Genomic DNA, 57,671 nt, shown 5'->3' with positions numbered 1-57,671 from the left:
GATTATGTGGCAAAGGACGCCAGAAGCCGTCCTCCGTGGCCGGAGCCCTAATCCCCCCAAAAGTATAGATCCCTTCTCTTTGCTGATAAAGGCGCCCCCTCTTTGGCGGCTCTCCCAACTAATGGGCTGTCACGCTGCTATCAGACGGTGATCTAGGGGTATGGGGGCTTTTCTTTCTCGCGTCCCCTCAAGATCAAAACCATGAGACGCTGTCCCCCTGCCACACCCAGCATTTGTTCCGCCTATTCGTTCCGCTTTTCCAGGCGCTGGAACAGCCTTATCAAAATCACCACCGCTACCGCCGAGAGGATTACCTCAGCTACCAGCTGCGAGTACGCCAGGCCATACAGGGGCCACAGCCAGTCCAGCACAAACAGCGCCGGTATCTCCAACACGATCTTCCTTAGCACCGCGAACACCAGCGACTTCTTTCCCATGCCGCAGGCCTGGAACACCCCCACCGCGATAAAATCCATGCATAAGAAGGGCTGCGAAAGGCTAAGCGCCCGTAAAAACGCCTCGCCATAGTCCACCACGGCCTCATTCTGGATAAACAGCAGGGTAAACTGCCGGGAGGCAAAGAACAGCGCGGCGGTGGTTACCACCATAAAGGCGCCCCCCACCCAAATGGTAAAGTCCACGGTAGATTTCATCCGTTTGGCGTTCCCGCTGGCATAGTTATAGCTCACCAGGGGCATTACCCCCTGGCTAAGGCCAAAAAAGATCTGCACCGGCACCATGGCTATGGTGGTGGCTATGCCCATGGCCGCCACTGCATCCGACCCATATCCAGAGGCGAAGTTGTTCAGCACGGTCTTGCCAGTAACGTTTAGCAGGTTCTGGATAGAGGCCGGTACTCCCACCCCCAAAATGCCCAGCACAATCCCCCGCCGAAAGCCAAACATAGAGGGCTTGACACACACAAAAGTCTTTCCCCTGCGCACAAAGAGCAGCACAAAAAAGTATAGGCAAGCCACACAGTTGGAAAGGAATGTGGCCAGCCCCGCCCCGGCCGCGCCCAGGTTTAGGCCCCATGGCAGGATGAAGATGGGGTCCAGGAGAATGTTGAGAAAGCAGCCGCTCATGGTGCCAATACTGGCATGGAGAGAGGAGCCCTCGGAACGCACCAAATAGGCCAGCACCACGTTGAGGATGGCCGGGGCCGCGCCAAAAGCCACCGTCCACAGCAGATAATCACTGGTAGCGGCTACCGTAGTGGCGTCCGTACCGATCATGGTCAGCAGAGGAGAACGAAAGGCGGCATATAATCCTGAAAAGAGCACGCCGCTAAGCAGCGAACCGTAAAAGCCAAACGCCGAGCTTCTGTATACAGTGTCATGGTCCTTTGCGCCCAGCGCCCGGCTCATCATGCTGGAGGACCCCACGCCAAACAGATTGTTCACCGCGTTAAAAGCCAGAAGCACCGGCCCCGAAAGGGTTAGCGCGGCGTTCTGGATGGGATCGTCCAGCATTCCTACAAAGTAAGTATCTGCCAGATGGTACAGCACCATGACCAAAGAGCTAAGAATGGTGGGAATTGCCAGGGTCATCACAGCCCGGGGAACAGGGGTTTTCTCAAAGAGCAGAGTTTTGCTGTTTTCTGCCATAGGGGCTCCTTTCTCAATCGAGATCATTCAATGAAGCAGTCAATTAACTGGTATCGTGAAGTAGAGCGATGGGGGCAGAGGGAGGCTCCGCCCATTTTTACCCGCTTCCGGAGGTCACAGGCGGGCCCGGAGGGCCTTAATTTTCAGGCCTTGCCCGCTGAAGAGGATCTCGTGCTCGGTCAGCACATTTTCTGGGTCCTCCTGGGCATGCAGGTCCTCTGTGTCGAAAAACACAGTAAAGCCCGCTTCCCCCAAATAACGCCGGGTGGCCAGGTACAGGTCCTGGTTATCGGTTTTAAACCAGATCTCTCCCCCTGGGGCCAGCAGGGGTTTATAAGCCTCCAGCTGGCGGGTGTGGGTCAGCCGGCGCTTGTGGCAGCCCGCTGCGGGCCAGGGGTTGCAAAAGTTGATGTACAGCCTGTCCGCCTCGCCGGGGGCAAACAGCTCCCCCAGCCGCTCTATGTTATAGTAGCAAAGCAGAATATTTCCCGGCTGGCGGGGGTCAAACCGGGCCTGGATATTCCGCCGCCCCACTCCCAAAATATCATAGCTGATGTCAATGCCCACAAAGTTCGCCTCTGGCCAGCGGACTGCCGCCCCGGCCAAAAACACGCATTTTCCGCAGCCCAGGTCCAGGTGCAGGGGCCTGCCCTTTTGGGCAAAATGCTCAGCCCAGTGGCCCCGCAGGGCCGCTGGGTCCGGCACATAATAATCGCACTGGGCCAGTTCGGGCCTGGCCCAGGCTTTTTTTCTCATTCGCATGAATTGCATATCCCCCCAAAACTTGATAATATGATTATAACGGCTTTGAGATAGAAAATCAAGCCCACACAAAAAAGGACCCGCCCCTTACCAGAGGCGGACCCGACCGTACACCTATTGTGCTGTCCTTTGCACTACAAAGTCTCCATAGCCATCTTTCACATAGTTGCTGGTGCGTATGCCCACTTTACCATATGTTCGAATATCAACCTGTAATCTCATGACCATGGTTAACCTCTAAATTTCTACGGGAAATGATTGACTTTCCTGTGTTTTCATCTGTAAAGCCCAAATTATACTTCGTAATTCCTGACGGCAAAGATGTAGCTACCGCTCTAAAATCATTATAGTAGTTATTATTCTTTACAGAATCTATTACTTTAAATGAGCCTGCAATCACGCCATCCACGGCTTTTGGTATCAGCACATCATAGTAATTCCATTGTGTCGTGACAGGTTCTCCATAGAATACAATTACTTCTTCCCGATAACGTTCGTTCCGGGGGACTTCTCCTTGCTGCGCAGAAGTATTTACCACTGGCAAATCCCAGTCGGGGAACAAATCGCCAAATTTGGGTGTAAAACAAAAAGTACGGTTTTCATCATTAAAATCACAGCCAACTACGTCATCCGCAGCATAGTCATAATGACTAATCACCTTATTTCGCGCATCTAAAATCTTCGCTTTCATTTCTTCGTCCGCTTTATCCATGTCGCTATAGGCTAGTTCCAGAACTTCTGCCGGGATATTTTCCTGAAGCGCAGCCGTTTCTTCAGGAAATACTTCTGTATATCCCCGTGCCAGATAACGCTGACGGACAGATTCTTTCATATCGTCAGACTCTGCCGCTGAAGCCGTCATAGTAAATGTGCCTATCAGCATCAGTACAAGTAGCGCATAGATTACTTTTTTCATCCTGTCAGCCTCCTAATATACTTAAGCACCACTCTGATACCAGCAACTCCACCTTCTTCGTGTATCGAAATTATGGTATATATACTTATAATATTGTCCTGCCATTGTCAAGCCTTGAAGAGCAAATTTACCATATTTCCACTCATTGTTTTTTCGGCCATAGACTTGTCTCTTCGCCCAAAATAGACTTGAATATCCACTTCAAATGGTGTAAAATAGCGCTAAAGAGCTCTGTTATCCGTCTCTTTAGCGCTGAAAAGTTCGTCTAAAGAACCTGCAACGCTGGTTTTTTAGACGAACTCTTAGAAAGGATTGTGATTCTTTTTGATAAAAACTGCCTTGGCCCTGGAGGGCGGCTCTCTGCGCTGCCTGTTTTCCGCCGGGGTCACTGACGTAATGCTGCAAGAGGGCATTAGCTTCCAACATGTGTTTGGCGTCTCTGCCGGGGCCTTTACCGGCGTCAACTTTGTCTCCGGCCAGGCCGGCCGCACCGCCGAGATCAACCTGCGCTTTGTCAACGACCCCCGCTATATGGGGATGCGCAGCCTTATTAAAAACCGCAGTATCTTTAACTTTGATTTTCTTTTTGGCGAGATCAGCGACACCCTCATTCCCCTGGACCGAGAAGCCTTTACCGCCTCGCCCTGCGAATACACTGCCGTAGCTGCCAGCTGCCGCACCGGCCAGGCCCTTTATTATGATAAAAGCACCTGCAAAGATATCTACGCAGCCATCCGTGCCAGCGCCAGCCTGCCCCTGCTGGCCCCCATTGTGGATGTACAGGGCGAGCCCTGCCTGGACGGGGGCCTGGCGGTTTCTGTGCCCTTTCAGCGGCCCCTGGACCTGGGCTACCAAAAAATTGTGGTGGTTACCACCCGGGAGCACGGCTACCGCAAAGCCCCGGTTTCCCGTCCCGCTGCCCGGATGTACGCCCGGTTTTACCGGAAATATCCCCAGTTGGTACGGGCCATTCTGAACGTGCCCAGGCACTATAACGCCGAGATGGATGCCATCGACCGCCTGGAGGCCCAAGGGAAGCTCTTTGTCCTGCGTCCAGCAGAGCCGGTCACGGTCCGCCGCACGGAAAAGGATGTAGAAAAACTGCAAAACCTGTACCAGCAGGGCCAGGCGGTCTGCCGCCGCCAGCTGCCCGCCCTACGGGAGTATCTGGGGCTTAGGACGTAAGCCTCTCCCACAGTTTAGCGAAAAAGCCCGGGCGGCGCTGGGGTGCGGCGCAGCGGACCAGCACAATGTCCCCACCGATCATTTCAATGTCCTTCCAGGGGATCACCGTGTCCTGCTCCCGGCCTAAAAGACCCAGCAGCCGCCCCCGGCCATATACCACCAGTGCGGTAACGGCAGCGGTGTCTGTATCCAGCTCCAGGTCGCACACGTACCCCAGCCGCCCGCCGTCCTTTACACTGATTACTTCCTTGCTGCGAAGCTCTCCCATCCGGCAGCTCATGGCCATTCCTCCTTTCAGGGCCGCGGGGATTTTACCCCGCACCCCACCACCCTTTGAAAAAGGTGGACGAAAACCTGTATTCCGACTTTTTTCTGATGTTGACCAGCCGGCCTCTGCTAGGAAGCCGAGCGCCGGGTGGGACCGGGACGCTTTTGGTCTGCCACGAAAAAAATCCCCCTATTTGATGTCTATGCCCTTTGGGCTAAGCATATGCCCCAGAATAAAAAAGAAAGAGGGTATCACCATGAACATTTGGCACGACATTTCCCCCAAGCGCATTAAGTGCGACGATTTTTACGCGGTCATTGAGATCACAAAGGGCAGCAAGTCCAAGTATGAGATGGACAAAGAGACCGGCCTGCTGCGCCTGGACCGGGTGCTGTACACCTCTACCCACTACCCAGCCAACTACGGCTTTATCCCCCGCACCTACGCTAATGACGGCGACCCACTGGACGTGCTGGTGCTTTGCTCTGAGAACATCATTCCCATGTCCCTGGTGCGCTGCTACCCCATCGGGGTCATTATAATGGATGACTCTGGCAAAGAGGATGAGAAAATTATCGCCATTCCCTTTGATGACCCTACCTATAACAGTTACAAGAGCATCTCCCAGCTGCCCACCCACATCTTTGAGGAAATGCGCCACTTCTTCAAAGTATACAAGCAGCTGGAAAATGACAAGGATACAGAGATTAGCGAGGCCCGGGGGCCGGAAGAGGCCAAAAAGGTTATCACCTCCTGTTTGGAGCGCTACCTAACCGACTTCTGTATGGCCTAAGCCTTTTCAAAGTATATCCCTGTCCTCTTCACTCATTCGCAATCAAAAAAAGCCAGCCCTCTCTATGAAGGGCCGGCTTTTTTTCTTATGTGCAGGTATTCCCGCTTATCTTACGGTTCGGCCTCAATGACAAGAGTCGTAATAGAGGACTCCGCCAGCTCTACCTTGCCCGCGTAGTCATTAAGACGCAGCTCTATGGTGTCCGCCGCACCCTGGTTTTCCAGCACAACCACAATGCTGCCGTCTGGGTTTTCCAGAGCCGTAACCAAAAGGTCCTGGCGGTATTTGCTGCTGCCCAGACGCACCGCTCCCCGCTGGATGAACTTGGAGAAGTGCCCCATAGCATAGTATACCTGGCTTAGATGCAGCTGGTCCGTATCCTTGTTATAATGGGCCATAGCGCCGCAGCCGCCGTCCGCATCGTGGCGGGGCTCACCGTTCTGGTCCAGCAAGATGTTCCACTCGGTAAGGCCGTGGGCATAGTTGTTTAGGTTGCCGATGATCTCATAGGCATACCGCATAGCCACCTTCCACTCCTGCTCCAAGGTTTTGCACAGCATGGAGCAGAACTCCGTCTCCAGCAGCATTAGGTCCGGGTCCAGCTCGTGGGCCATGCGCAGAGCGTCAAAATGTTCTCCCGAGTACCAGTGGAAAGCCACGCCCGCCACTGTCTCCCGAGCCCCCACTACGCTGTGCAGGCCTTCTACCCAGTCCACCACATGCTCCTTGTTGTGGTCCCAAATCAGCACCTTGGTGTCCAGCCCGGCCTTTTTCAGCTGGGGATACAGATAGTCCCGGACAAACAGCGCAGTCTCCTCAGCGGTGTACACACAGCTCTCCCAGGTTTGGGTTGCCATGGCCTCGTTCTGCACAGTCAGAGCAAAGAACTCCACCCCGTGGGCCTGATAGGCCTGGATGTACTTCACGTAGTACCGGGCCCATGCCTCGTAGTATTCCGGCAGCAGCTTGCCGCCGTGGAGCATATCATTGTTGGACTTCATAAACGCCGGAGGCGACCAAGGAGAGCAGAACAGCATCAGCCCATCTGTGCAGGCGGCAATGGAGTCCTTGATAAAGGGGATTATGCACTTCTCGTCGTGGGCAATGGAAAAGGTGTTCAGCTGCTTGTCCCCCTCTTCTATATAGGTGTAACAGCCCTCGGAAAAGTCACAGGAGTGAATATGGGTGCGGCACAGGTTCAGGCCCAGGCCCTCCTGGCGGTCAAAGAACAGCTTCATAAACTTAGCACGAGTGGCCGCGGGCATGGCGTCGTAGTTCACCGCAGAGGATTCAGTAAGAGCGCTGCCAAAGCCCTGGACCCGCTGGTACTTTATCTTGGGGTACAGGTTCACCACCTTGTTTTCGGCCTGGGGCTTGTATGTAAAGCTTACCTGGCTCTTCTCCATGGGCTTGCCCATTGTGGACTGATACAGTGTATTTTTGTACATGAGGATACTCCTTTTAAAAACGAATAGTATTTCTGTCGCGCTTCTTTTAAAAAGCTTTCGTGCATTCTATCATAGTAAGCAGAGAAAGTCAAGTGGCTTTTTTGCTATTTTCTTCCACAACCCCCACTGTTCTTTTCCTCATAAAGCTCTATTTTTCGGCCAATCCATCCAGACGCAGAAAATTCCATCTATTATTTCTTTCTATAACGATTTCTATACTCTGTCGGCGTCATACCCACATGGCTTTTAAAGGTTTTGGTCAAATAATTCGCGTCATTATACCCCGCCATCTCCGCTATACGGGAAATCTTAATCTGCTTATCCATAAGCAGATTCATCGAGTACTCGATGCGAATTTCGGTCAGGTATTGGCTAATGGTCTTGCCCGTGTGCTTCTTAAACAGTCCTGACAAGTAGGAGGGCGTTAGGTACACCTCTTCTGCCAGGCGGCGCACCGTCAGGTTCTTATCGGAAAAATTTTCCCGCATCAGCCGTACCACGGTGGCCACAGCCGGGCATACTTCCTGCCCAGCGGGTGGGGCCAGCAGCGTCTGGGTCTGCCGCTTTAGCAGCTCTTGCAGGCTTTCCAGCGTTTCTGCGGCCCGCAGCTCCACTTGACTGGGAAAATAGGCCTCTTCTCGCCAGCGGGCAAATTCCGCGTTAATTAAGGACCACATCGCATAATAGATTCCCCGGGCTATTTCTGGATTTCCCTCCGGTTTTTTTGCCACCTCCCGGTAAATGGCGTCCAGCGCGGCAAAAGCCGCCGTCTCTTCTCTTCGGCTCACAGCCAGGGAAAACCGGGCCAAGAGCCCAAAGTCTATAAAGAGCGGTATGTAGGGATCGTCCCACTGCCGGGCAGACCAGCCCCCCCATCCCTTAAAGAACAGGTCCTGGGCGCTGCGCCTGCACTGCCAAAAGGACCGCTCCAGCTTTTGGGGCTTCTCCACCATTCCACCGCAGGCCAAAAACCATTGCCTGCTATAAAAGGTCATATCCCCGGTTAGCGGACGCAGCTTCCTCATAACAAGACTCTCGTCATTGATGGCCCCCTGGCTTCCGGCCAACGCCACGCACAAGCAGCGGCTGCCCCAGGGACTTCCCCACAAAAAGCACCCGGTGCTTTCGCCCAAGCTTTTCCAAACAAGCTCCAGCTGCTCTTGCAGCCTCGCGTGCTTTTCCAGCGGCTGCCGGAACAGCAGTAGACAAAGCCGATAGCACGGAAAACCATGTTCTACTGGGCCCAGCGCCTTTCTGCACTGGCTCCACGTGGGCAGCTCCACCACGGCCCGGCACCTCCTCTACACTCAACTGGGTTTACTGGCCAATCACTTCCGGCATCCATCCCTTTTCCACGCACTTGCGGAAATCCCATCCGTCCGGCTCAGAGATCAGCTTGTAACTCCAGAAGAAGAAGCCCGCGCTCTGGTCCCAGGCTGTCAGCTGGGCGTCGGCCATCATGCGGAAGGAGAGCTTCTTCTCCCAGGCACTCATTTCCTCCATGCCCTCTGGGCTGTGAGAGAGGCACCACTCGCCCACCACCACTGGGAAGTACTGGGACATCTCTTGAATATCGCCGCGCAGCCGCCCCAGCACAGAGCCCACCATATCCTTGCTCTCGTTACTGCCAGGGGCCCCCATCATATAGATATGGGTATCCAGCCAAACATTCTTAAACTCTGGGCTCCGCATAAACTCCTTCCACATCTTCAGCCGAAAACCGTCATGGAACATCACCACTTTTTCTTCCCCTAAGTACTGGCGGATGGCATGGTATGCCCGGGTGTAGAAGTCATAGAGGAAGGTAATGGGCACCGGGCCGCTGCCTTCGGCCCGCTGGGGGTCCGCAGGGGGGTAGCGCTTTTTTATGAACTCCCACAGCTCGGGCGAGACCGGCTCGTTAAGAATCTGTATGCCAAAGAGCCCCTCTCGCTGGGCATAGCGCTCAGAGAGCATACTTAGCACTTTAATAACCCGGTCCACAATCTCCGGCTTTTGCCAGAACTTGCATACGCCGCAAATCCCGCCGTTATCAAAGCCATTCTGACTTTCAGGGGCGGTGTGCAGGTCGATGAGAACTTTCAGCCCCACCTCCTCGGCCCAGTCAAAGGCCTTGTCCAGGTATTCAATGCAGGGCACGTAGGGGTCGCAAAAAGCCGGGTCATCTCCAAAGATAAAATGGGGCACTGGAATTCGCACGGTATTTAGGCCGTGGGCCTTAATCCACTGAAAGTCCTCCAGGGTAATGTAGGTGTCCCGGTGCTGCTTCAGCCGGGCTTCCAGCTGGGGCCGGGGCAGCAGGCGGCACAGTGCGTCCTCATCCTCCGCGTCCACTCCGGCAAACAGGTCTGGATGCATCCATTTTTCCAGCACCAGCCAGTTGCCCAAATTTACGCCATGTATTTTTTCCATAGGTCACGTCCTCCTTATTTTTGTTATGTTCCATTGGGCTTGCTCCATTGGTCGGGGTGCGGTCTGGCAAATTTCTGGCTTAAAAGAACGAAACGCTTTGCCCTCACCCATATCCGCCGGGCCGCTGTTTTTCTTTTGTCAATCATTCGGCGCGGCGCGTTGTTTTCCTGCAATGTCTAGCGGGAAGGGGCACTGCCCCTTTCCTCCTTTTACGCTCTTTATTCCTCTTCCACCATTGCAAAACCCCAAGGCCCCAGCTTCAGCTGCTCCCCGGGCCGCACAGTTTTGCCGCTAAGCAGTTCGGTCCCCGCACCGTGCAGGTAGGCTTGGGTGACATCCTCTCCGGAATAATTGAAGTAGAACCGCAGCTGCCGGCCCGCCTGGTTCTCCGCGCAGACAATGCGCATGGGGAACGCCGCGCCCTGCTCGACTCCCCACAATCCAGCCCGCTCCAGCACCCGGCGCAGAACTTGCTTCAGCAGGGCTGGGTCCGTCATGGTAGCCAGGTAGGTGGCCATGCCCTTGCCCCAGCTGTTTTCGGTGATAGCCGCGTACTCCCCCCAGAATTTGTGGTCATACTGGGCCAGCACTTCCGCCCCCTGGGGCCGCGCCAGCTCCATCCACACCTTTGCCTGGCGGTCACTTCCTTCCAGGCTCAGCACATCGCTTTTCAGCGGCACGTCCTGGGGCAGCGTAAACTGGTCGTAGGCAATGCCAAAGCACTCGGCCAGAAGAGCGGGCTGCACCTCGGCATACACTTTCAGGTGTTCGTCGGAAAATCCGGTCTTAAAAGTGGCGATAAGTTCGCCGCCCTGCTCCACAAAAATCTTCAGGCGCTCCAGCAGGCCCTGGGGCGCGCTGTATAGGGCGGGAACTACCAGCACATCATAGCTGTTAAAGTCCTCATCCTCTGGAAACAGCATGTCGCACTCCACATTCATCTCATAAAGAGCGTCATACAGCCAGCGCACCACGTCGTTATATTTTGTCTTTCCGTCCGGCAGGCGGAACAGGTTCAGGGCAGTTAGGGCCTGGTTGCTCACCAGCATGGCCACCCGGCTGTGTTTTTTCAGTCCTGTCAGCTTTTCGCTAAGCCGGGCGAAGTCCGCGCCAATGGTGCAGGCCTCCCGGTAGGCGGCGTTGGGCTGTAGGTCATGGCTCAAAAGCCCCTTCCAGTAGGTCTCAAAGGAATTATGGATGGAATGCCAGTGCCAGTACATCACCCCGTTGGCCCCGCTGGCCACATGGCTAAAGGCCTGTAGCCGCAGCTGGCCCGGGTAGGGGGTCCAGGTCACATGTCCCTGGGCGTTGGTCTCTATTACTAAGTAGTTGTCCCGCTTCAGGCTGCGGCACATCGCCCCGCCAAAGGCGATCTCCTTGCCGGTCAGGCGGTCTTGGGTCTCATGGTAGATGTCGCAGCCAGCCAAGGTTAGGCACCGGGCGGCAGACTTGTGGTCCACATCTGGCTGGACGCCAAAGGAGTGGCCCCGCCATTCATAGTCAAAGTTATGGGTAATAAACTGCTGGGGCCGCAGGTACTCCCGGACAATGTCCGCCTGCCAGCTGAGGAACTCATCCACCAGCCCCCGCTGGAACTTGGCAAACTCAGCGGCATAGCTAAAGTTGATGGTACCAGTTACGTCCGGCAGGTTTTCCCAGCAGTCCACCCGGTTGCTCCAGTAGTTGAAACCGAACGCGGCGTTCATAGCCTGCACTGTGCCGAACTTTTCCCGCAGATAAGCGGCAAAACGCTTTTGCACATTGGGCCCCGCGGTACCATAGTGCTTTGTTTCGTTGTCAATCTGAAAACCAATGACATTGGGGTACTTCTGCACGCACTCTACCAGCCTGCGAATCACTTTTTCAGCGTGAAAACGGTAGGCCGGGGCTGTGATATCCATGTTCTGGCGGGCTCCGTACTTGCCCTGTCCCCGGGCGGTAATGGCGATTACCTCTGGGTGGCGGGCGGCCAGCCAGGGGGGCACCGCATAGGTGGGCGTACCCACAATCACCGAGATGCCCGCCTTTTGGGCCGCGGCTAGGGCCCGTTCCACATGAGTAAAGTCAAATACACCCTCCTCGGGCTCCTCGCTGGCCCAGGTGGACTCGGCAATGCGGATGACGTTAATCCCCGCCTCCCGCATCATCTCCATGTCCTTGTCCAGGCGTTCGTAGGGCATGTACTCATCATAATAAGCCACGCCGTATAGCAGATGGTCCAAAGTAATTCCTCCTTGTGATATAAGTGGCAAAATCAGCAAAAGGCAGTACGTGAAGCGCGAACACAGTTAAGGGGCGGGGAAAATCACCAATCGCGATTGCTCCGACCTGATGGAGTCGGTAGACAAGACCAGCTCCCTGCGCTCTTTCCCCCGCCCCCTGTCGTTCCGTCTATTATATCCCATATCCTCGCAAAAAGATATAGGCACTATTAACAAAAAACACCAAAAACCACAAAAAGGGGCGGCGAAGCATTTCCCCCGCCGTCCCTTTTCTAGCCTGCCTATGGGGCAAGCCATTATTCAGCTTTTATCGCGCTATCAGCCCTGCGGGAACTGCTCACAGTAAGCGTCCAGCTGGCCTTGCAGGGTGTCGATAACCTTCTGCACACCGGCGGCTTCCATCTTGGCCTGGAAGTCATTCAAGCCGGCTTCCAGATCCTCGGTGTAGCCCAGCTCCAGGGGCCACCAGTACTGCTGCACCACGTTCTGGCAGGCAGCGTACTCGGTCTCAATGCTGGAGGTATCAATGGTAAAACCAGCGTAGTACTGGCTGTGGGTGTTGCCATTCTTCTCAATGTAAGCGTCCCACTCAGCCTTCATGTCATTCAGATCCGCAGCGGAACCCACGGTATCCAGGTTGAACAGACTGTTGCGGGCAGCCCACATGCCGGTGCTGCCGTAGTCCTGATCGGCATTCAGAGTCTTGGACTGGCCGTCCACGATCTCATAGGTAGTGCCCTCGATGCCGTTCATAAAGACACGGTAGGCTTCCTCATTGGTGGTGATCAGGTCGTACAGAGCCAGGGCGCGCTCGGGGTTCTTGCTGGTGGTGGGCACCACGCAGGCATCCTGGGTAAAGGGCAGGTTGGAGACATCGGTAACAAAGTTCTTAAAGCCCCAGGTCCAGTCGCGGCCATTGTTGTAGTCGTCTACTACGCGGCCATTGTAAGTATCCACATTGTGGATGCCGCAGGCAGCCTTGCCGTTGTTGGGCTTGGTAGAATCGGTGTCGGCCAGGGCGGACTTAGAGTAGAAGCCCTTGTCACACCAGCGCTTCATCATGGTCAAAAAGTCCATAGCGCCGTCATACTGATACCAGGTTTTCAGCTCGGCCTTGTCAGCGAAGGGGTCCAGGTGCAGCCAAGAGGTGCCGCGGATGGCGTACAGGCTGTTGGCGCCCAGCCACATGTCGTCCACCTCAGAGCCGGAAGAGTACACGTTGTAAGGCTCCATCTCGGGCACATTGGCCTTTACGGCGTCCAGGTACTTCTCCAGGTCCTCAAAGTTCTCCATCTTGCCGTCCCACTGGTCCTCGGTGAGGATGTCCGTGCGGTAATAGGGGCCATAGGCGCTGTAAGTAGCCAGCAGGGTGGGGATGCAGTAGTAGTGGCCGTTTACAGTGGCCTGCACCTTGGCGGCGTCAGACTGCTGGGCCCAGTTGTTGGGCGCGTACTGGGGCCACAGTTCATCCAGCTCTTTAAAAGCGCCCTTCTGCGCCAGCGAGGCATAGCTTAGCCAAGTGGCGGTGTAAGCCAGGTCAAACTCTTCGCCAGAAGAGAACAGCAGAGGATACTTGTTGGCATAGTCAGACCAGGGGATCCACTGGGTGGTCAGGGTGCAGTTCAGCTTCTCTTTAAAAAGCTTGTTGTAGTTTGCCTCCACCTCGTCGTATTTACCGGGCTTGTCGCTAATGAAGTACATGATCAGGTTCACTTCTTTGGAAGTGTCCAGGGTGGCCGCCTCGGGCTCGCTGGCGTCCCCGCCGGTGGAGCTGGTGCTTCCACCTGTGCTGGCGGTACTGCCTGTGGACGAGTTTCCGTCTCCTCCGCAAGCCGCCAGAGCCAGTACCATGGCCAAAGCCAGAAGCAAGGCCAAGATCTGTTTGGTTTTCTTCATGGAAATTTTACCTCCTAAAATGTTTGAAATATATATTACAAATCAGCCCTTTACAGAACCAATTGTAACACCTTTAACAAAGTACTTCTGAAGGAAGGGATACAGCAGAACGATAGGACCGGTGGCAATTACGGCCATGGCCAGCTTCAAGGTGGTAGAGGGCAGGTTTTCCACCTGAATGCCCAAAAGGCTGGCAATGCGGGCCAAAGCGGCGGTCTGCTGGGTCATGTTGTACAGCATGTATTGCAGCGGATATTTCCACTCTGTGTTGATGTACAGCATGGCGTTGTACCAGTCGTTCCAATACCCCAAGGCCATAAACAGGCCAATCGTAGCAAGGCCAGAGCCCAAAAGGGGCAGAACGATCTGGAAGAAGATGCGGAACTCGCCCGCGCCGTCGATCTTGGCGGACTCAATGAGCGCTGAAGGAATGCCTGTTACGAAGTTGCGCATGATGAGCATATAAAATACCGGGGTCAGACCAGGCAAGATCAGGGCCAAAAGACTGTCCTTTAAGTGGAAGTACTGGATGTAGAAAATGTAAGTACAGACCATACCGCCATTAAATAAAGTGGTAAAGTAAAAGAAGAAGGAAATCTTGTTGCGGTATTTAAAGTCCTTGCGGCTGATCACGAAAGCCGTCATGGTTAGCAAAATCAGGCCTATGCCGGTACCAATGGCAGTGATCAAAATGGTGATGCCGTAGGCATTGATAATCGTCCAGGGCTCGCGGAACACATACTCATAGGCTTCGGTGGTAAACTCCTGGGGCAGCAGGCCCAGACCATTGAAGCGGACCGCCTGCTCCGAGGAGAACGAGCCGGATATTAGAATGATAAACGGCATAAGACAAATCAGCGCCAAAATGGTAATCAGAATATAGCCAATGATATTAAACACCACTGTCGCGCCGGCAACCTTAATCTTATTGGACTGAACAGAAGTAGTGGCTGGCATAGCTCAAACCTCCTTTTCTCAGGGTTTTTAAAAGAGCGCGTACTCTTCTTCTATCTTGCGGACCACCTGGTTTACCACCATAATAATGATAAAGCATAGGGCTGACTGGTAGAAAGAAGCGGCGGCCGTCATACCCAGGTTCGCACTGGTGGTCAGCGAGCGGAACACGTAGGTGTCGATCACGTCGGTCATGTCAAACAGCTGGCCGTTGCTGCCAATCAGCTGGTAGAACATCTCAAAGTCGCCCCGCAGAATGCGCCCCACCTGAAGGAGAATCATGGTAATAATGGTGGGCTTGATGGCTGGGAAAGTGATGTACCAGATCTTCTGGAAGATGTTGGCTCCGTCAATATCCGCGGCCTCGTAGCACTCGGCGTCGATGCTGGTAATGGCCGCTATGTAGATGATGGAGTTATAGCCAGTCCACTTCCACATATTAAAGCAACATATAATAATGACCCACCACCAGGCGTTTTCCGCGGTATAGAAGTTCATGGGCTCCATGCCCAGCATATGCAGCAGGTTGTTCACAGCGCCTGTCTCATAGTTGAACAGGTTAAAGGCGAACACCCCCACAATAACCCAGGAAATGAAATAGGGCAGGAAAATAACAGACTGCACCACGCGCTTGTACAGCTTGCCGATCATCTCAGAGATTACAATGGCCACGATAACGGCCAGCAGCTGAGAGGTAATCAGGTTCAGCAGGTTGTACAAAATGGTGTTGCGAGTAATGGTCCACCCCGCGCCGGACTGGAAGAGATAGGCGAAGTTGTCAAAGCCGTTCCAGTCGCTGCCAAAAATGCCTTTGTCGTAGCGATAGTTCTTAAACGCCAGCACTAGGCCGGACATGGGCAGATACGACAAAAAGAATGTGAGGAGAATGGATGGCGCGGCCATCAAGAACAATGCTTTGTTCTTCTTCAGCTCGTGAAAGAACCCATACTTCTTCATTGACGTTCCTCCTTACAAAATTTTATATCACGTGCTTACATTATATAGCTAGAATCACCACAATGAAAGAGTAAAATTCTACGATTAGCAGGACATATTTACGGTAGTTCTTGCTCTCTTCACCATTTTGTAACTATTTATTCATTATTTTCGCTTTATTATATCAGTTTCTACCCGTGCCGTTCCGATATGCTTGAACGATTTATACAAAAAAATCTGCCCAGGAGCGCCTCCCCGCAGATTTTCTTGTTTTGTAGGTTTAGCTCTAAGTCTTTATACTATTGGATCATCCAGCTCCTCCAGCTCGTTCTCTCCTTTCTGTCCAAATAGCCGCAAAAGCCGCATCATAGTCACCAAAATGCTGACCGCACCCAGATTTATGTCTGTTTGATCACAGATTCCCCCAGCTTGAGCCGCTTGCGCTGCCAAGTTCTGGGTCTGCCGTTGAAATCCAAACAACGCGCAAAGGGTCACCAGCGAGGCCGCCGCCTGCACGTTCACCGGGTCTGGCCCTGCCTCCTGGCAGCCCATCAGCGTCTCCCGTTCCATAGATAGGGATTTATATTGCAGCGCCAGTCCCAGCATAATGGTGCGCAGGTAGCTTTGGGACTGGTCGATCAATTGAATCCCACTGGCCAACGCATCCTTAGAGATTTCCACCTGGCTCTTAGGGGTTTTTTGGGGATAAAGGCCAAACGAATGGTCCATTGCATGTCCCTCCCGGGATATTTTTTAGTAACAGTATATGCCACAGGCGCCGGGAACGTTTTTAAGCGCCCCCCTCCCCCACGAGGGCGTGTCCAAAATGAAGGGTTTAAAGGCGAGCGGTAAAAGTTTCGTCAACCTTTTCAAAGGTTGCGGGGTTTTTAGGGGTAGAACCCCTAAACCGCCGGAGGCCACTCTTTCGTCACAAACTCTTCTTTTGGACTCTCACCCCACGATTCCCTGTTGAAATATCCCGCATACTGTGTTATAATAACTCTATATATATTGCTTGGGAGAAGTACTGGGACCCAATTTATAGCATCGTTAGGGTCTTGAGGAAGGACAAGGATTCCATGGGAAACGACATCGCCATAGACCTGGGCACCGCCCGGTTCAAGGTCTATCAAGACGGCAAGGGCATTGTTTTAAACGAGCCCGCCATTATTGCCGTGGACAATATGACCGATGAGATCATTGCCATCGGCACCGAGGCCTACGCCATGCTGGGCCGCACCTCGGACCGGGTCACGGTTGCCCACCCCATGTGCAACGGCGTGATCTCTGATCTATCCCTGGCCGAGCATCTAATCGCCTACTACCTGCGGCAGGTAGGCCGCAGCCGGGTGTTTATGCCCCGGGTGGTGGTCAGCGTACCCTGCGGGGTCACCGAGGTGGAAAAGCGCGCCGTGGTGGATGCCATTGGCGCGGCCGGGGTGCGGAAGGTCTGTCTGATTGAAGAGCCTGTGGCCGCCGCTATTGGAGCCGGGGTGGACATTGCCGCTCCCCATGGCTGCATGATTGTAGACGTGGGCGAGGGCACCACGGATATGGCTGTGATCTCCTTAAACGGCATTGCCATAGCCAACTCTACCCATATTGCCGGGGACGATTTCAATGAGGCAATCATCAAATATGTGCGCCGTAAGTTTAATCTAATTATTGGAGACCGTATGGCTGAGGCCGCTAAAATTGCTATTGGCTGTGCCTACCCCCGCCGCCAGCTGACCACCTATACCCTAAAGGGGCTGGACATGGTCACCGGCCTGCCCCAGACCACGGTCATGACCTCAGACGACATGATCGAGGCCCTTATTGAGCCCGCCATTGCCATTGTGCGTACTGTGCAGGCCACCCTGGAGGCCACCCCGCCAGAGCTGCTGGCAGACATTTTTACCGACGGCATTTATCTTACCGGCGGTTCCGCCAACCTGTACGGCCTCTCCATTCTGCTCTCAAAAAAGACCAAAATTCCGGTAGTCAGCTTTGACAGCCCAGAAAACTGCGTGGTCATTGGGGCGGGGCGGGCCATTAAATACATAGATAAAATGGACCGGGGCGAGCACGGGCGCATTAACCCGCTAATGTCCCTGTAAAGGCCGGCTTAGGCGTCTATTTAAAATGGCGCGACACCATTTTGATAAAGCTTTCGGCAGGAGCTTTTATCCTGCCGAAAGCGGACCCGGTCCTTATAATAAACCAGCACGGAAGGAAGGATGCAGAACTTGAACCCCACAGAAATCTCCTCAAAAAAGAAAAAAATCCCCTGGAGCCTTCTCTACATCGGGGCCACCATTGTGGCCGTGGTGCTTTTCGGTATCTTTAACCGGGAATTTTCCAACGTGTTCTATACCCTTACCCACCTGACCCCCGGTTTCCTTTTTACCGGCGTGGTGGTCACTGTGGTGTTTTTCTTTTTCGAGGGCGGCATTATCCGGCTTTTGATGCGCAGCCAAAGCCTGCCCATGAGCTGGGGCACCAGCTTGAAAATTAGCCTGATCGGCATCTATTATTCCTATATTACCCCCAGCTCCACCGGCGGCCAGCCCATGCAGGCCGCCTATCTGCGCCGGGACAAGATTCCCGTGGGCCTTTCCACCGCGGTACTCATTATGAAATTCTTTTGCTACCAGTGCGCGTTTGTGCTGTGTTCAGCGGTGGCCTTTTTCTTGATGCATGACAAAATTGCCCGGGAAAACCCCCGGATCCTCCCCTTCATCGTGGTGGGCCTGCTGATCAACGGCGGCTCCATTCTGTTTTTTGGCTCCATGTTCTGCCGGCCGGTGCTGGGGGTCATCTGCCGTTTTGCCAAGTGGCTGGCCGGGCGTTTTAAAAAGCTCTCCGCCCGGTTCCACTTTGCCGAAACCATCGACAAGTTCGAGGCGGACTTCGACAGCTACACCGATGACTTTAAAACGAAGAAATGGAGTGTACTGTGGGGGATTCTACTGTCCATCCCCCAGTTCATTTTACAGATGAGCGTGCTGTACTTTGTATACCGGGCCTTTGGCTATGGGCAGGTTGGCTACGGGGAAATTGTGGCCATGCAGAGCCTTTTGCAGGTTTCAGTGTCTTTTATGCCCATGCCTGGGGCTTCGGGGGCCCAAGAGATCGGCTTCTCCAACTTTCTGCGGCCGTATTTTGTAAATAACGACCTGTACGCCGCTGTAATGGTATGGCGGTTCTTTACCTATTACTTGGTGGTTATTGCCGGGGCGCTGCTGGTGGTAGTGGACCAGCTGATCTACAAAGGGAAAGAGGACGGCCAATAAGGCCGCCCCCAAAAATTTAAAGAGCGCTGCACAGCGAGTTTCTACTGTGCAGCGCTCTTTTTTACCGTTCTTGTTTACACCATTTTCTCCAGCAGGTGGCTTCTCTTCAGGGCCAGCCGCACCACTGTATACAGCGGTACCGAAACCGCCACCGCAATGGCCGCATTCACGCTGGACGTCACCAGTTTGGTGGCCAGGGCTGTCAGCACCGCGCCCATTTCGCTGCCCAGCAGCAGCCCTTGTACAAAGCTTTTTCCCAGGTACAGCGCCATATAGGTCACGCTGCCACCCACCGCCGCGGCAATGTTCAGCCCGTGGTGCTCGCCTTTATGCTGCCCGGCATAGGCAATTAGCCCACATACCGCCGCCAGCGCGAACTTGAATACAAAGGTAAAGGGAGCCGAGGTAATGTACGCTGGATTCATCATATCGTACAGCGCCGAGCCAATGCCCGCCGCCAGGCCTCCATACACCGGCCCCAGCACAAAGCCGGAAAGCAGGCAGAAGATATTGCCCAAGTGAATACGGCTAACGTCGCCAATGGCCACGGGAATGGGCACCTCAATTTTACTGCCCGCGAACACCAGGGCCGCAAACAGCCCCAGCAGCGCCAGCTGGTAGACAGAAACTTTTTTATGCTTGGTTTGATTTTCCATGGGAATCATCCCCTCCTCTATCAATATGCCTTTTGGGAAATCGGCGGGTCCAGGGCAAAATCCCCAGACCGCGGTTAAGACCAGGACCGCTGGTCCCTTGACGTAGTCAGCACTGGAATCTCCACGCCCCAAGGTCAAAGGTCTTGCCGTAAGACGTAAACAGGCCCTCCCGTGGCGAAAAGTTCCTGCAAAAGCATTCCTCTCGTTCTGACCCCGCCAAACCAGTAAGTGATCTCCTGGCAGTTTCTTATTCCTCAATAAAGATAATTTTCACAAAAGCCTAGAGCTTGTTTGAAACATCTAAAACGCCGTCTTTTGCCCATAAGCGACCATCTTCCGCGTCAAAAATCCTCGTCAACCGGCCGGTTGTCTTGCGGTTTTTTCCTGGGATCTGACCACTTCTGACCCAAAATCCCTGATTTCCTCTATGTTCCAACACACCCTCATCATGATTTGACCCGGGCCACGCCGGTCTCCACTGCCGCCTGGGCCACTGCCGCCGCAATGGCCGGGGCCACCCGCTCATCAAAGGCGCTGGGAATAATGGAGTCCTCCCGAGGCTGGCTGATCAGCCCGGCCAGAGCCCGTGCGGCGGCCACCTTCATCCGGCTGTTGATCTCCCGGGCCCGCACGCTTAGCGCGCCCTTGAAAATGCCTGGGAACGCCAACACATTGTTAATCTGGTTGGGCCGGTCCGACCGGCCGGAACCCACCACCCGGGCTCCGGCCTCCAGGGCCTCCTCCGGGAAGATCTCAGGCACCGGGTTGGCGCAGGGAAACACAATCGCGTCCCGGGCCATGCTTTGCACCATCTCTTTGGTAACGCAGCCCGGGGCGGAAAAGCCCATAAACACATCCGCACCCTTCATAGCGTCGGCCAGGCTCCCCCGCAGCCTCTGGGGGTTGGTTTCTTCGGCCAGCTGGGCCTGGGCGGGGGTCATCCCCTCCAGCCCTGGGCAAAGGACCCCCTGGCGGTCGCAGACCACCACGTTTTTCAGTCCAAGGGACATCAGCAGCCGGGTGCAGGCCGTACCCGCCGCCCCAGCGCCGTTGACCACTGCCGAGACCTCTCCAATCTCTTTGCCCACCAGCCTTAAAGCGTTTAGCATGGCTGCGGCCACTACCACGGCGGTGCCGTGCTGGTCGTCGTGGAATACCGGGATGTCCAGGCGTTCTTGCAGCTTACGCTCCACCTCAAAGCAGCGGGGCGCTGCAATATCTTCTAGATTTATAGCCCCAAAGGACCCGGCAATCAGCTCCACCGTACGGACGATCTCGTCCACATCCTTGGAACGGACGCACAGCGGGAAAGCGTCCACCCCGGCAAAGCGCTTGAACAGGGCGCACTTGCCCTCCATCACCGGCATTCCGGCTTCTGGGCCAATATCGCCCAGGCCCAGCACGGCAGTGCCGTCGGTGACCACTGCCACCAAGCTGCCCCGGGCTGTATATTGATAGGAAAGGTCCGGATCTTTGGCAATCTCCAGACAGGGGGCCGCCACGCCCGGGGTATAGGCCACCGAAAGCTCCTCTTGGCTGCCCACAGGGCAAATGGCTTCCACGCGGATTTTCCCCCGCCAGGCCTTGTGCATTTCCAGTGCTTTTTGACTGTAGTCCATGGAACGACTCCTTTTTATCATATGATTTGCTTGTGATTCGGGAAGCTTTAAAGAAAGCTCCATGGCCGGGGGGCTGCCCCCAGACGGCCGCTATGTAAACTTTCGCTCCCAATGGGGCCCAGGACGCAGTTTTTATGATTCCAGCACCCATTTGTCAAGGCTGCTCCTCCACCACGCTCCCACAGGCCGCATACACTGGACGGCCCGCAGCCAGATTTGTCTCTAGGGTTTCGTCAAAAGCCCCCGCGTCAAAGGCGGATTCGCTGTTCCGCCCCCTGTGGGAACTCCATCCAGCTCTATAAGGCCCAGCCAACGTTTTCTCTCCTTTCCCATTGCAAATTTCTTACAATTCATGGATATATTATAAATCCGCTGGGAGAAAGCCAGCGCTTTTACAAAGCAAGAAGAGAAAGCGTTCAGCAAGCGTAACTCTCGTTTCACGTTTCAGGGCTTTTCCCTGGGTGTGAACGCTTGCTTTCGAATCCATTATATCACCCCTTCCTGTTAAAAGCAATGGTTATGGGTGACAAACCTGGTTTCCGCCCTGTTGGTTTTTTATTACAAGCACCCCACCCCAATCGCATTCTGACCAAAGGGATGGTCTGCGGTGTTCCGGCGGAAGAGACGGCAGACGACCCTTTGACGCGGGAAATACGCTCTCTGGGTAAGCCCGTGGACCGGCTTGCCAGAGGGAAGTCCCTGGTAAAGCTTTCACGAAAACACTAAGCCCGGCATCCTACCCACCGCGTCGATTTTTGATAGAGAGCGGCGGTACGCCTCCTAATTCACAGCTGTTATCTTGAAAACAGCCGGCCATTCCATATTATTTTAGGAACACGCCCTACGACTGCTTTTTCAAACGTTTTTCCTCCTCTTCATCTTGTCTTCGGCACTCTTCAATCATTGCTTCCAGCTTTTGGATCAGTTCTTCCAGCTCTTCCTGTTCTTTCTCCTTGCTCTTTTGTGCCCTTGCCGCGGCTCCCAGCCAAACGATCTTTTTCCTATCAGCCCCATCTTTCCGCGCAATTCCAAGATCATACGCTTCCCTGGTCAAGGTACAACGAAAGCGCCGGGCGTCCTGATTGGCACGTTGTTCAAAGCCGCAGCGCTCAATCAGCCCCTTTTTTTCCAGCGAATGCAATATTACCCGAGTATAATACCCTCCCCAGAAGGAGTTGCTTAAGAGGTTCCGCACCTCAAAAGCGCTAACCGCCTTATCTTGCTCCCAAAAGAAATTCATTACCTTCTTCTCACTTTTTGATAGACATAATTTTGGCATCCTCCCTCTTGCTCCTTTCCGCTTCCATATTTAAAGTTCAAGCAAATTCGGACTATTTTAGGCCCGCAAAACCATATTTTATATTATAATTCATATTATTTATCTTGTCAATTAAATTTTATACGTCACTTCTTTCTTTTTGTCCTCTATGTGTAAACCAGTTGGGAATTAAAGAATCTTTCATTTTTTAGAAAGTCTTTTTCGAGCAGAAAACCAGTTCTATATGTGGACTCACTATTTTTTAGCATCCCAAATCCCTTATGCGCCACTGTGCCAGCCCCTTGGCTAAACGGCTGGCGTACGCCAGCATAACCCCCAGCCCTTTCCATTCCTATCTCTCCCGAACTCATAACAATCAAAAGAGGCTGTCCATCCATATGGGCAGCCTCTTTTTCTATTTCATTTCTTGTTTGCCGGAACCCGCCCAGCTTTCTCTTCAGCCTATTAGGGCTTGTTGGAAACACCGAAACCGCCGTCTTTTTGCCCATACACGGCCCCTTTCCGCGTCAAACATCCTCGCAAATCCGGAAAGCTGCCTTGCGGTTTTTCCTTGCAATAGACCCCTTCTGGGCAGTCTCTTCTATTTTCAAACAAGCCCTAGAGTCTGTTTTGAAATCGGAGAAACGCTGGCGCCTTTCCAGGATTTTTGATGCCGAAGCCACCATTTTTGAGCAAAGCAGATCCTGTTTCGGAGTTTTTAAACAGACTCTAGATTTGAAACACAAAAATAATGATTCCATACACCACGCTGGCCGTAATGCCAAACACCAGCACCGGCCCCGCCACGGTAAAGAGCTTGGCCCCCAGGCCGGTGACAAAGCCCTCGCTCTTAAACTCCATTGCTGGAGAGACCATAGAATTGGCAAAGCCTGTAATAGGTACCAGCACCCCAGCCCCCGCGTGCTTGGCAATATTGTCGTACCATCCCAGGGCCGTCAGCGTGGCGGAAATGAGAATGAGGCTTATGGAAACCGCCATGCGGGCCTGGGGCAGCTCCAGACCTAGATTTTGGTATAGATGGCATAAAAGCTGGCCCAAAGTACACACCGCCCCGCCAAAAACAAAGGCCAGGGCGCAGTCCTTGACCACTGGGGAAGAAGGGGAGGCATTTTTCACTCTTTGGGCGTATTCCTGCTGGGAAATGGTTTTCATGGGGAATTCCTTTCCTTTCCACTGAATGATCGTAACCTTATCATACGCCGCTTTGCCAGGTTTATGCTTTTCCTCTTATTTTTCTCTGATATTTTTAGGGCGGTCTTTTGCCCACAATTTTTCCGGAGCCGGTTCAACAAAAGACCAGGCTCCGGAGCGTCTCCAGAGCCTGGCTTTTTATCTCTCTATATGTTTATTCCCCAAAAGAACATATTGCCGCGGGCTTAGTTCAGCTGCTCCGCCATCCACGCGTTCAGCTTAGAAAGGCCCATGGTCTCGGCCTGCTGGTACAAAGTGTCCAGGGCTGCCTGGCATTCCTCCTCGGTCTCGGCGAAAATGGCTTTGTTGACTTCAGAATAGCACATATCGTTCAAAGAGTTCCACAGGTTTTGCATGTCTCCCTCTGTGGGGATGCACTTCTTCAGCTCGGACATCACCTTGGTGTGCTTCGACCCGTTGCGCAGGCGCTGGTAGTAGTCGATCTGGTCCGGGTCGGTAGCGGCCGCGTCCATAAAGGAGTTCTCATCGCCCTGGTCGCCGAAGATCCACACGCCTACGCCGAAATCATTCTGCCGGATCTTGCCGTTGGCCAGGCCGTCCCGGTAAGACTGGGTGGTCATTACGCCGCCGTCCTCGGTGTATTCCCAGTGTACGCCCTCAATGCCCCAAGAGCCCAGCTTGCGGCCCTCTTCGCCACGGGCCCAGGACATAAACCGAATGGCACTCTCGGGATCCTTGCAGTTTTTGGTGATAAAGGTGCCCGCCCAGCCAATGCCGGTATTTACACTGACCAGGGCGTTGTCGCTCAGGTCGTGGGTCAGCAGCTTCCAGCGGTAGTCGGTGCCGGCTTCCTTGGCCGCCACGTTAGAGGTCATCGCCTCGTCGGCGCTGCGAATCTGAATAAAGGTCTTGCCGCTGTTACGCACTTCACAGTACTTATCATAGCCATAGGTCATGGACTCGGGGGTGATCAGCCCTTCCCGGTAGAACCGGTTGAGAAGCTTGTAGTAGTCCTGAATGCCCTCCATGTTCAGGTAGTGGCAGGGCTTGCCGTCCTTGTCATAGCCCAGGCTGCCGCTGCCGTTAAGGCCCATCTGCTCTGCGAAGTACCACTGGTTGCCTTCCAGGGGCAGCAGGGGAATTACGTCTGGATACTTCTCTTTGCAGGCCAGCAGGGCTTTTTCCACATCCTCAATGGAATTGAATTCCGGGGAGCCAATGTCTTCCCAAATATCCAGGCGGTACGCCAGGCTGCGGGCTCCGCCAGAAATATAGGCTTCGCCTTTGTCAATGGATTCCTGGGATGTGTAGGCGTTCAATAGGGCGTAATAGTTGCCATCCGCCGCGGTGTTGGCCTTAATGACCGTCTCATTGGCATGAATGTCCACACCCGTGCGCTCTACCAACTCGTTGTAGCTATAGCATACGTCGGGGTCGCTAAGCATCGCCTGGCGGCCTCCGTTCTCTACATAGACCAGGTCTGGCAGGTCGTCGGAATTGATCATCAGGGCAATCTCCTGGGGGTCGGTCTCCCGGGTCACGTTAAAGCTCATGTTGGTCAGCTCTGTAATCTTCTGAGAAACCTCGTCGGTGCCCCATTTGTCCAGCCAAAACCAGGGAATGTCAATGAATAGGTCCAGGGTAACCGGCTCGTCAAACAGCTTGCCGCCCTCGTTGGCTTCCTTGGGGTCAGATTCCTCGCCGCTCCCCTCATCCGCCTTGGAAGAAGGGGTGCTCTCCTCTTTGCTAGGGACAGAACTGCTGGGAGCCGAGGAGCTTTTTCCGCTGTCGCTGCCGCAGGCTGCCAGGCAGCCCAGCATCATGGCCAGTGCCAAAAGCAAGCATATCAGTTTTTTCATTTTAATTTCGTCCTTTCTCTTTACTTTTTAATTGTTATGTGAACCCGGCGCGCCGCCGGAAAACCACCTAAATTTATCCCTTTACCGAGCCGATCATAACGCCCTTCACAAAGTACTTCTGCAAGAAGGGGTATACCGCCAAGATCGGCGCCACGCCCAGCACCATGGCCGCCATTTGCAATGACGTAGTCGTGCTTTCCATCGCCGAGGCCGCGTAACCGGCCGACTGGGCGTTGTCCATGGCCGCGGCGGCGGAAAACTTGTTGACAATCTGCATCATCATATAGGCCATGGGCCGCAGCTCGTCCTTGGTAACGTAGTACACCGAGTCCATCCAGGAGTTCCACTGCCCCACCGCGTAGAACAGCGCCACCGTGGCCAGGCTGGCCTTGGAGAGTGGCAGGGCGATTTGCAAAAACACCCGAATGTCTCCCGCGCCGTCCAGCCAGGCCGATTCGTACAGAGACCGGGGGATTGACTGGAAGAAGTTGACCAAAATCAGCATATAATACACCCCCAGCATACCAGGGATCACGTAGACCCAGAAGGTATTGATCAGCCCCAGGTTCTTAATGACCGCGTAGAAGGGGATAATGCCGCCCCCAAAGTACATGGTGAAAATGTACACCTTGTAATAAAAGCCCCGGAAAAGGATATTTTCAAAGGACAGGGCATAGGCCACCGCACTGGTGACAAACACACCCAAGAAAGTGCCCACCACCGTGCGGGCCACTGAGACAAACAGGGCGCGGCCCCAGCTGGCGTCGGAAAGCAGGGTGATAAAATTGTCCAAGGTGGGCCGCCGGGGGTAAAAGTACATGCCTCCCAGGGTAGAATCCATGCCGTTATTAAAAGCCTGTATAATGACATAATAGAAAGGATAAACAGTCACCAGAATGACAAAGAGCATAACCAGGGTCACAATGGTATCCATCACCCAGTCCCCCCGGGTACGCCGGTACCGCCGGCGCTTGCCCAGGGTCCGCCCGGTATTCAAGACATTTTCAGAAGTACCAGAACTGACAGACAGATCAGACATACTCACAACTCCTCTCGTTGGGATTCATGGGATTTAGTAGATAGAAGCGCCTGTTATCTTACGGCTCAGCGCGTTGGAAGAAAACACCAGTATGATAGAAATCACCGACTGCATCAGCCCCACCGCCGCGCCATAGTCGAACCGGAAGGAGGCCATGCCCACTTTTAACACATAGGAGTTGATGATCTCCGAATAGTCCCGGTTCAGGGTATTGCCCAGCATCATGGCCTGGTCCATATTGCCGTTTACCAGCCCCCCCAGAGACAGAATAAACATAATGATAATGGTGCCCTTGATACTGGGCAGGGTTACGTGCCAAATCCGCCGCAAGCGGCTGGCCCCGTCAATTTCCGCCGCTTCGTACAGGGTCGCGTCTATGCCCGATATGGCCGCTATGTAGATGATGGCATTCCACCCCATCTCTTTCCACAGCTCCGTGCCCACGGCCAGGCCCCAGTACTGTTTGCCGTCAAACAGAATACTTAAGGGCTCGCTAATCCACCCGGCCTTTAGCAGCAGCTCGTTTACCACGCCGTTTACCGAGCTGAACATGGTAAAGCACAGGCCCGAGACGATCACCCATGAAATAAAGTGCGGCAGATAGCTGCATGTCTGCACCACGCGCTTGAACTTGCTGGAGCGCACTTCGTTGAGCATAAGGGCAAAAAGGATGGGCGCCGGGAAACAAACCAGCAGCTTCAAAGCCGAGAGCACGATGGTATTGCGGATATACATGCCGCTTAGGGGACTGGCGAAGAACTCGGCAAACCACTTAAAGCCCACCCACTCGCTGGTAAAGAAGCCCATCACCCCAGAGGTAAGCTTATACCTCTTAAAAGCGATGATAATGCCCACCATGGGGATGTAAGCAAAGATCAACAGATAGATCAACCCCAGAATCAAAATCATGTGCAGGGCCCACTGCCGCTGGAAGCGTATTCCTTTGCTGATAGAACTGGTTTCCCTTGCTTTCATATTTTCTACCTCTCTTTCCGAATAGGATTCGGTTCACAGCCACGCCGCGCCCTGTCCTTTGTCTCCCGAACACTTCCGTCCGGCCTCCCCGGGACCAGCGGCGCTTTAGGCGTTCTTGCTTTCCTTTGCTGATATTATATTTCAAACTTACGAGAAAGAAAATGGCGATTTCCGTCAAGATTTATGACAAATATGGACAAGATATGAACTGGTTGTGAAATCAACTGGTTTATTGAACCATCCGGCAGAAAAACAGATTCAGTTTTACAGAAAAAAATCGCAAATTTTTTTCACAATCCATTGACAATGATTTTCTTATAATATTATAATAAATAAAAGAAACCGCTCCACCAAATGCGTCATCTGTGTGTAACTCACGGAAGCACGGAATGGCCCGGCCCCCTGAAAGGAGCCCCCTCCCATGAAACTGGTCGAATATTTGCGCTCCCACCTTCTGTGGAAGATGCTCTTTTGGTTTGTGCTTCTCCTTTTGCTGCCCTGTCTTTTGCTAATGGGCGCCTATTTTGCCGTAAACAACTACTATTTCGCCCAAGAGACCGCCGAGCTGGAGCGTTCCGCCCTAATACAATGCGCCAATTCCATTGAACAGGACCTGGAAACCTGCGCGGAGGTATTCCAGGTCATCCAGCGGCACAGCAGCTTTGTGCGCTTTCTAAACGGTAGATATACCACCCCCGCCCTTCAGCTGGCCGCTTATCACAGTGAATTTTTTAACATGTTTTCCTATGCGAAAAGCTTTTCTCCCTATATTGAGCATATACAGATCTATACCCTGCGTGACGGCCTGATCAGCATAGACAATAACGTATTGCCGGCTTCTCAGCTAGGGGAGTACGCCCTAGACCGCCATACCACCTATGGCTTTTGGCGCTACCAGCCAGAGGAGGACCGCTTTATCTACCGCAGGCTGTTGAGCAGCCTGTACGACTCTACCCCCGCAGGTGTGCTGGAGGTTATTTGCCGCCCCACCCTGGCCGGCCACAAGCTTTTGCGGTTTTCAGAATCTGTCTCCCGCCCGGTATATGCTGTTTACAAGGGAAAAGCCTACCGGGCGAAAGACGAGTCCCTGGTTCCTGCCCCTCTGCCGGCTGCTTCCCAGGAGAGCCTCTGCCTAGAGCTTACCGCCCTCTCCATAGAGCTGCGGGCCGATCAGCGCGTTCTCCAGCAGGAGGACCAGCACCCGGTAAACCTGCTCACGGTTACAGCCCTGGCAGGGGTGGGGGCGGTTATTGCCAGCAGCTGCCTTTTCTTCTTTTACATATTCCGGCTCTCCCGGCGCATTGTGCGGTTTTCACGGTACATTTCCATCTCTTTCACCCAGATTCCCGGGGCCTATACTGACCCCGGCCGGGACGAGCTGAGCCTGGTGGTGAAAAACTTTAACCAAATGCTGGAGCAGAACAGCGACCTAATCAACCAGATCAAGCTGGAAAAGCTGCTGCAAAACGAAATGGCCTACCGGGTGCTGCAAGCCCAGATTGACCCCCACTTTATCTATAACGCCCTGGAAAGCGTGCGCATGATGGCCGAGCTCCACGACGAGCCGGAGATTGCCGACGTAATCTTCTCCTTCAGCAAACTGATGCGCTACAGCTTTTCGGCCAATACCGGCCCCGCTACGCTGGAGTATGAGCTGGACATTGTCCGCCAATACCTGCGGGTGCAGAAGCTGCGCCTGGACGACCGGCTGCGGTATGACATCTTCTGCCCCCAGGAGCTGCTGGGCCTAAGCTGCCCCCAGTTTGTCTTGCAGCCCCTGGTGGAAAACGCCATCAAGTATGGCCGGGACCAGGCGCGCCCAGCCCTTTCCATCACTGTGCGGCTGAGCAGCGAAAACGGCCTGCTGACCGCCGCTGTGGAAAACGACGGCGCGCCCCTGGACCCGGAAAAGCAGGAAAAGATCAACCAGCGGCTCAAAGAAGGCCTGGACCTTTCCGGCCTGTCCTCAGGCACTGGGGTGGGGCTGGACAGTATTAACACCCGGATGCGGTACCTCTACCCAGAAAGCTTTTTTATGGAGCTTCTGCCCGGCCTAAACAACGGCGTGCGGGTGGTTATGACATGGAGACCCCAAAAGGAAGAAGGAGGACACAGTGAAAATTCTGGTAGTTGACGACGAGCGGTTGATCGCCCAAGGCGCGGCCCATGTAATCCGCCAGTTCGAAGGCCCCTTTGAGACGGTAGACATCGCCTTTTCTGGCCAAGAGGCCCTGGAAAAGATGGAAAAGCTCTCTTATGACTTAGTGATCACAGACGTGGCCATGCCGGGGCTCTCTGGCCTGGACTTGGTCCGTCAGGGAAAAGAGCGGGCTCTGTGCAACGATTTCTGCGTTCTCTCCGGCTACTCGGAGTTTGAGTTTGCCCGTACGGCCCTTCAGCTGGGGGTGGAGGACTACCTGCTAAAGCCTGTGGACAAGACAAAGCTGCGAAAAATGCTGGGGGATTTTGCCGAAAAGCAGAGCCGCCGGGGCCGTGCCTGCCGCCGGGAACAAGAGCACCTGCTGGCCGACTGTCTTTTCAGCTATGCCAATTGGGAGGCTGCGCCCTTGGAATCAGGCCCCGTGCTGGTCATTGTGATCGAAAGCCTCTTTCGGGGAACAAAATCCCTCTCCCGCCAAGAGCTAAAGGGCTGCTTTGGCGCCGGAGAAGCCGCTGTCCGTATGGTCCACCTGCGCCACCTGCCGGCCTTTGCCCTGTTTGGCCCGCCAGAGAGCCCCGGCCTGTCTGCGAAAAAGCTTTCCACAGCATTCCCCGGGCTGTCTGTGGGCAGTGCCCAAGGCTTGGCGGAAAGCGCCGCCGCCCTGCGCACCCTATACAAAGACGCCCTGCACGCGGCCCTATCGGCTCGCTGCTTTTTAGACCGCCCGTATCTAGAGGCCGGGGAGTTCCCCAGGCCAAATGCTCTGGAAGAGCTCCCCGGGGCGCTAAAAGCGCGGTTTGGCGCGGCAGTCCCTGGGGAGCGGGTGCTGCTGTACCAGATCTGCTGGCAGAGCCTGGCCCCGGCAGAGGCCCATACCCCCCGGGAAAGCGCCGCCAACCCCTATGTGGCCAAAATGGTGGAGCTGGTAGACCAGCGCTTTACCGAGGACCTGACCCTGGCCGGCGCCGCCAAAGACATCGGCCTAAACCCCGAGTACGCGGGCAAGCTCTTCCGCAGTGAGGAGGGCCAAAGCTTCTCCGAGTATCTAAACCGCTACCGCATTGCCCGCATTCTGGAGTGTGTGACCCAGGACCCCAGCCTCAGCTTTGAGCAGCTGGCCCCCTGCATGGGCTTTTCGGACCAGCGGAACTTCTACCGGGTGTTCAAGCGCCTGATGCAGACCACCCCGGGGAAGTACCGCTCGGCCATGCGGCTGGAGCAGGGCGCATAAAAAGACAGGGCCGCACGCTGGCGGTCCTGTCGGCTTTGCTTATCATGTGATACAGGCGGTGATAACTCGCTACAAAACCACTATCAATCAGGGATAATCTGTAGGCTAATCATCGCGCTGGTACCATTTTGCGTGTTAATGATATTTGGGCTGTAAACGCTGGTACGAAACCCCACCCTGGAATAGCTTTTGCCAATATGGCCTTCTATCCCATCTTCTGGGTATGCGTCCTTCATCCAAAATATGTTTTTCTGTGGCGTTGAATTCATATCAGAGACACCCAAATTGATTTTTGTGCAATTCGAAAGGCGCTGAATCTTCCCGTCAATATTCATTCCCCGGCTGTTCGATACGGTATGAAAAGGCGTAGTCATAACGCCCTCAACATATTTTGGCACATTTACAGAATATATCACCGGCGGGTATGCTACATTAGCCGAACAGGCTCAATAATAGCTTCCACAATACCGGCAGTGTCCCCTGGCTCTGCTTCGGGTTCCTCAATTGGGTCCCAGCCGGGGAAAAGTTCGGCAAAAGTAGGCATCTCATGCCATTCTTTTCTTCCATCATTCACAGCCACAAGGTAAGTATCTCCATTGTCCACATACCATTCCTTTACACTGTAAGCAACCTGACGGCGGGCGGCTAGAATTTCTTCTCTCTGCTCCGGGCTGGCTGTCTCGATGTCCGAATAAGCCAGTTCGAATGTTTCCGGGTCAATTTCCGCATCCGAAAGCATTTGCGGAATGGACTCGGCAGGCACTTGGGTGTAACCTTGTTGCGCCATTTTTTCCTGAATCCGCTGCTTTGCCTGTTGGCGTTCCAGTGTGTCAGGGGCGGCATCTTGGGCATATGCTACCACGGATACCACGCTTAACGTAAGAACCGCTGCTAAGAGAGCAACCAATTTCTTCATAATCGCTGCCTCCTTAACTTTTTCATCACACAGATCTTTTCACCTGTATCACTTCAGTGTGACGATACAATTTTTATACCCTCATTTTTCTAATTGTCAAGCACAATTTGGAATTCGCAACCACAATCTTACTAGAAAGGCATGGAATCCATCATGAACTATAGCGTCCCCTGCACCAACCCCACCCTGCACAAACTACAGCCCCAGGGCTATTTTGGCGCGGTCCTGGAGAAAAATATCCAGCGCTGGGCCCTCTCAGCCCTCTCCCAGAATCCGGGCATTGTGGGCCACCTGCTTCACGCCCCCCACAGGCTGCCCGCCCCCGGCCCCCATGAGCGCCCCCTGGTGCCCTGGTACAACGAGTTCCCCGGCAAGCTGCTTACCGGCATGGCTTTCGCCTACCAGGCCGCCCCCTCCCCCGGGCTGCTGGCCGCCGGCGACGAGCTGGCCGCCGCCCTTTCCGCCGCCCAGGGGCCCGACGGCTACCTGGGGGTGTATGACAAAGAAAACCGCTTTGGCGGCGACGGCGAGAACTGGGATCTTTGGGGCCACTACCACAGCGCCTATGGCCTGCTGTGCTGGTACCATGCCACCGGCGGCGTCAACACCCCCGCTTTAGAGACCGCCCGTCAGGCCCTGGACTGTGTGTACAACCAGTTCAGCGGCGGCGGCCGCAGCTATGACTCTGCCCAAAACCAAACCATGAACCTGGCGGTCAGCCACGGCTTCGCCCTGTTCTATCAGCAGACCGGCGACCCAAAATACCTGGACGCCGCCCTACAGATCGTGGACCAGGAGTGGCCCCTCTCTGGCGACTGGAAGGGCTTCGCCCTACGGGGCGGGGAATTCTGGCAGTCTCCCCTGCCCCGCTGGGAGGCCCTGCACACCATTCTGACCCTGGGAACCCTGTACGAAATCACAGGAGAAAAAAAGTATTTTCAGGCCCTTACCGCCATCTGGAAGAGCATCCGTAAAACCGACCGTCACAATACCGGGGGATTTTCCAGTGGTGAACAGGCCCAGGGCACGCCTTTTGCCACCGGGGCCATTGAGACCTGCTGTACGGTGGCCTGGATGGCCCTTACCACCGAATACCTGCGGCTCTCGAAAGATCCTCTGGCTGCCGACGAGCTGGAACTCTCCCTATTAAATGGCTTGCTGGGGGCCATGATGCCAGACGGCCGCGCTGTGTCCTACAACACCCCCATGTGCGGTGAAAGCCGAGACCCCTCTCAGGTGGAAATCGGCTTTCAACACAACCGGTTCTCTCCTGACTTCAACTGCTGCCAGGCCAACGCCTTACGGGGACTGGCCCAGGTCTCTCAATGGGCGGCCATGACCGCTGGCGGCAAGGTCTATGTCAACTACTACGGCCCCTGCCGCATGGAGCTGGAAACTCCCAAGGGCCGGCGCTTCACCCTGGCCCAGCATACCGCCTACCCGGCCAGGGGACAGGTTCTTCTTACCCTGGAAGAGATGGAGGAAGAGTCCTTTCCCCTCCTGCTGAGAATCCCCCTGTGGGCTGTGGGCACGGCTGTCTCTGTCAACGGACAAGCCCTACCAGGAACAGTGCCTGGGCGGTACTTCACCCTAAGCCGCAGTTGGCGGGCAGGGGACCAGATAAAGCTGGATCTTGGTATGGCGGTCCATGCCTGGCCGGGCGGCGAAAGCTTTTTGGGCGCAGCCTCGCTCTACTATGGCCCCGTCCTTATGACCGCGCCAGAACCCGCCGTGTTGAACTTTTCCTACATCCAGGCTAAAGCGGCGGCTGTGGAGGACCTGAGTTCCAGTGGTCAGGGCTGGCTGCGGTTCACTCTCCCCGAGGGCTGTGGCCCGGCAGTGCTTCGGGACTTTGCTACAGGAAGCCACCAGGGCGGCTACACCAGCTGGCTGCGGTTCCAGGACAGCGGCCGTTTACCCGGCGCTTCCGCTGGCCACCCGGATTGGTGCGGCGGCTAAAAGTTCGTAAAACCGATTCCATAAGGCTGCCCCGCAGTCTTTCAATCACAAAAAAAGGAGCCCAGCGGGGGACTCCTTTTTCTTTTTACGGATATGGGCGAGCGCCTTCCTGTGTAGTATCGTTCACGCAGTTCAAAAGCGGTGATACCTCTTTTGAACCTGCGGCACGGGTTTGCCCGCGCCATTCTGCTTAAAAACCACCATCTTCCATTTTCAAGCTAGCGCTATGCCGCTGGCTTAAAAGAAGCTTTTATCTCTTTTAAACTTTGTTAACGATACAACAGAAAGCCACCTTTTTTAGGGCAATACCGCAGAATTCTAAGTACCGTATTGCACAGTCAGATTTTTCTTCAGAGGGTACAGATTGAGCGCCGTCCATCTCACCATTGACCAGCGAAAGCTGTGCGCTATCACGGAAAATCTGCAAGCAAGACGGTGCTTAAGGCGCCACCCGCGAATGGTGCGGGGTTGCCTTAGATAATTTCCAGATAGTCCTTATCCGGCAGAGGCGGGAAAGGCGCGGCCGGCAGGGTTTGGTACCAGTACGCCACTGAGGCAATGTCGTCCTGCAAGGGCAGATACCGTTCGCCCTCTCGCCAACCCAAAGCCTGAATGGTTACCCGCAGATCACTTTGGAAGCGGATGGGGTCCGGAATATGCCAGCGGTACATACCAATGCGAGATTGGCTGGAAAACAGCCGGTCCGGCTCAATGACCTGGTGCAGCCCGGCATAGGGGGTCAAGAACTTCTTGTAGCAGTCGTGGGTATATGGATGCTCGAAGCCATAGGAGCCGCAAAAATAGTCCTCGGTCCCCGTGCCGCAGATGGTGGGATACTCGCTGTCCCCGTCCATATAAAATTTAATCTCCCCTTCGCCCCACCAGCAGGCGTTGTTCACTCCCCAGGCCAGGTAGGTTCCCACATAGTGGCCCTGGCCCTTTACACCGTCCAGAATGGTATAGACGGACTTATAGGGCAGGGGATTCACCCGGCGGAACTGGGCATGGAAGTAGGCCGCGTCCTCGGGCACCTGGGTAAGGGCGTAGTCGATCTGATAGAAACACATGACGTTTTCGGGGCCGATGTCCTCCAGGGTGATACGGCAGCTTTTGCGGAAGGGCATCTGCCAGTAACAATTATAGGCCAGCCCAGGGTTAATGCATACTGCGGCGGAGGTCAGCTGGGTGGGGTGGTCCCAGGTAGAGCAGAAAAAATCCCCCACCGGGCACTCTACCGAGGGGTTCTCCTCCCCGTCCCAGAAGAACCGGATAATCGAGTTCCGCCCCTTGCTGGTGGGCACCATCCAGATATGCTGGATAACTCCCGGCCCCTCAATATTGGCCAGCTCGTAGGTCTCACCCGGGGGAATAACCACATAGGGGTTCACCTTCCAGCCCTTGCCCAGGTCCCGGGCGGCGTGGCGGGCGCTGCCGTTTTCCAGCTCACAGCGGGCGCCCATGCCGGGTTCACCGGTGGGGTTTTCCGCGCTAAGAGACCGGCTGCGGGCGTCAGAGAGGCGGGTCAGGTCGCCCATACTGCCTATGATGCCATTGAAGCTCATTTTTAATCATCTCTCTTTCTTGATGAAATTTTCTTTCGTTGGCATCATAGTAGCATAGCCAAAAGAAGCTGTCAAGGAAAATTTTTCAGGAGGGGCCCCCATGCCGGTGCCGTTCCTGCCGCCAGCTGAAAGCAGAGTGCCTCCAGCTCTTCCACCGTGGCAGCCAGATACCGGGCGCCAGCCTCTTCCAGCTCGCCAGGGGCGGCATAGCCATATAAGACCCCAACCGCCTCTAGACCCCATGCCGCCGCCCCAGCTATGTCATAGCTGCGGTCGCCTACCATCACGGCCTCTGCCGGGGCCGGATTTCCCAGCCGCTCCAAAACTTCGGCAACTACCGCCGCCTTGCTGGGCCGGGAACCATCGTCGCCCACCACTACCTGAAATCGTTCCTCTATGCCCCGCATGGCTAGAATTCTTCGGGCGCCGCTCTCATTCTTCGAAGTAGCCACACCCAGCACCGCCGCCTGGGAAAGCCTCTTTAGCAGCTGCTCCACACCTGGGTAGAGAGGACTCTTATAAACGCCCCCTATCACATAATAGCCCCGGTAAATCTGAATGGCCCGGGCGGCCTCCTCTGGGCTCATGCCGCAAAGGTTCTGGAAAGACTCTGCCAGCGGCGGGCCCACAAACCGCCGGAGAAAGGCCTCCTCCCGGGGCGGCAGGCCCAGGTCCGCCAGGGTCTTTTGGATGCATTCCATAATGCCCGGTCCCGTGTCCGTAAGGGTGCCGTCCAGGTCAAACAGAAAGTACTTTTTCGCCACTTTCCGCCTCCTCCCCGCATACCAGCACCCCATAGGCGGGCATCTGAACAGGGCCTTCATATGTTTTTCCAGACAGCAGGTCGGTCATAGGGGCCCGGCATACAATGCTTTGGGCTTGGGCCGTGTAGTTTAGCAGGATGTGGTAGGACTCCCCCTCCTTTTGCCGCAGGGCGTACTCCACCTCCTGGGGCAGGGTGAAGGTACCGGCGCAGGCCTCGGCCAAACCAAAGTACTCCAGCAGCGCCGCAGCCATTTCCTCTGAGAATGCCGCCCCCACATACAGCGCCTGCCCCCTGCCCCTGGTTTTGCGCAGCACAGCGGGCTGGCCCGCGTAAAACTGGGACCCATACCGAGCGAGCACTTCCCCGTCTTGGGGCTCTAAAATTTCGTTCAGGTTGGGCATGGGCACGGTTCTGCCCAGCAGCTCCACCATGGTGGGCTCGGAAACCAGGGTGTAGTCCCGCACCGTGCCCCCCGCCAGACCCGTGGCAGGGCCGGGCGCAGGCCGCATGGGGCAGCGGCCGAACCCATCCTTAAAACCCGTCCGGGCTCCAAAGACCACCTGGCCCCCCTGTTCCACATACTGTTCCAGCAGGCGGCAGGCCGTTTCAGAGATCAGGGCGATGTGGGGCAGTACCAGCAGCCGGTAGGGCAGCAGCTCCTCCAGAGTCAGGTCCTCCCGCAGACACAGCAGGTCCATGGGGGTATGGGCCTTTTGGCAGACCGCGAACCAGCTCCCGGTGGAAACGCCCCCCAGGGGCCCGTGGAACACATCCCCCTCGCCGTCCCACTGGCTGGAGTAGTGGTAGCACACTGCCACCTGGGCCGTGTAGCGGCTTCCAGCCAGGCCCGCCGCCCGGGCGGTCTCGTCCCGCAGAGTACGCAGCTCCTCCAGCTGGCGGCTGTCCCGGTTGTCCCAGGGAAGGATGCCGTTCCAGTAGATCTCCATGCCCACCGGGCAGGTGCGCCACCGGAAGAAGCTGACAAAGTCCGCCCCATGGGCAATGGACTGCCAGGCCCACAGGCGCATCTGGCCTGGCTGGGGGCTGGGCTGGGCCATGCGGGTCTGCCAGCCGCCCCCGCCGGATTGCTGCTCCATAATGCCAAATATCGGAGAGACCGAGCGGGTCAGGGCCAGGTTTAAGCCGGTGGCCCGGTCCCGCAGGCCCTGGGTATTAGCTCCTAGGGAATAGGCAAAGTTGGGGTAGCTGTCGTAGGTGATAAAGTCCAGGACCTCCCCCACCAGCTCCTGGTAGTCCAGGTGGCCAAAGAGGCCGTTGGTGGTAATAAAGTCCCCGGGCTTCCGGTACTTTTTCAGGATGTCCGCCTGCATCTTAAAAAAATCCACGCTGGCCCGAGAGACAAAGCGCTTCTGCTCCAAAAGCAGGTGGGGATTGGGGGAATGGGCCAGGGTGGGCCTGGCCACGAAGATTTCGTCCCAGCTGGTGTATTCCTGGTTCCAGAACACCGTGCCCATGGCCTCGTTCAGGGCGTCCAGGGTGCCAAATTTCTCCTTTAGATAGGCCCGAAAGGCCACCGAGTCGCTTTCAGCGTAGTACATACTGGTCTCACAGTTGATCTCATTGTCAATCTGCCAGCCAATAATGGCCGGGTGGCTTCCGTAATGCTGGGCAATCTCCTCTACCACCCGGGCGCAGAGCTTTAAAAACACCGGCGCGGTGTGGTTGCAGTGGCAGCGCATGCCGTGGCGCACCAGAGTTCCGTCCGGGAAAGCGTTCAGGGCCTCGGGGTATTTCTCTGTCAGCCAGGCGGGAGGTGTGGCGGTGGGTGTGCAGAAGATCACTTTCATGCCCTTTTTTTCTGCCAGATCCAAAAAGCGGTCAAAGAAATCAAAGGTAAATACCCCTTCGGTTTTTTCAAACTTGCTCCAAGCGAACTCCGCCACCCGGCAGACCTTCACCCCGGCCTCCAGCATCCGGTCCAGGTCCTGTTCCCACATGGTTTCAGGCCAGTGCTCTGGGTAGTAGCACACCCCCAGGGTCAGGGCATTTTGATGAATGCAGTTGTCCATTTTACGTCATCCCCTCTATCAAAGTTTTGGATTATCATAAACTTTTTGGGAGGCAATGTCAAGAGAAAGTGTGGCGGGGCGCTGTTTGAGCCGCCTCCGTCCGGGGTCCTCACAAAATTGCTTTCCGTGCGGGGCCTATAGCAGCTTTTGGTAGCCCACCCAGCGCAGGACGCAATCGAAAGCGGTTTTATAGTGGCGGGAAAACACCAGGCGAAACTCTCCCGCATAAATGGCCAGCCGTCCGTTGAACCCAGTCTTAAAGTGGTACACCCCATAGTTGGGGTGCTCGGGGTCATACCAATAGGGTACGCCTTGAAAATCATATACATCGCAGCCGGACTGTGCCGCCCAGCGGATCATCTCCCACTGCATCAGATAGTTGGGCATCACCTCCCGGTGGCTGGCGGTAGAGGCCCCATACACATAACTGGTTACGCCGCCATACTGCACACAGAGTGCGCCCGAAAGAGCCTGCCCCTGGTATTCACACAGGTATAGCCGGCAGTGGGGCCCCAGGGCGTCCATCATTCGGGCAAAGTATTCCAGAGAACGCATCTGGAAACCGTCCCGGGTGCGGGTTTCCTCCATCAGCCGGTGAAAATCCCGCAGACGCTCCTTGCCGTATACCCGGCAGGTCACCCCTTTGCGCTGGGCCAGACGGATATTGTACCGGCATTTGCTCTTAAAGGAGCGCATCAGCTCTTCCTCGCTGCGGCCGTTTAGCTCTAAAATATAGTTACTCCTGCACTGTATGGTAGCGTCGTCTGGCTGCCAGGGGACAAAAGAACACCCCGCCGCCCGCAGAGAAAAGACCTTTTCACTTTCCGCCTCCTCAATAGGCGGATCCATTTTGCAGGAGTAGGCCTTGTATTTATGAGAGAGCTCCTCCAGCCCCAGCATCAGGTCCCGAAAGGCACGGGCGTCTTGAAAGTCCCACACCGGGCCCCTGGGGGCGTAAAGAAAGGACTTGAAGGGAGGCGGAAACTTTTTTATCAGAACCAGGCAGGTGGCGCGTATCTTCCCCTCCCTGTCTCGGGAGATCACCGCCTCATGGCGCCATCCCCGCTTCACTCCCGCCCAGCGCACCGACTGCATAAAACTGCCGCCACGGCTTTGTACAAAGGCCTCGTATTCCTCCACAGCGTCATAATTTGTAAAATCCAGAAATTCCATACCATTCTCCTTCTTTCAGATGCTTCCACCTATTAGAAGCCCCAAAAAAAGAAATGGTAACCAAAAAAATGTAATCATTCTGTAAAACTTGATCTGAGAAGAGCCTGCTTGGGCCTGGACCGGGCTATAGTAAGGCATTTTGCCACGCCTCTCCAAAAGAAAAAAGCGGCAGGGGTATCCCGCCGCTTTTTGCGGTTTGGCCGCTATCTGCTGGTTACTGTCTCCTTCTTCAGGCTCTCTTTTATAGCCGTTACCCAGGCGTCCAGGGCACAGGCCAGGGCATATTGCTGCCGCAGCACCGCCATTCCCGCCTGGGGCGTCTGCCACACTCCAGATTTTTGGTTAAGGTTCTGTTCCAGCTCACCTTTCATTTCCCGAACGCCGCCCCGAATATTTTCCAAATACATGTTCTGTTCCTCTGGCGGGCGGTTTTCCAGGTTCACGATAACGGCGTTCAGGTCCAGGAACATCCGCACCGGTTTGCGGGAAATCTCCCCCATCAGCCGGTCCAGAGCCTTTTCCCCTTCCGGCGTAACGGTATACACCGCCTTTTCAGGCATTCTTCCCTCTTTCTCGCTGCGGCTGGCAATCAGCCCCTTGGCCTCCAGCTGCAATACTTTTTTGTAGATGGAAGGCGTACTGATCTTCACCCATTTAGAGATATTCTGATACTCCACCACCTTTTGGATGTCATAAGCCCCCATGGGCTTATTCTTCAGAATTCCCAGTACTACCAGATCGATGGCTGACATAATGATCCCTCTCTTTCATTTAGCCCGTGAACCGAATAGAAAGCTACCGCTTTCTTTACAAATACCTAATCGTTTACAGTCTCGTTTAGGTACAATGTATTTCTTATAACCAATAGTACTGTAATTCTATTGAATTGTCAAGAGGATTTAAAAAATTTTTCCTACAAAATCGGAGATTTTTTTTAAAAAACTCCTACACCCTCCATTTTTGACGGATATTGTTAGGTATCCCTCGAAAAAAGCAGCAAAAACAAAAAGAGGCCCGGCTTCTCCTGGGCCCCTTCTTGTTCATGCCATTTTTTATTACTTCATCTGTTCGTGCATCCCCTGGATGGAATGCTCCAGCTTGGCCTGGGTCTCTACCACGGGCTGGGTGTTGCCAAAGATGGTCTGCGGCATCTGCCGGGGCGCGGCCCATTTTACCGCGTTGGTAATCACCTTCTGAATCTCCGGCTGATGGTAAATGGGGAACACCTCGTGGCCTGGGCGGAAATAGAAGATCTTGCCCTTTCCCCTGTGGAAAGTGCAGCCGCTGCGGAACACCTCGCCGCCCTCGAACCAGCTGACAAATACCAGCTCGTCGGGCTGGGGAATTTCAAAGCGTTCTCCGTACATCTCCTCGTGGGGAATCATGATCTTCTCGTCCAGACCCTCCACAATGGGATGGGTGGGATCCATGACCCACAAAATCTCCTTCCCGCCATCCTCGCGCCATTTCAGCTTGCCGGTGTCCGTGCCGCAGACCTTGTGGAAGATCTTGGATCCATGGCCCGAGTGCAGCACAATTAGTCCCATGCCCTCCTGAATACGCTTATATACCCGGTCCACCACCTCGTCGCTCACCTTGTGGTGGGCCATATGGCCCCACCAAATCAACACCTCGGTGTTGTCCAGCACCTCTTGGGTCAAGCCGTGCTCGGGCTCGGGCAGGGTGGCTGTGCGCACCTCCATGCCGGCCTCCCGCAGAAAGTCCGCGATGCAGCCGTGGATGCCCTTGGGGTAAACCTCGCCCACTTCCTTAAAGGTCACTTCATGATAGTACTCGTTCCATACGGTTACTTTGATTGCCATTTGTAGATACCCCCAATTTTAAAATATTGCCGGGCTCCGCCGGGATCTCTATCTATATGAGAGCAAACGCAGGGACGCCAGCGTATACCAGCACTCCTCCAAGACCCCGGGTCCGCCCCTTTTCGACGTCCTTACAGCTCCACCCACCGGCCGTTCTCCGATGAGACCAGCACCGCGTCCACCGCGTGCTGATTCACCTGCCCGTCAAAGATGGTAGCTGCCAGGCCGTCCTCTTTGCCGTTGATAATATCCGCGAAAGACTGCATCTGGTTCACCTTGTACTTCTCGGGAATCGGCAGCTTGCTGTATACATGGGACTCCGCGCCCATCTGGCCGGTGCACACCTCAATCTCATCCCCGTTGTCGTGGTTATAGTCCAGTTTATAGACCAGGCCCCCCTGGCTGCCGTAGACCTCCATGGTCTGGAAGTTCCCCCGGCCAAAGCCATAGCGGGTAATGCGGAAAGTGGCTGCTATGCCGTCCTCCATCTCCGCCATGTAGTTGGAAAAGTCATCCACGTCTACCGGGCCCATGGTGCCATCGGGCTTTTTCCGCTCATGGACAAAGGTGCCTGTGTGGCTGACCAGCCGCTTATACTCTTTGCCAGTGACAAACCGCACTAGGTCCAGGGCATGGCTGCCTAGGTCCCCCAGAGCGCCGGAGCCAGTAAGCGCTTTCTGGAAGCGCCACACCAGAGGCGTCTCACACAAAGGCAGGCCCCAGGCCTGGTAATACTGCATATCCACGTGGTACACCTGGCCGATGAGCCCCCGGGCAATCAGGTCCTTGGCATAACGGGCCGCGGCCATAAACCGGTAAGAGAAGCACACCATGTTCTTTACGCCCTTCTCCTTGGCGGCCTGGGCCAGGGCGTCTGCCTCTTGGCTGTTCAAGGTAATGGGCTTTTCCACAGCAAAGGGCTTGCCCGCCTCTACCGCGGCCATCGCCACCGGGAAGTGCACGTTGTTAGGGGTGGAGATGTCCACCGCGTCCACGTCCGGGCAGTTGATCAGGTCATGGTAGTCGGTAAAGCAGTGGGCCTGGTCAATGCCGTAGGTCTCCTGGGCATAGCGCAGGGCCGCGGGATCAATGTCGCAGACCGCCGCCAGCTCCAGGTCGGGGCTGTTCTTGATTCCGGGAAGGTGCACCCCGCGGGAGATCCCGCCAATGCCAACGCTCCCCACACGAATAACTGACATAATACTTACCTCCAAACATTTTTTTCCATATTATAAAATCGTTACCTTCCGATAGATCCGGCCCCTGGGGGCTTTGTTCTTACCCCAGCTTCAAGAGCTCCCGGTCCAGCCCGCCCCCTTCTTTTACAAACAGCGGGATGGTATCCAGGGGCGCTTCGCAGCTTATGCTCTGCCCGCCCTCAAAAGCCTCGCCGGTTTCCACCCGCACCCACCGGGCGCCCTTGGGTAGATACACCTGCCGCTGGGTCTGCCCCGCGTGGGTAACGGGAGACACCAGAATGTCCGGACCAAACAGGTACTGGTCCCGCACCTGCCAGCAGGCCTCATCTCCAGGATAGTCCACAAATAGGGGCCGCATGGGCGGTACGCCTTTCTGGTGGCAAAGAGCCATCTGCTCCTTGATATAAGGACGGATTCGTTCGCGCATATGGAGATACTTGGTCAAGATGCCCAGGGCCTCCTCCCCGTAGCTCCACACCTCATTGCCGGCGGGCTGGGGCTCGGCGCTGTATCCCATACCCTCCTGCTGGCCGTCCTTCTGCTTCTTCACCCGGGCCCCATGCAGCCGGAACACTGGGCAGAACACCCCATACTGGAACCAGCGGATCAGCAGCTCTCTAAAGGCCGGGTCGTCCGGGTCGCCAAAGTCAAAGCCTCCAATGTCCGTGGTCCACCAGGGAATGCCCGCCACGGCCATGTGCAGGCCCGCCACCATCTGGCGGCGCATACTGTGGAAGCTGGACACAATGTCCCCGGACCAAACCAGGGTGCCAATGCTCTGGCTGCCCGCCCAGGCGCTGCGCTCCAGCAGAATGATGTCCTTCTCTCCCTGGGCCTTCAGGCCGTCATACACGGTCTTTCCGTAGTAGTAGGGGTAGATGTTGCCCACCTCCAGGCTGCTGCCCAGGTGGTAGCGCAGGTTGTCAAAGTGGTAGGGAATGGTCTCCGGCTCGGCGGCGTCCAGCCAGTAGCATTTGATGCCCCGGTCGTAGTAGCCCTTCTTGATCTTATTCCACACAAACTCCCGGGCCCCGGGGTGGGTGGCGTCGTAAAACACCTCGTAGCCGCCGCACTCGATCTGGGTGCGGTTGCCCCGGTCCGTGTGCACCAAATAGCCTTTTTCCATCATTTCCGGGTAGTTGGGGCTCTGGGGGTCCACCGTGGGCCACACGGAAACCATCAGCTTCACGCCCATTTCCTCCAGCTCCTGGTTCATGGCAGCGGGGTCGGGCCAGCATTCGGGGTCAAAGTCCCAGACGCCCTGGTTGGGCCAGTGGAAGAAGTCTATGATGATCACCGAGAGGGGCAGGCCCCGGCGCTTGTACTCTCTGGCCACACTTAGCAGCTCCTCCTGGGTGCGGTAGCGCAGTTTGCACTGCCAAAAACCCGTGGCGAAGTCCGGCATTACGGCCGGCATTCCGGTGGCTGCCAAATACTGGCTGATGATCTGCTGGGGCCCGTCCCCGGCGGTGATAAAGTAGTCCAACTGGGGAGAGGACTGGGCGTGCCAGTCGGTGCGGTTGGTGCCAAAGGTGGCCTGGCCAATGGCTGGGTTGTTCCAGAAGAAGCCATAGTTCTTGCTGGAAAGCACAAAGGGCACACTGACCTGGGAGTTCCGCTGGGCCAGCTCCAGGGTGGCCCCTTTCAGGTTAAAGGTCTCCTGTTGATACTGGCCCATGCCGTACAGCTTTTCGTCAGGGTCAGACTCAAAGTGCACGGTGATAGACTGGTCGGGGCCGCGCATGGGGGTATACTCCCGGGCGGTAATCATGAAGGGGCTGAAGTTGGTGCCCCGCATACTGCGGTCCCGCTTAAACTCCTGCAAAAGCGCCTGGCCGTCCTTGCCGTAGAAGGTCAGGCGTCCGTTTTTCTCAATCTTGGCGGAGATTCCGCCGTTTTTCAGCACCAGCGCGCCGTTTTCTTCCCCAGCGGCCGCGTCCGTGGGTGGGGCGGGCAGCAGGGCCCAGGAGAGGCTTTGGTCGATGTCTCCCATGCGCACCCCCCGCACCCGCAGGCTGTTTGGGCCCCAGGGCTCCACACAGAGGGTTTCGCCATCATACTGGTAAAGGATCTTCTGTCCGTCGATTTTTAGCATTCCATTGACCACCTTTCGGTTATAGTGTTGGGGTATTTTCCGGCAAGGACCCGGGGCGAAGCGTTGGCCATGCCAGCTCTCAGTCCCTGCCAGGGGGCAAAGCCCCCTGGACTCCCGCAAGAGGAACTATCCCCTTGACCCCTTCTTACTGGCGTTCCTTTTTATCGCTTCTTTCCGTTAGCTGGCCGTCCTCCATCAGGCCCTTCCGTACCGGGCCCCTTACGTTCACCGCGCTGACCACGTACTCCGACAGCTTTCGGTACCCAGGCGCTACGCACTCGCAGCAGCCCTCATTCTTAAAATCCGCTGTCACCTCTTCCAGCAGCTGCTGGGCTCCCTTTGGGTCGGTCTTTCGCAGCACATACCACATCCAACCGCTGGCTGTGGCCCAGTAGGCTCCGTTCTGATACTCCCCAGGGGCCACCTCTATCAGCAGCTTCTGCCAGGGGGCTCCGTCCGGCAGATGGCTGGCCTGGCCTTTATAAAGGTACCGGCTCTGGTTCTCCGTCAGCCAGCGGGCCAAGCCCTGGCCCTTTTCTTCCTCCACAGGGAAGCCGCTATACAGCAGGAACGCGGCCCCCCACACGTCCGGCTGGTGGCAATCCAGCTCCGCCGCAAAATACAGCCCGGTCTCTGGGTCGTATAGCTGGTCAATGGCCCGTGTTACCCGCTGGGCCCGAGCCTCGTAGTCCGCCGCTTTCGCCTCGTCCTCTCCGCACCGGCGGATGAGCTCCGCCAGCTGCCGGCAGGCCCGCCAGTACAGCAGCGACTCGTAAAACAGCCGTCCGGTCTTGCAGACGGTGTCTGTAAAGCCGTAGGGCGAATGGGGCCGGGCGGGGTCGTTGTATACCAGGCCCTCCGGGCTTAGGGGCACACAGTCCATGCCCCGGGCCAGGGCTTTCACCCACCGGGCCAGCACCTGGGTTTCCACTGCCGCCAGCTGTAGGGTGCTGTAAACCGCGAACACCAGGAAAGGGGTGTTGTCCAGGTTGGCCTCCCCCACCGGCGAGCCCTTGGCCCCAGCGGCATACACCGGGCAGCCGTCGGCCTCCACCCGGTCGGGGATCCACCCGTCCTCCCGCTGGCCGGAAAGGATGAACTCAACGCAGGCCTCTAGCTGGCCGGGGGCAAACAGGTCCCCGCAGTATTCAGCCATATAGCCCAGGTCCCGCACCCACAGGGCGTCGTAGTTGGCCACGCCGTCCGGAGTAAACAGGACGGTACCGTCCACAGCCGTTTTTTTGCAGCCCTCCAAAAGCTGCCGTGAAAGCTCTGTTAGATATTGATAATATTGGTTCATGGGACGATTACGCCTTTCTATGTTTGAAATTTTGTAACCCATTATACCGCGTGTTTTCGGGAAAGTAAATAGAAATTTTGAAACAGTTTTTTACTTTTAGGTGATTGGTTTTTACTGTTTATAAAACCTTCTCTCCTGTATAGCAATACCGCACAAAGAAGCCAAAAAATCTCTTTGTGCGGCACTGTTGCAGCGGTGGCTCGGCTTTTTCTGTCCACGCCCCGCTTTTAAATCTGTTTAGACTGGGACTGGTTTTGAAACATCGAAAGCGCCGTCTTTTCGCCCATTCAGCGGCCATCTTCCCCGTGGGAAATTCTCGTCAACCGCCAAGAGCAGCCGGCTACAGCGGCTCTTCTCCCGGAATAATGGCCGCTTTGGGTCAGCATTTCGCCATTTCTTCTGTTTTCCAAACAAGCCCAAAATTTCGCAATAGAAGTTTTTACGCCAACCGTAAAAAAACTTATCCCTTAATGCCACTCATGGCAATGCCCTGCACAAAGTATTTCTGAGCGCACAGGTACGCCACCAGAATAGGCACCACAGAGAGCACCGAGCCCGCCATCACCAGGTTCCACTGGGTGGTATAGATGCCCCGGAAGAAAGCAATGCCCAGAGTCATGGTAAACTTTTCGGGGGTGTTCAAATAGATTAGGGGCCCAAGGTAGTCGTTCCAGGTGTTCATCAGGGTGAACACGCCCAGGGTCAGCATGGCCGGCACCACCAGGGGCAGCATAATGCGCCAGTAGGTGGTAAAGGGGTTGCAGCCGTCTATCTCGGCGGCCTCCTCCAGCTCCTTAGGCAGGGACATAAAGAACTGCCGCAGCAGGAACACGCCAAAGGCAGAGAAGAAAGCCGGCAGAATGAGCGCCAGGTGGTTGTCTGTAAGGCCCACTTTCGCAAACATCAGGTAGGTGGGAATCATGGTAACCTGGCCGGGCACCATCAGGGTGGCGATGTAGAAGAAGAACATCACTGTGTTGCCCTTAAACTTGATACGGGCAAAGGAGTAGGCCGCCAGGCTGCTGAAAAACAGCTGGCCCAGCACCACGAAGATCACGATCTTGATGGTGTTCATCATAAACATGAACATAGGCTGCTCGGTAAAGAGTGTAACATAATTTATCCACTGGGGCTGCGCCGGAATCCACACGGGCGGAATCTTCACCGCCTCATACTGCTCCTTCAAAGAGGTAGACACCATCCAGAAAAACGGAAACAGCATAATCAGCGCAATGGCTACCAGCAGCACGTAAAGCAAAGTCCGCTTTACGTAAAAGGAGGTGGGCTTTTTCTTTCTGATCACTACGGCATTATTCGCCATGGAACTCACTTTCCTTTCTTCTATAATAATGACGACCCATTAGGATAAGTCCGCCCACTTCTTGGAGGAAATGTTCTGAATCAGCGATACGATAAACACCAGGACAAACAGCACATAGGCCGCGGCGCAGGCGTATCCCATCTTGTAGTAAGTAAAGCCGTAGCGGTACAGGTAGAAGCCCAGGGTTTTGGTGGCGTCCACGGGACCGCCCTGGGTCATGATGTTGATCTGGTCAAAGGTTTGCAAAGAGCCGATGAGGGCCATCAGGGTGACAAAGTAGGTGGTGGGGCCGATCATGGGCACAGTGATTTTAAAGAACTTCTGCACCGAGTTTGCCCCGTCGATGGTGGCCGCCTCGTAGATGTCCGTGGGCACGCCCTGCAGGCCGGCCAGGAAGATGGTCATATTATAGCCCAGGCCCTTCCAAATGCTCATGATGGCCACGGAGATCATGGCCACGTTGGTATCTGTCAGCCAGTGGACAGAGGGCAGGCCCAAAGCGTTGAGGATGATGTTGAACAGGCCGGCATTGTCCTCGTACAGCATGCTCCACACCAGAGAAACCGCCACCATGGAGGTGATGACCGGGATAAACACCGTGGTACGGAAGAACGCCATGCCCTTTACCGGCCGGTTCAGCAGTACGGCCAGAAGCAGGGCCAAAACAACCCCCGCCGGCACTGTTAGCACCGAGTACCACAGGGTATTGATCAAGGAAACGATAAACTGGTCGTCTTGGAAAAGGTCCACGTAGTTCTGTATGCCCACAAAGTCCATCTGAGAGATAATATCATAATTTGTCAGGCTGAAAAACAGGGCCATGACGATAGGGACCAGCATGAAAAGGAGAAAACCTAAGAAGTTGGGCAGGATGAACAGGTATCCCCAAAAGTTCCACCTGCGCTGCAGGGTTTTGCTTCGTTTGGTCTGTTCCATATGGGAAACCCCTCTCTTTGAAAATGGAAAGCGGGGGCGCTATCTCTCGCGCCTCGGGAGATAGCCGCCGCCCGCCCAGAGCCTGCTTAACAGAAGCGGCGGCTCTTCAACTTATCGGTTATGGTGATTTCTTTGAGTAATAGAGAGCCTTCGGGCGCACAGTCCGCACCCTACGGCAAGACCTTGGGGCGCTACCCCAAGCCCCGCAAGGTGCCTAACGCACCTTGACCGCGCTCTCTGGGTAACTCTCTGCCATTTTGCAAGAAATCCAATGTAGATAGGGCCTGGTTACTTATTGTCGGCCTCAATCAGCTTGTTCACGGCCTCGGCGGCTTTGTCCAGAGAAGCCTGGGCATCGTCGTTTTTGTCAAACATGTACGCCTGAATGTTCAGACCCATGGCGTCCTCGATCTGGGGCCAGGACGGGGTGAACGGACGGGTGTGAGAGGTCTCCATCTGGTCGGAGAACACCTGCAGGTACGCGCCATAGGTGGCGTCGTCCTTATAGAAGTCCGCGTAGTCGGGCTGAGGAGGAACGGTGATCCAGTTGGCCCAGAAGGTCTCCACAAAGTCCGTGCAGGTCAGGTGCACCAAATAATCATAGGCTTCCTGGGGGTACTTGGTGCTGCTGAAAATAGAGATGCCTTCGCCGCCTACCACGGTGGCGCTCTCCTTCTGCTTGGGCAGGGGGGCTACGCCGAACTTATCCTTAAACTCAGGGTCGCTAAGGAAGGTAGACAGGTTCCAGGGGCCGTCAATCACCATAGCGGTAGCGCCGGAGGTGAAGCGGTTTACGCCAGTGGGGGCCGCGTTCAGGGGCACGCTCTTATCCTCTTGAACCATGGCTTTCCAGAACTCCAGGGCTTCTACGCCCTCGGCGCTGTTCACGATGCACTGGGTGCGGTCCTCGTTCATGAACTCGCCGCCGTTCTGCCACAGGAAGGGCAGCCAGGTCCAGCAGTAGCCGCCGTTATCATTGTAGATGGGCAGGTCCAGGCCGTATACGTTGTTGCTGGTATCGGTCAGGGTCTTGGCCGCGTTGCGCAGGTCATCCCAGGTCCAGTCAGCGCTGGGCTCTTCCAGGCTGGCGTTCTTAAACAGCTCTTTGTTGTAGAACAGGGCCAGGTTGTTGGCAGTGATCCGCAAGCCATACACATCGTCCTTGTACACCAGGGTGTCCCACACCGAATCATAGAACTTATCCTTGTGCTCTTCCACGCCGTACTCTTTCAGGCCCAGCAGCTTGCCTTTAGCGGCCAGCTGGGTGCTCTGTACGCCGGCGTCCAGGAAGGTCATATCCGGGGCGGCGCCGCCAGCCAGGGTGGCCTGGATCTTGGTGCTGAAGGAATCGGAGGCCACGTCCGTGCAGGTGATCTTCACGCCGGTCTCCTCTTCCCACTTAATGGCGTCCTCTTTCACCTTGTCGGCACTGGCTTTTTCCCAGCCGTACAGCCAAATTTCCAGGCTGGCGTCAGACTTCGCGCCCGTATTGCTGGCCTCGCCGCCGGTGGAGCTGGTCTTAGAGCTATCCCCGCCTTTGCTGGCGGTCGAGGAGCCGCTGTCTCCGCCGCAGCCGGCCAGCGCGCCGATCATCAGTGTGCCCGCCAAAAGCAGGGCCGCTACCTTTTTCGCTTTCATGCTAGTTTTCATCCTTTCCAAAAACTTATGTTAGTCAATATAGCCTGACAAAGCTTATGCAATTATTCTAACTCGTATGGGGCATTTTGCACAGTGCATCAATTTCCGGGTTTGGTGCACGGTTTTTTACTTTTTCTGTTTTTCCTCTTGCCATTCGGTATTATGTTATGTTTTACTATTGATACAATCCGTTTTTCTGGGATATTGGTCTGAAAAACCTCTCTCTGCCAAGGCCGCGAAGGCCCAAAAAATTGCACAAAGGAGAATTCAAAAGCGAATGAAATCTTTTTTTATAAAAGGCAAAAGCTTTTGGAACCGGCTCACCGACCGGTTTATTATACAAAAAAAACTGCTGGTTACCCTGGTGCCCGTTACAGTGGTCAGTTTTTTAACCCTGCTCGTAACCACTTACTTTTTCTCTTTTCAGGAAAGCCAGCGGCTGGTAAACGTGCAGGCGGATATTACCGCAGACCAGCAGATCGGCCTGGTAGACAGCTATCTGCGCAAACTGCGCACCGAAACCGAGGTATTTATGTTCAGCGACAACGTACAGGAAAAGCTGAGTATTAGTAAAAGCAGCCTAAACCCCAACCAAGTGGAGAACCTGGAAACAGAATTTCAGCGGCTGATATACAATATCCTCATTGACTATGATATGAATATAGAGAGCATCACCATTAAAAACAGCTATGAGGACTACTATGTCTGGCGCATGGACAGCCGCCTGCGCTTTGGCGACCTTATCGCCCGGCTGAACCGCAACCAGGCCGCGGCCCGGCGGCTGGGCGGTGAAATGTACTTTACCTATGACAAACTTTCCAACGACCTGGTAACCCTGACCCGGCAGATCAAGGACCCGGTTTCCGACCAAGAGCTGGGGCTGATGATGGTGGACTTCAACCTGGGGGCACTGCGGCAGGTGTCCTACGCCCTTTCCGGCCGGGTGGAAACCGACCCCACCCTGGTGATTGTCAATCCCTTTGGCCAGCCCCTGCTGAACTACTCCACCCTTTCCAACGAGGCCATTGAGATGCTCTCTCCCCAAGAGCCGGTGCTGTATTTGGACGGCGTAAAGCTGCGGGTGTTCCACACCGTCTCCTCTCTGGGGGACTGGGACCTTTACCTGGTGCTGAACGAAAGCTTGCTGTACAGAAACGTATATAGTATATTTTATTTTCAGTCCGGCCTCACGCTGCTCTCCGTCCTTTTGGTGGTGCTGTGCATTTACCAGGTTTCCCGGGGCATTTCCCAGCAGTTCCACCAGTTCCAGCAAAAGCTGGGCCGGGTGAGCGACCCCAAGGCCAGCGAGCCTATTATCACCCAGACCAAAGACGAGTTCCGAGACCTGGCGGAGGTCTATAACCAGATGATGGCACGTATTGAAAATCTCATTGATACCGTGTATACTAAAGAACTGCGGCTAAAGGAGGCGGAGATCAAGGCTTTTCAAGCCCAGATCAACCCCCATTTTCTGTATAATACCCTTGACTGCATCAACGGCCTGGCCGAGGCCCGGCGGCTGGAGGACATCAAACAAACGGTCACCGCCCTGGCGGGCATAATGCGCATGAGTATTAAAGGGCCGGAAATTTTGCGGGTGCGGCAGGACCTGGGGTACCTGGACCAATACATGTACATCCAAAAGCTGCGCCACGGCGAAAAGCTGCTGTATATGGCCGAGCTTCCCCCGGAAATGCTGGACTTCTATATGCCAAAGCTCATCTTGCAGCCTTTGCTGGAAAACTCCATTCTTCACGGCTTTTCCGATACCCTGGGCAGCTGGATGCTGGGCCTGTTCGGCCAAGTGCAGGAGGACTGCCTGGTGTTCCAGGTAAAAGACAATGGCCAGGGCTTTCCCAAAGAGGTGGCGCGGGCTGTGAACCACAGCGTCATAATTCGGGAGGACGCGGTCTCTTTCAGCCGGGAGAGTATGGGCCTGCAAAATATCCAGGCGCGTATTCAGCTAAGCTATGGGGCCCAGTATGGCCTGCACATCACAAATCTGCCCAAAGGCGGCTCCTGCGTCACGGTAAAGCTGCCTAAGCTCACCGCCGGGGACCTGGCGCCTTAGGGCGCTGCCCCATCCCCCCTCAAAAAGCCTTTTACGCCGGCCAGCCCCCGCCACAAAGCCGCGGGCTGGGAAGAAACAGAAAGCATGAAGAACCCCCATGGGGGTTCTTCCATGAATACGCGTATTCAAAACTCTTTAAAGCATTTCAAGCAGCGCCGCGCAGCTTACTTTTGCGCAATCTTTGCGCCGTGCTGTCTAAAAAAACATTCGGGAGATCCCAAATATATGAAAATTCTCATTGTGGACGACGAAGCCCTGCTGCGCCAAAACCTGCGCGCCATGCTAAAAGCCTCTTCCCTGGCTATTGACGAGTTCCTAATGGCCGAAAACGCCATAGAGGCCATCACCCTGGTAAAGGAACGCCAGCCGGACATTGTGCTAAGCGATATTCGCATGCCCGCAAAAAGCGGGCTGGAGCTGGCCGCCTATATTTACGAAAACCACCCTGACCTGCCCGTAATTTTGGTGACCGGCTATTCCGATTTTGGGTACGCCCAGGCCGCGGTAAAAAACCGGGTCTTTGACTATATCCTCAAGCCTGTGGAGTCGGACAAGCTGATTGCCAGCGTGGCCAGGGCCAAACAGAAGCTGGACCTGCACAAAAAGCACAAGCACCTGTACCAGGTGTTTCGGGAATATTTTAACGACAACTTGAAAGCTGTGCAAAAGCAGTATATCGAAACCCTGCTGTTCCATGGAAGCGCCGTGCCCTACGCCAACCAGCAGCGGGAGGCCTTCCAGCTGGACTTCCGGCGTTTCCGCCTGGTGGCCGTCAGCTGCGGCACCGCTGTGGGCAACAACCAGCTGGAAAGCCAGTATTACTGCACCTATTTGGTGGACAAGTATATCCGTGAGGTCTGCCCAGACACCGTGACCTACATTTTCGGCAGCCTTGTGTTCTTTTTGTGGGAGGTAAAAGTCCCCGACCGTTTTGAGGACAACCGCCAGCTGCTGGCCCTGCTGGGCAGCCTGCTCTCTTTTGCTAGGAATCATTTCGCCGGGGTGCTCTCAGCGGGCATCAGCCAGATCTCGGAAAGCTTTGCCAATATGCCCAACCTGCGCCGCCAGACCTCGGAATGTTTGGAAATGGCCCGGGAAAAGGGACGGGAAAACTTTCTCTTTTTTGAGGACATCATGGAGCCCAATCAGGAAAGCTGGGAGATGGAGGACAACGCGCGCACCCTGGCCGCCCTGGTACGCGCCGGCAATGTCTCCGCCGCCCTGGAACGCTTTGACGCCCTGGCGGAAAAGCTGGCGGATAGTCCTTACTACATCACCGTCTGCCTGCTTACGGTTTCCCAGATCTCCTTTATGCTCCACGAACTGGGCATAGAGGCCGGCCGGGTGGCTGAAATGACCGGGCGCATCCTCCCCCACCTAAACGAAAACGACCCCCGGCGCTATACCCAGAAGCTGCGCCAGTGGCTGGGGGACATTGCCCGGCTTATCTCTGGGGAGCTGCAAGACCGCAGTAACTTTGTGGTCAACGGGGTGAAGGACTTTATTAACGCCCATTACAGCGAGCCCGTGGGCCTGGTAGAGGCGGCCCGCTATGTGGACCGCAACCCCTCTTATGTAAGCCGCCTGGTCAAGGAGCACACTGGCAAAAACTTCACCCAGCTGCTGACAGACAAGCGCATGGCCGAGGCCAAGCGTCTGTTAACCGGCACCAACCTGAAGATTACAGAGATCGCCCAGCGGGTGGGGTATGTGAATGTGCGGTACTTCAACCGGGTGTTTAAAGCCGCCACCAATGTCTCGGCCAATGACTACCGGAACTTCAGCGCGGCCTTTCAGGGAAACGAGTAAGGCGCTTCCTCCCCCCTTGCAAATCCTGGTGTTTTGTGCTATATTGTGTCCAGCGCTTTTACACGAAGGAGGACCGCTCTATGCAAGCCAGGCTTCTTTCTCAAAACGGCCTTATCGGCGTCTGCTCCCCCAGCCACGTGGCCCGGCAAGACCACTACCGCTCTATATTCCAAGGGCTTTCCCGCCTGGGCTTTTCCCTGCGGGAGGCCGGGAACCTTTACCGGGACGCCTGGGGCTTTTCCGCCTCGGACCAAGAGCGTGCTGCGGACTGGAACCAGCTGGCCGCCGACCCGGAGGTAGAGCTGATCTTCTTTGGCGGCGGCGAGGGCAGCAACGAGCTGCTGCCCTACCTGGACTTTGACCTGCTGGCCAAACACCCTAAGCGCCTGTTAAGCTACAGCGACGGCACCACCCTGCTGTGCGCCGCCTGGGCCTTGACCGGCCTGGAGACGTACTATGGCCAGAGCCCGGGCTTTTTTATAGAGCCCACTCCCTATGACCTGCGGCACTTTACCGGGCATATCCTAGACGGCAGCATGACCGCCCATGAAAAGGCCTCTCCCTGGCAGACCCTTGTTCCCGGCCAGGCCCAGGGGGTGCTGACGGGGGGCTATACCGTTAACTTCGCCCGGCTGCTGGGCACCCGATACTTCCCCTTTGACCCCCATGAGCCCCACCTGCTATTCTTAGAGGACCACCAAAAATTCAACAGCCCCGCCGCGGTCAGCGCCCTCCTCTCCCACATTGAGCAGAGCGACTTTATGAAAACCGTAACCGGGCTTTTGTTTGGCCACTATTCTGAAGAACCCCAGCCACAACTCTATGAGCGCCTCCGGCTGCTGGGCCGGCGCTGGGGCATTCCGGTGGCCTGCTGCGACGACTTTGGCCATGGGGCCTACCACGCAGTGCTGCCCATTGGCCGCTGGGCCCGGCTGGACGCCACAGCCGGGACTCTGCATTATCTAGAGAGCGCAGAAGGCCCGCCATGCCGCTAATCCTCTTTCTCGTGTGTCTGGCCGCTTCGGGTGTGGGGTCCATTGCCGGGTACGGCGGCGGGGTGATTATTAAGCCCGTGCTGGACGCCCTGCACATTCTGCCCGTGTCCACCATCAGCTTTCTCTCTGGCTGCACCGTGCTGTCCATGTCCATCGTCTCCTTGCTGCGCACCCGGGCCAACGGCGTGGCCCTGCGGGTACGCACCACCACGCCCCTGGCCCTGGGGGCGGCGGCAGGGGGGCTGCTGGGCAAGTGGCTCTTTGAGCTGGTCCGCTCCGGCTCTGACGAAAACCTGCTGGGGCTGGTCCAGTCCCTTCTGCTGCTGGCCACCACAGCGCTGGTTTGGGTCTACACTCTGAAAAAAGACCGGCTGCCCGCCTACCGGCTGGAAAATCTCCCGGTGTGCGGGCTGGCGGGGGTGGTCTTGGGGGTGGTTTCCGCGTTTTTAGGCATTGGCGGCGGCCCCCTGAACGTGGCTCTGCTGTTCTTTCTTTTCTCCATGGACGCCCGGGAAGCGGCGAAGAATTCTATCTTTATCATCCTGTTCTCTCAAACCGCCAGTCTGTTCAGCGCCCTGGTCCAGCAGAACGTGCCCCCCTTTGACTGGGGGCAGCTGGCCCTCATGGCAGCGGGAGGCTGCGCCGGGGCCCTGCTGGGCGCGGCCATTGGCCAAAAGATGAACAACCGGGCTGTAGAGCGCCTGCTGCTAGGCCTGATGCTGGTGATTATCGGCGTCAATCTCTATAACGTGGCCGTTTATGGGGCGGCAGCGGCAGGGCTGGCCCCTTTAAAATAGCCCCCGGCCCGCCCAGGACCAGCTGAACATCTTCCCCCAAGAAAGCCGGCAGGCACAGCCAGGGGAAGAGTTCTCTGGGCCTGGGGCACATTCCTGCTGAAACGCCCTCATTGCCGCGCATAAGCAGCGGCTGGGGCTGGAAGAATAGAGCATAAAAACCCAGGATAAAAAGACAAAGGAGATTCACCATGAGCGAAAACGTAGAAAACTGCACCCACGACTGTTCCTCCTGCGGGGTGGACTGCCCCTCCCGCCAGGCGCCGGAAAGCATGATGGAAAAACTTAACGATCTGAGCCACGTAAAAAAAGTCATCGGCGTGGTCAGCGGCAAAGGAGGCGTAGGCAAATCCCTGGTCACCTCTCTGCTGGCCACCACCCTGCGCCGCCGGGAAAATCAGGTAGCTGTGCTGGACGCGGACATTACCGGGCCCAGCATTCCCAAGTGCTTTGGCATAAAGGGCCGGGCTATGGCGGACGAGAACGGGATGTATCCCATGGAGAGCAAAACCGGCGTGAAGGTAATGAGCATCAACCTGCTGCTGCCTGAAGAGACCGCTCCCGTGGTGTGGCGCGGGCCTGTAATTGCCGGAGCCATCAAGCAGTTCTGGACCGACGTGGTGTGGGGCGGTGTGGACTACATGTTTGTAGACATGCCCCCCGGCACCGGCGACGTGCCCCTGACCGTATTCCAGTCCCTGCCCGTGGACGGTATTATTATCGTGACCTCTCCCCAGGAGCTGGTGGGCATGATTGTCTCTAAGGCCGTGGAAATGGCCAAGCTGATGGAGGTACCTGTGCTGGGCCTGGTGGAGAACATGAGCTATGTCCAGTGCCCAGACTGCGGTAAACGCATCCAGGTGTTTGGCGAAAGCCACATCGGCGAGGTGGCCGCCAAGTACGCCCTGCCGGTGCTGGGCAGTCTGCCCATGGACCCCACCCTGGCGGCGGCCTGCGACCGGGGCGTGGTAGAGCTGTTCCAGGGAGATTGGCTGGAACAGGCCGCGGATGTGATTGAGGGATTGGAGTAGGACTCCCTCAAAATCCCCCGCGATAGATCCCCCATTCCTCTGGAGAAATAAAAAAGGAGCGCCTCCCTATGGAAGCGCTCTTTTTTGTCCCGCTTATTCCAGCTCAAAGGCCCCGGTGTACAGCTGGTAGTACTTGCCCTTCTGGGCAATCAGCTCCTCATGGGTGCCCCGCTCAATAATGTGCCCCAGCTCCAACACCAAAATGCTGTCGCTGTTCTGCACGGTAGAGAGCCGGTGCGCGATTACAAACACCGTACGCCCCCGCATTAGGCCGTCCATGCCCTTCTGCACCAGCCGCTCGGTGCGGGTGTCAATGGAGGAGGTGGCCTCGTCCAGCACCATCACCGGTGGGTCGGCCACTGCCGCCCGGGCAATGCTTAGCAGCTGCCGCTGGCCCTGAGAGAGGCTGCCCCCATCCCCGGTAAGCACGGTGTCGTAGCCCTCGGGCAGGCGGCGGATAAAGCTGTCTGCGTTGGCCAGCTTGGCCGCGGCCTCTATCTCTTCGTCGGTGGCGTCCAACTTGCCGTAGCGGATATTGTCCCGGACTGTGCCTGTAAACAGGTTGGTCTCTTGCAGCACCACCCCCAGGGAGCGCCGCAGGTCCGGCTTGCGGATTTTGTTAATATTAATCCCGTCGTAACGGATCTTGCCGTCCGCAATGTCGTAAAACCGGTTGATCAGGTTGGTAATGGTGGTCTTGCCCGCGCCGGTGGCGCCCACAAAGGCAATCTTTTTGCCGGGCTGGGCGTCAATGTCTATATCGTGAAGCACCAGCTTTTCTTCATTATACCCAAAGTCTACCTGGTGCAGCTCCACCCGGCCGGTGAGCTTGGTGTAGGTCACCGTGCCGTCTCCATGGCGATGCTTCCAGGCCCACATGCCGGTACGGGTCTCGGTCTCGATGATCTGGCCTTCCCGTTCCCGGGCGTTGACCAGCATTACATAGCCCTCATCCCGCTCGGGCTCTTCGTCCATCAGGGTGAAGATGCGCTCCGCGCCCGCCAAAGCCATAACAATGGTGTTGAACTGCTGGCTGATCTGCCCAATCGGCATGGTAAAGCTGCGGGAAAGCTGCAAGAACGCCGCAATGCCCCCCAGGGTAAGACCGCCTACGCCCCCCAGGGCCAGGGCCCCGCCCGCTATGGCAATTAGGGCGTATTGCAGGTGGCCCAGGTTGTTCATCACCGGGCCCATAATGTTGGCAAAGGCGTTGGCCTTGGCCGCCTCGTCCCGCAGGGTGTCGTTCAGCTGGTCAAAGCGCTCCTTGGCCTTTTCCTCGTGGCAGAACACCTTGATCACCTTTTGGCCCGTGACCATCTCTTCAATATAGCCATTGATGTCTCCCAAGGACTTCTGTTGGCGGACAAAGTATTTACCGCTGTTTGCGCCGATTTTGCCGGTGAGGAACAGCATAAACGCTACCACCACAATGACCAGTACGGTCAGCGGAACACTGGTAGCCACCATGGCGCAGAATACGGCGGTCAAAGTAATCAGCGTATTAAATAGCTGGGGAATGCTCTGGGAAATCAGCATCCGCAGGGTGTCGGTATCGTTGGTAAAGCGGCTCATCAGGTCCCCGTGGGTGTGGGTGTCAAAGTACTTGAT

At 55.7% G+C, this 57,671-nt stretch carries 48 protein-coding genes (1 of these 48 cut by a window edge); 13 read left to right on the top strand and 35 right to left on the bottom strand.

The window, feature by feature from the left end; genetic code table 11:
* Positions 1 to 242: 242 nt before the first annotated feature.
* From U8U68_RS01520 to U8U68_RS01510, 3 genes are all read right to left on the bottom strand, one after another.
* Positions 243 to 1,607, bottom strand: a complete 1,365-nt coding sequence (locus U8U68_RS01520; RefSeq protein WP_322199095.1) for an MATE family efflux transporter — start codon at positions 1,605 to 1,607, stop codon at positions 243 to 245.
* Between the two features lie 114 nt (positions 1,608 to 1,721).
* On the bottom strand, positions 1,722 to 2,369 hold the full coding sequence (gene trmB / locus U8U68_RS01515) for a tRNA (guanosine(46)-N7)-methyltransferase TrmB (protein WP_322199094.1): 648 nt from the start codon (positions 2,367 to 2,369) through the stop codon (positions 1,722 to 1,724).
* 205 nt (positions 2,370 to 2,574) lie between these two features.
* Positions 2,575 to 3,285: a hypothetical protein gene (locus tag U8U68_RS01510; RefSeq protein ID WP_322199093.1), complete on the bottom strand. Its 711-nt coding sequence runs from the start codon at positions 3,283 to 3,285 to the stop codon at positions 2,575 to 2,577.
* Positions 3,286 to 3,609: 324 nt separating this feature from the next.
* On the opposite strand from U8U68_RS01510, the gene U8U68_RS01505 reads away from it, so the two are divergent.
* Positions 3,610 to 4,470, top strand: a complete 861-nt coding sequence (locus U8U68_RS01505; RefSeq protein ID WP_322199092.1) for a patatin-like phospholipase family protein — start codon at positions 3,610 to 3,612, stop codon at positions 4,468 to 4,470.
* Here the strand turns inward: U8U68_RS01505 and U8U68_RS01500 are convergent.
* Entirely contained in the window at positions 4,460 to 4,750 is a 291-nt protein-coding gene (locus U8U68_RS01500; RefSeq protein WP_322199091.1) for a YlmC/YmxH family sporulation protein, read from the bottom strand. The two genes, U8U68_RS01505 and U8U68_RS01500, sit on opposite strands and share 11 nt — an antisense overlap.
* Positions 4,751 to 4,994: 244 nt before the next feature.
* Between U8U68_RS01500 and U8U68_RS01495 the strand changes: the two genes are divergently transcribed.
* The gene (locus U8U68_RS01495) at positions 4,995 to 5,531 is read left to right on the top strand and encodes an inorganic diphosphatase (protein WP_322199090.1); all 537 of its coding nucleotides are present in this window, start codon (positions 4,995 to 4,997) and stop codon (positions 5,529 to 5,531) included.
* Between the two features lie 110 nt (positions 5,532 to 5,641).
* Here the strand turns inward: U8U68_RS01495 and U8U68_RS01490 are convergent, their stop codons facing one another.
* The 8 genes from U8U68_RS01490 to U8U68_RS01455 all read right to left on the bottom strand — a co-directional run bounded on the left by U8U68_RS01490 (position 5,642) and on the right by U8U68_RS01455 (position 16,128).
* A complete protein-coding gene (locus U8U68_RS01490; RefSeq protein WP_322199089.1) occupies positions 5,642 to 6,979 on the bottom strand; it encodes a glycoside hydrolase family 30 protein in 1,338 nt (445 codons plus the stop codon).
* Between the two features lie 191 nt (positions 6,980 to 7,170).
* Entirely contained in the window at positions 7,171 to 8,265 is a 1,095-nt protein-coding gene (locus tag U8U68_RS01485; RefSeq protein WP_322199088.1) for a helix-turn-helix domain-containing protein, read from the bottom strand.
* 31 nt (positions 8,266 to 8,296) lie between these two features.
* A complete protein-coding gene (locus tag U8U68_RS01480; RefSeq protein ID WP_322199087.1) occupies positions 8,297 to 9,391 on the bottom strand; it encodes a glycoside hydrolase family 5 protein in 1,095 nt (364 codons plus the stop codon).
* A gap of 218 nt (positions 9,392 to 9,609) precedes the next feature.
* Positions 9,610 to 11,613: a beta-galactosidase gene (locus U8U68_RS01475; RefSeq protein ID WP_322199086.1), complete on the bottom strand. Its 2,004-nt coding sequence runs from the start codon at positions 11,611 to 11,613 to the stop codon at positions 9,610 to 9,612.
* A gap of 318 nt (positions 11,614 to 11,931) precedes the next feature.
* Positions 11,932 to 13,509 (bottom strand): ABC transporter substrate-binding protein, encoded by a 1,578-nt coding sequence (locus U8U68_RS01470; protein ID WP_322199085.1) that lies wholly within the window; start codon positions 13,507 to 13,509, stop codon positions 11,932 to 11,934.
* Positions 13,510 to 13,551: 42 nt separating this feature from the next.
* On the bottom strand, positions 13,552 to 14,466 hold the full coding sequence (locus U8U68_RS01465; protein ID WP_322199084.1) for a carbohydrate ABC transporter permease: 915 nt from the start codon (positions 14,464 to 14,466) through the stop codon (positions 13,552 to 13,554).
* A 27-nt stretch (positions 14,467 to 14,493) separates the two neighbouring features.
* On the bottom strand, positions 14,494 to 15,420 hold the full coding sequence (locus U8U68_RS01460; RefSeq protein ID WP_322199083.1) for an ABC transporter permease: 927 nt from the start codon (positions 15,418 to 15,420) through the stop codon (positions 14,494 to 14,496).
* 273 nt (positions 15,421 to 15,693) lie between these two features.
* Positions 15,694 to 16,128: a hypothetical protein gene (locus U8U68_RS01455; RefSeq protein WP_322199082.1), complete on the bottom strand. Its 435-nt coding sequence runs from the start codon at positions 16,126 to 16,128 to the stop codon at positions 15,694 to 15,696.
* Positions 16,129 to 16,478: 350 nt separating this feature from the next.
* Here U8U68_RS01455 and U8U68_RS01450 point away from each other — a divergent pair, with 350 nt between their 5' ends.
* Positions 16,479 to 17,498 (top strand): rod shape-determining protein, encoded by a 1,020-nt coding sequence (locus tag U8U68_RS01450; RefSeq protein WP_322199081.1) that lies wholly within the window; start codon positions 16,479 to 16,481, stop codon positions 17,496 to 17,498.
* Between the two features lie 129 nt (positions 17,499 to 17,627).
* Positions 17,628 to 18,674 carry a lysylphosphatidylglycerol synthase transmembrane domain-containing protein gene (locus tag U8U68_RS01445; RefSeq protein ID WP_322199080.1) on the top strand — a complete coding sequence of 349 codons (1,047 nt, stop codon included), beginning with the start codon at positions 17,628 to 17,630 and terminating at the stop codon, positions 18,672 to 18,674.
* 74 nt (positions 18,675 to 18,748) lie between these two features.
* Here the strand turns inward: U8U68_RS01445 and U8U68_RS01440 are convergent, their stop codons facing one another.
* The 3 genes from U8U68_RS01440 to U8U68_RS01430 all read right to left on the bottom strand — a co-directional run bounded on the left by U8U68_RS01440 (position 18,749) and on the right by U8U68_RS01430 (position 21,262).
* Entirely contained in the window at positions 18,749 to 19,330 is a 582-nt protein-coding gene (locus U8U68_RS01440) for an ECF transporter S component (protein WP_322199079.1), read from the bottom strand.
* Positions 19,331 to 19,776: 446 nt separating this feature from the next.
* Positions 19,777 to 20,949, bottom strand: a complete 1,173-nt coding sequence (locus tag U8U68_RS01435) for an NAD(P)-dependent malic enzyme (RefSeq protein ID WP_322199078.1) — start codon at positions 20,947 to 20,949, stop codon at positions 19,777 to 19,779.
* Positions 20,950 to 21,103: 154 nt separating this feature from the next.
* The gene (locus U8U68_RS01430; protein WP_322199077.1) at positions 21,104 to 21,262 is read right to left on the bottom strand and encodes a hypothetical protein; all 159 of its coding nucleotides are present in this window, start codon (positions 21,260 to 21,262) and stop codon (positions 21,104 to 21,106) included.
* Positions 21,263 to 21,462: 200 nt separating this feature from the next.
* Between U8U68_RS01430 and U8U68_RS22260 the strand changes: the two genes are divergently transcribed.
* Positions 21,463 to 21,675, top strand: coding sequence for a DUF2200 family protein (locus U8U68_RS22260; protein WP_367575777.1), 213 nt, complete (start codon positions 21,463 to 21,465; stop codon positions 21,673 to 21,675).
* 115 nt (positions 21,676 to 21,790) lie between these two features.
* Here U8U68_RS22260 and U8U68_RS01425 read toward each other — a convergent pair whose 3' ends face one another.
* The 6 genes from U8U68_RS01425 to U8U68_RS01400 all read right to left on the bottom strand — a co-directional run bounded on the left by U8U68_RS01425 (position 21,791) and on the right by U8U68_RS01400 (position 27,253).
* Positions 21,791 to 22,228, bottom strand: coding sequence for a BlaI/MecI/CopY family transcriptional regulator (locus U8U68_RS01425; protein ID WP_322199076.1), 438 nt, complete (start codon positions 22,226 to 22,228; stop codon positions 21,791 to 21,793).
* Between the two features lie 146 nt (positions 22,229 to 22,374).
* A complete protein-coding gene (locus U8U68_RS01420; protein WP_322199075.1) occupies positions 22,375 to 22,716 on the bottom strand; it encodes a hypothetical protein in 342 nt (113 codons plus the stop codon).
* Positions 22,717 to 22,936: 220 nt separating this feature from the next.
* Positions 22,937 to 23,380 (bottom strand): stage V sporulation protein AC, encoded by a 444-nt coding sequence (gene spoVAC / locus U8U68_RS01415; RefSeq protein WP_322199074.1) that lies wholly within the window; start codon positions 23,378 to 23,380, stop codon positions 22,937 to 22,939.
* A 224-nt stretch (positions 23,381 to 23,604) separates the two neighbouring features.
* Entirely contained in the window at positions 23,605 to 25,239 is a 1,635-nt protein-coding gene (locus U8U68_RS01410; protein WP_322199073.1) for a type 2 periplasmic-binding domain-containing protein, read from the bottom strand.
* Between the two features lie 73 nt (positions 25,240 to 25,312).
* Positions 25,313 to 26,278, bottom strand: a complete 966-nt coding sequence (locus U8U68_RS01405) for a carbohydrate ABC transporter permease (RefSeq protein WP_322199072.1) — start codon at positions 26,276 to 26,278, stop codon at positions 25,313 to 25,315.
* A gap of 33 nt (positions 26,279 to 26,311) precedes the next feature.
* A complete protein-coding gene (locus U8U68_RS01400; protein WP_322199071.1) occupies positions 26,312 to 27,253 on the bottom strand; it encodes an ABC transporter permease in 942 nt (313 codons plus the stop codon).
* Positions 27,254 to 27,674: 421 nt separating this feature from the next.
* Between U8U68_RS01400 and U8U68_RS01395 the strand changes: the two genes are divergently transcribed.
* Together U8U68_RS01395 and U8U68_RS01390 are read left to right on the top strand one after the other, a co-directional pair.
* Positions 27,675 to 29,387, top strand: coding sequence for a sensor histidine kinase (locus U8U68_RS01395; RefSeq protein WP_322199070.1), 1,713 nt, complete (start codon positions 27,675 to 27,677; stop codon positions 29,385 to 29,387).
* The gene (locus U8U68_RS01390) at positions 29,368 to 30,645 is read left to right on the top strand and encodes a response regulator (RefSeq protein WP_322199069.1); all 1,278 of its coding nucleotides are present in this window, start codon (positions 29,368 to 29,370) and stop codon (positions 30,643 to 30,645) included. The genes U8U68_RS01395 and U8U68_RS01390 overlap by 20 nt, the downstream gene beginning before the upstream one ends.
* A 427-nt stretch (positions 30,646 to 31,072) precedes the next feature.
* Here the strand turns inward: U8U68_RS01390 and U8U68_RS01385 are convergent, their stop codons facing one another.
* Positions 31,073 to 31,561 (bottom strand): hypothetical protein, encoded by a 489-nt coding sequence (locus U8U68_RS01385; RefSeq protein ID WP_322199068.1) that lies wholly within the window; start codon positions 31,559 to 31,561, stop codon positions 31,073 to 31,075.
* Between the two features lie 153 nt (positions 31,562 to 31,714).
* Here U8U68_RS01385 and U8U68_RS01380 point away from each other — a divergent pair, with 153 nt between their 5' ends.
* Positions 31,715 to 33,520: a beta-L-arabinofuranosidase domain-containing protein gene (locus tag U8U68_RS01380; RefSeq protein WP_322199067.1), complete on the top strand. Its 1,806-nt coding sequence runs from the start codon at positions 31,715 to 31,717 to the stop codon at positions 33,518 to 33,520.
* 473 nt (positions 33,521 to 33,993) lie between these two features.
* On the opposite strand, the gene U8U68_RS01375 is transcribed toward U8U68_RS01380, so the two are convergent.
* From U8U68_RS01375 to U8U68_RS01320, 12 genes are all read right to left on the bottom strand, one after another.
* Positions 33,994 to 35,082: a glycoside hydrolase family 172 protein gene (locus U8U68_RS01375; RefSeq protein WP_322199066.1), complete on the bottom strand. Its 1,089-nt coding sequence runs from the start codon at positions 35,080 to 35,082 to the stop codon at positions 33,994 to 33,996.
* A gap of 71 nt (positions 35,083 to 35,153) precedes the next feature.
* Positions 35,154 to 35,846 carry an HAD hydrolase-like protein gene (locus U8U68_RS01370; protein WP_322199065.1) on the bottom strand — a complete coding sequence of 231 codons (693 nt, stop codon included), beginning with the start codon at positions 35,844 to 35,846 and terminating at the stop codon, positions 35,154 to 35,156.
* Entirely contained in the window at positions 35,821 to 37,878 is a 2,058-nt protein-coding gene (locus U8U68_RS01365; RefSeq protein ID WP_322199064.1) for a beta-galactosidase, read from the bottom strand. Before U8U68_RS01365 ends, U8U68_RS01370 begins: the two co-directional genes overlap by 26 nt.
* A 135-nt stretch (positions 37,879 to 38,013) precedes the next feature.
* A complete protein-coding gene (locus U8U68_RS01360; RefSeq protein WP_322199063.1) occupies positions 38,014 to 39,051 on the bottom strand; it encodes a lipid II:glycine glycyltransferase FemX in 1,038 nt (345 codons plus the stop codon).
* Between the two features lie 203 nt (positions 39,052 to 39,254).
* Entirely contained in the window at positions 39,255 to 39,803 is a 549-nt protein-coding gene (locus U8U68_RS01355; RefSeq protein WP_322199062.1) for a PadR family transcriptional regulator, read from the bottom strand.
* Between the two features lie 303 nt (positions 39,804 to 40,106).
* The gene (locus tag U8U68_RS01350; protein ID WP_322199061.1) at positions 40,107 to 40,874 is read right to left on the bottom strand and encodes a ThuA domain-containing protein; all 768 of its coding nucleotides are present in this window, start codon (positions 40,872 to 40,874) and stop codon (positions 40,107 to 40,109) included.
* 131 nt (positions 40,875 to 41,005) lie between these two features.
* The gene (locus tag U8U68_RS01345; protein ID WP_322199060.1) at positions 41,006 to 42,073 is read right to left on the bottom strand and encodes a Gfo/Idh/MocA family protein; all 1,068 of its coding nucleotides are present in this window, start codon (positions 42,071 to 42,073) and stop codon (positions 41,006 to 41,008) included.
* Positions 42,074 to 42,152: 79 nt separating this feature from the next.
* Positions 42,153 to 44,168 (bottom strand): glycoside hydrolase family 31 protein, encoded by a 2,016-nt coding sequence (locus U8U68_RS01340; protein WP_322199059.1) that lies wholly within the window; start codon positions 44,166 to 44,168, stop codon positions 42,153 to 42,155.
* Positions 44,169 to 44,313: 145 nt separating this feature from the next.
* Positions 44,314 to 45,468 (bottom strand): glucosidase family protein, encoded by a 1,155-nt coding sequence (locus U8U68_RS01335; protein ID WP_322199058.1) that lies wholly within the window; start codon positions 45,466 to 45,468, stop codon positions 44,314 to 44,316.
* Between the two features lie 460 nt (positions 45,469 to 45,928).
* The gene (locus U8U68_RS01330) at positions 45,929 to 46,789 is read right to left on the bottom strand and encodes a carbohydrate ABC transporter permease (protein ID WP_322199057.1); all 861 of its coding nucleotides are present in this window, start codon (positions 46,787 to 46,789) and stop codon (positions 45,929 to 45,931) included.
* Between the two features lie 39 nt (positions 46,790 to 46,828).
* Positions 46,829 to 47,725, bottom strand: a complete 897-nt coding sequence (locus U8U68_RS01325) for a carbohydrate ABC transporter permease (protein ID WP_322199056.1) — start codon at positions 47,723 to 47,725, stop codon at positions 46,829 to 46,831.
* A 288-nt stretch (positions 47,726 to 48,013) separates the two neighbouring features.
* Entirely contained in the window at positions 48,014 to 49,363 is a 1,350-nt protein-coding gene (locus U8U68_RS01320) for an ABC transporter substrate-binding protein (RefSeq protein WP_322199055.1), read from the bottom strand.
* Positions 49,364 to 49,640: 277 nt separating this feature from the next.
* On the opposite strand from U8U68_RS01320, the gene U8U68_RS01315 reads away from it, so the two are divergent.
* From U8U68_RS01315 to U8U68_RS01295, 5 genes are all read left to right on the top strand, one after another.
* Entirely contained in the window at positions 49,641 to 51,434 is a 1,794-nt protein-coding gene (locus U8U68_RS01315) for a sensor histidine kinase (RefSeq protein WP_322199054.1), read from the top strand.
* A gap of 225 nt (positions 51,435 to 51,659) precedes the next feature.
* Positions 51,660 to 53,243, top strand: a complete 1,584-nt coding sequence (locus U8U68_RS01310) for a response regulator transcription factor (RefSeq protein WP_322199053.1) — start codon at positions 51,660 to 51,662, stop codon at positions 53,241 to 53,243.
* Positions 53,244 to 53,323: 80 nt separating this feature from the next.
* The gene (locus U8U68_RS01305) at positions 53,324 to 54,238 is read left to right on the top strand and encodes a S66 peptidase family protein (protein WP_322199052.1); all 915 of its coding nucleotides are present in this window, start codon (positions 53,324 to 53,326) and stop codon (positions 54,236 to 54,238) included.
* On the top strand, positions 54,229 to 55,035 hold the full coding sequence (locus tag U8U68_RS01300) for a sulfite exporter TauE/SafE family protein (RefSeq protein ID WP_322199051.1): 807 nt from the start codon (positions 54,229 to 54,231) through the stop codon (positions 55,033 to 55,035). Before U8U68_RS01305 ends, U8U68_RS01300 begins: the two co-directional genes overlap by 10 nt.
* 188 nt (positions 55,036 to 55,223) lie before the next feature.
* Positions 55,224 to 56,063, top strand: a complete 840-nt coding sequence (locus U8U68_RS01295; RefSeq protein ID WP_322199050.1) for a P-loop NTPase — start codon at positions 55,224 to 55,226, stop codon at positions 56,061 to 56,063.
* Positions 56,064 to 56,156: 93 nt separating this feature from the next.
* Here U8U68_RS01295 and U8U68_RS01290 read toward each other — a convergent pair whose 3' ends face one another.
* On the bottom strand, positions 56,157 to 57,671 hold the 3' portion of the coding sequence (locus U8U68_RS01290; RefSeq protein WP_437124409.1) for an ABC transporter ATP-binding protein. It continues 393 nt past the right edge of the window; only the last 1,515 of its 1,908 coding nucleotides appear in the window; the start codon falls outside the window, past its right edge — the gene reads right to left on this strand; the stop codon is at positions 56,157 to 56,159.

The organism is Acutalibacter intestini, assembly GCF_034334985.1.
Lineage (GTDB): Bacteria > Bacillota > Clostridia > Oscillospirales > Acutalibacteraceae > Acutalibacter > Acutalibacter intestini.
This window is presented reverse-complemented; position numbering and strand designations above follow the sequence as displayed.

Excerpts from the sequence above, each read along its gene's own strand:
- U8U68_RS01440 (WP_322199079.1), bottom strand. The coding sequence starts at position 19,330 with ATGGAAAATCAAACCAAGCATAAAAAAGTTTCTGTCTACCAGCTGGCG.
- U8U68_RS01435 (WP_322199078.1), bottom strand. The coding sequence starts at position 20,949 with ATGGACTACAGTCAAAAAGCACTGGAAATGCACAAGGCCTGGCGGGGG.
- U8U68_RS01395 (WP_322199070.1), top strand. The coding sequence starts at position 27,675 with ATGAAACTGGTCGAATATTTGCGCTCCCACCTTCTGTGGAAGATGCTC.
- U8U68_RS01495 (WP_322199090.1), top strand. The coding sequence starts at position 4,995 with ATGAACATTTGGCACGACATTTCCCCCAAGCGCATTAAGTGCGACGAT.
- U8U68_RS01325 (WP_322199056.1), bottom strand. The coding sequence starts at position 47,725 with ATGGAACAGACCAAACGAAGCAAAACCCTGCAGCGCAGGTGGAACTTT.
- U8U68_RS01400 (WP_322199071.1), bottom strand. The coding sequence starts at position 27,253 with ATGAAAGCAAGGGAAACCAGTTCTATCAGCAAAGGAATACGCTTCCAG.
- U8U68_RS01420 (WP_322199075.1), bottom strand. The coding sequence starts at position 22,716 with ATGGGCAAAAAGACGGCGGTTTCGGTGTTTCCAACAAGCCCTAATAGG.
- U8U68_RS01375 (WP_322199066.1), bottom strand. The coding sequence starts at position 35,082 with ATGAGCTTCAATGGCATCATAGGCAGTATGGGCGACCTGACCCGCCTC.
- U8U68_RS01295 (WP_322199050.1), top strand. The coding sequence starts at position 55,224 with ATGAGCGAAAACGTAGAAAACTGCACCCACGACTGTTCCTCCTGCGGG.
- U8U68_RS01500 (WP_322199091.1), bottom strand. The coding sequence starts at position 4,750 with ATGAGCTGCCGGATGGGAGAGCTTCGCAGCAAGGAAGTAATCAGTGTA.
- U8U68_RS01425 (WP_322199076.1), bottom strand. The coding sequence starts at position 22,228 with ATGCCAAAATTATGTCTATCAAAAAGTGAGAAGAAGGTAATGAATTTC.
- U8U68_RS01360 (WP_322199063.1), bottom strand. The coding sequence starts at position 39,051 with ATGGAATTTCTGGATTTTACAAATTATGACGCTGTGGAGGAATACGAG.
- U8U68_RS01310 (WP_322199053.1), top strand. The coding sequence starts at position 51,660 with ATGAAAATTCTCATTGTGGACGACGAAGCCCTGCTGCGCCAAAACCTG.
- U8U68_RS01330 (WP_322199057.1), bottom strand. The coding sequence starts at position 46,789 with ATGGCGAATAATGCCGTAGTGATCAGAAAGAAAAAGCCCACCTCCTTT.
- U8U68_RS01345 (WP_322199060.1), bottom strand. The coding sequence starts at position 42,073 with ATGTCAGTTATTCGTGTGGGGAGCGTTGGCATTGGCGGGATCTCCCGC.
- U8U68_RS01455 (WP_322199082.1), bottom strand. The coding sequence starts at position 16,128 with ATGGACCATTCGTTTGGCCTTTATCCCCAAAAAACCCCTAAGAGCCAG.
- U8U68_RS01355 (WP_322199062.1), bottom strand. The coding sequence starts at position 39,803 with ATGTCAGCCATCGATCTGGTAGTACTGGGAATTCTGAAGAATAAGCCC.
- U8U68_RS01380 (WP_322199067.1), top strand. The coding sequence starts at position 31,715 with ATGAACTATAGCGTCCCCTGCACCAACCCCACCCTGCACAAACTACAG.
- U8U68_RS01405 (WP_322199072.1), bottom strand. The coding sequence starts at position 26,278 with ATGTCTGATCTGTCTGTCAGTTCTGGTACTTCTGAAAATGTCTTGAAT.
- U8U68_RS01385 (WP_322199068.1), bottom strand. The coding sequence starts at position 31,561 with ATGAAGAAATTGGTTGCTCTCTTAGCAGCGGTTCTTACGTTAAGCGTG.
- U8U68_RS01300 (WP_322199051.1), top strand. The coding sequence starts at position 54,229 with ATGCCGCTAATCCTCTTTCTCGTGTGTCTGGCCGCTTCGGGTGTGGGG.
- spoVAC (WP_322199074.1), bottom strand. The coding sequence starts at position 23,380 with ATGAAAACCATTTCCCAGCAGGAATACGCCCAAAGAGTGAAAAATGCC.
- U8U68_RS01410 (WP_322199073.1), bottom strand. The coding sequence starts at position 25,239 with ATGAAAAAACTGATATGCTTGCTTTTGGCACTGGCCATGATGCTGGGC.
- U8U68_RS01315 (WP_322199054.1), top strand. The coding sequence starts at position 49,641 with ATGAAATCTTTTTTTATAAAAGGCAAAAGCTTTTGGAACCGGCTCACC.
- U8U68_RS01350 (WP_322199061.1), bottom strand. The coding sequence starts at position 40,874 with ATGGCAATCAAAGTAACCGTATGGAACGAGTACTATCATGAAGTGACC.
- U8U68_RS01510 (WP_322199093.1), bottom strand. The coding sequence starts at position 3,285 with ATGAAAAAAGTAATCTATGCGCTACTTGTACTGATGCTGATAGGCACA.
- U8U68_RS01320 (WP_322199055.1), bottom strand. The coding sequence starts at position 49,363 with ATGAAAGCGAAAAAGGTAGCGGCCCTGCTTTTGGCGGGCACACTGATG.
- U8U68_RS01365 (WP_322199064.1), bottom strand. The coding sequence starts at position 37,878 with ATGGACAACTGCATTCATCAAAATGCCCTGACCCTGGGGGTGTGCTAC.
- U8U68_RS01305 (WP_322199052.1), top strand. The coding sequence starts at position 53,324 with ATGCAAGCCAGGCTTCTTTCTCAAAACGGCCTTATCGGCGTCTGCTCC.
- trmB (WP_322199094.1), bottom strand. The coding sequence starts at position 2,369 with ATGCGAATGAGAAAAAAAGCCTGGGCCAGGCCCGAACTGGCCCAGTGC.
- U8U68_RS01450 (WP_322199081.1), top strand. The coding sequence starts at position 16,479 with ATGGGAAACGACATCGCCATAGACCTGGGCACCGCCCGGTTCAAGGTC.
- U8U68_RS22260 (WP_367575777.1), top strand. The coding sequence starts at position 21,463 with ATGGTTATGGGTGACAAACCTGGTTTCCGCCCTGTTGGTTTTTTATTA.
- U8U68_RS01340 (WP_322199059.1), bottom strand. The coding sequence starts at position 44,168 with ATGCTAAAAATCGACGGACAGAAGATCCTTTACCAGTATGATGGCGAA.
- U8U68_RS01520 (WP_322199095.1), bottom strand. The coding sequence starts at position 1,607 with ATGGCAGAAAACAGCAAAACTCTGCTCTTTGAGAAAACCCCTGTTCCC.
- U8U68_RS01480 (WP_322199087.1), bottom strand. The coding sequence starts at position 9,391 with ATGGAAAAAATACATGGCGTAAATTTGGGCAACTGGCTGGTGCTGGAA.
- U8U68_RS01470 (WP_322199085.1), bottom strand. The coding sequence starts at position 13,509 with ATGAAGAAAACCAAACAGATCTTGGCCTTGCTTCTGGCTTTGGCCATG.
- U8U68_RS01460 (WP_322199083.1), bottom strand. The coding sequence starts at position 15,420 with ATGAAGAAGTATGGGTTCTTTCACGAGCTGAAGAAGAACAAAGCATTG.
- U8U68_RS01490 (WP_322199089.1), bottom strand. The coding sequence starts at position 6,979 with ATGTACAAAAATACACTGTATCAGTCCACAATGGGCAAGCCCATGGAG.
- U8U68_RS01335 (WP_322199058.1), bottom strand. The coding sequence starts at position 45,468 with ATGAACCAATATTATCAATATCTAACAGAGCTTTCACGGCAGCTTTTG.
- U8U68_RS01465 (WP_322199084.1), bottom strand. The coding sequence starts at position 14,466 with ATGCCAGCCACTACTTCTGTTCAGTCCAATAAGATTAAGGTTGCCGGC.